Genomic DNA, 57,671 nt, shown 5'->3' with positions numbered 1-57,671 from the left:
CAGTTTGTCGCAAAAGGCGTTGGAACAACTGCTGGAGGATCCATATATCCAGCAGCGGCTGCCTGTTATCCGATCAGCCACGGTCGTGGTTCATGGCATCGGTGACGCATTGGCGATGGCGCGCAGGCGGCACGCCAGCGAATCGGAATTGGCATTGCTTGCCGAGCGGGCGGCCATGGCCGAAGCTTTCGGACATTATTTCAACGCTTGCGGTGACGTGGTGTACGCCATGCAAACCATTGGCTTGCGCCTGAACGATGTCGAGCGCGCGCGAGTGGTGATGGCTGTCGCAGGGGGCGCGAGTAAAGCCCAGGCCATCGCTGCCGTTGCGCAGGCGTACCGGATCGACGTCTTGGTGACGGACGAAGGCGCTGCACGCAGACTGCTGCAAATGAAATCCGAATCAGACATGTGAGGAGAGAATCGAACATGGCAGTGAAAGTGGGTATTAACGGCTTCGGCCGCATTGGGCGCAATGTGTTTCGCGCAGCACTCAACAATCCGAACATTGAAATTGTGGCTGTCAATGACCTTACAGACGCACAGACGTTGGCAGCGCTGTTGAAGTACGATTCTGTACATGGCGTGTTGGCGGAAGACGTTCAGGCCGAAGGTAACAATCTCGTCGTCGCGGGCAAGACGGTCAAAGTGTTCGCAGAACGCGATCCGGGTGCGATTAAGTGGGCAGATGCGGGCGTTGACATCGTGATCGAATCGACCGGTATCTTTACAGATAAGAATAAGGCCCAAGTGCATATTACCCAAGGCGGCGCGAAGAAGGTCATCATTTCGGCTCCGGCGAAGAACGAAGATGTCACCATCGTCATGGGTGTGAACCACGAGGTGTACGATCCGGCGAATCATCACGTCATCTCCAATGCTTCCTGTACGACAAACTGCTTGGCGCCGGTGGCGAAGGTGATCGACGACACGTTTGGCATTGTCAAGGGCTTGATGACGACGGTTCACTCGTACACGAACGACCAACGCATTCTCGATCTGCCGCACAGTGACATGCGCCGCGCTCGTGCCGCTGCACTGAACATCATCCCGACCTCGACCGGTGCAGCCAAGGCTGTGGGTCTGGTGTTGCCGCACCTAAAGGGCCGTTTGAACGGCATGGCCATGCGCGTGCCGACACCGAACGTATCGATTGTCGACTTGACCGCGCAGACGAAGAAGACGGCGACGATTGAAGAGGTCAACGGTGCGCTGAAGGCTGCCGCTGAAGGTCCGTTGAAGGGCATTCTAGCTTACAACGAGCTTCCTCTCGTCTCCCACGATTACAACGGCGATGCCCATTCTTCGACCGTCGATGGCCTTTCGACGATGATCATCGACGACATGGTAAAGGTTGTCGCATGGTATGACAACGAGTGGGGTTATTCAAACCGCGTGGTCGATCTCGCTTCTTACATCGCGTCGAAGATGTAAGTCAATTTGAATTAAACACAGTCGGATTCGTCGATAACGATGGAACCGACACATCGAGAAAGGGCCTTGGCGATTCGTCTCGCCAAGGCCCTTGATATAAGGACTTATGTCGCTTCGGCTTTGCTTTGCCCGCCTACCTCGTCTGCCGACTTTGCGCTGTCTGCCAGACGCGTCAGCGTGTGACCCAGTCGTCTGAGCTTCGCATCGTTAATGCGGTAATACAACCATCGCTGGTCATCCGCGTCACGGCGGACGCGAATCAAATCATAATCGCGCAGCATTTTGATGTGGTGTGACAGGGTGTTCTGGCGTATACCTAAGGTGGCACTTAGTTCTGCTGCACAGCGCTCTCCGTTCGCCAACTCCTGCACGATTCGCAGTCTCTGCCGTTCACATAAAACTGCCAGCCCTTCCCAAGCCGTGCCTTGTAACGTATCCTTCGCCGTCGAATTCAACGTACAATCCCTCCATCATAATCCGATGCCGCATGTCTCTCCCAAAGGTAACCGCGTTGTTAGCTCACGCTGTGCCGCGGCGACGCTGAGGCTGCTGACGGTTGCATTTCCTCGTTGTCTTCGAGCGAACGCTGTTTCATCTCCGGGACGGCAGCCAAAGTCAATATGGCGCCTAAGAGTGCAACGCCCGCCAACATGCCCATCGTGACATTGAGCCCTGAGGCCTTGAGAATGCCAGGCAGGATGAACGCGCCGAGAAATGCTCCAATCTTGCCGCCTGCTGCCGACATTCCGTGCGCAGTTCCGCGCAGGTTAGTTGGAAACACCTCCGACGGAACCAGGAACGTCGTGGTGTTGGGCCCAAATTCGATGAAAAAGTAACTGATGGCGTAGACAATCAGAAACACAAGCGGCAATTTTGCAATGGACGGTACGAGAAAAATGGCTGCATACGCACAGGCCATGACAACAAAGCCAACGCTTTGTATCGTTTTGCGTCCAATTTTGTCCATCAAGCCCGCTGCCACGAAATAACCAGGAACCGCGGCGACGAGGAAGATGGCCGTTGCCACCAGCGTTGTTGTCACCAGTGCTGCGTGCGGGAGCAAAGCCTTTAAAATGAGTTGTGATGAGACGCTGTTGCCGTAAAACGCGACATCGATTAAAAACCAACTACCTGCCGTACCAATCAGTCGAACCACATGTTTGCGGCTCCACATGCTTTGCTTCGCAACCTTCCCATTCCACGATCCGCCGCCGACGCGTTGGCCGGTGAGGTGCGAAGCGACACTTGCGGCCTGGTTTGCATCCTGTTTGACGGCAAGCAGATAGCGCGGCGTCTCAGGCATCTTTCGGCGCAAGTAGATGACGGACGCGGCAGGGATTGCACCTAGGCCGAGCATCAGGCGCCAGGCAATGGCATGCGGAATGCCGATGGACAGCAACAGTGAAGCGACCAAGGGACCAGCCAGAAGGCCAAGTCCCTGCATTGCAAACACCATCGTCACCAAAAAGCCGCGGTTTTTGCGATTCGCATACTCGGTCATAATCACGGAACTGGTTGGATAGTCGCCGCCCACGCCCAGGCCGACAATAAATCGAAAGATGACGAGCCAGATGAAGGATGGCGCACATGCGGATAAAATGGCGCCCACGGCGAGCATAGCCACTTCGATTCCGTACATCGCCTTGCGGCCAAGCAAATCCATCAGCTTTCCGAAAAACAAGGCACCAAGCGCCGCTGCTGCCAATGAGGTGCTGTTGAGTATCGACAACTGGGTCGTGGTCAGGTGCCACATCGGTGTCAAAATCGCAGTCACCGTACCGATGATAAAGAGATCGTACGCATCTGTGAAAAAGCCCATTCCTGCCGTCAAAATGGTTTTCCAATGAAATGAATTGAGCTTACTTTCGTCAAAAGCCTCTAGAACGCTGGAATTGACGGACACGTTGGTCGCTCCTTTGCCTATAAGTGAGTCTGCGCTGTCAGCGTTTCAATGAGCACTGATACAGTTTGCACCATTTCAATTGTGATCGATGTATTCCGAGGTGAATGTTACGCCTCAATTGTGAAGATGACATATGCGGATTGTGAAGACTTTGTAAATGTGAACGCAAGAAATGGATGGTAGATAATAATGTTGGGTTTTATGGGGATCAGTGTGTGTTTCCGGATACAGGGTGGGGCCGAGACGTTTGACTCGGCCCCTAATGCGGATCGAAGAGAGTCGGGGTCACGCCCATTCCGCACGCAGAATGGGCAACAGCGGGTTGGACGGACCTATCTCCTGGACATCTTGAATGGTGACACCGAAGAGGGATGGTTGTGTGACATATGCGACTTGGCCGTTCGTAAAATCGATCCATGCGCTTTCAAAGGCATATAAGCCAAACTGGTAGTCAAAGCGAAATCCACAGTCGGCCACCGTCTTATTTTGATACACCAGCTTGTGTGACGACGTCAGCCACAGGTACGCCGAGGATGGATCCGGTGATTGTGCGTTCTTAAGCGGAGTTGCCGCTGGCAGAATACTTGCCAGTCCTCCATTTGTTTTCCACTTAATATTGTAGTTTCCTGGAGACGCATTCAATGCTTCATACTTGATGCGGTTGGGTGCCAAAAACTGGAGTGAACCTTGAAATCCCGCGGGAATGGTTATATTCAGCGATGCGCCATTTGTTTTCGCCCTGACAGCAGCTTGCAGCTGTTTCGTAAAGCTGGCATTAAACGACGGAACTGTTTCTCCGAACGCCGACTGAAATGCTTGATCAGGATTTTCGTGTGTTAGGTTGTTGGCCAGCTTTGCTATCGAAGAAATGCCGAACTTGGAGATGAGATCGCAGACAGCGAGCCAGTCTTGAAGCTCGTAGTCGTACGTCTCCGAGCCCGACAAAATGGCGGCTTCATCGTTTGTCAAAGGTACAAGTGATCCTGATTGAACAACGTCAAGGATATCCTCGGCATATTCGCGTTCATCGCCTTCGAATTCTGCCTGCGGTTCGATCGCCTTTTGGCCATTGAATCCCATATAGACAGCCATGCCTTCATTCATCCAACTTGGCAGGGACGCAATGTTCTGATTGATGGTGACGTGAGTCAGTTCGTGTGTCAATGTATTGGCGAGATCGTCATCACTTGTATTCTGAAATAACGGTATAATGACCGTGCTGCGCAAGGTAAACCCGTTCGAATCCTGGGACAGATTGTTGGCATCACCATCGGAAACGCCAATTTGTTTCAACAATTTTGCGTAGGAGGACGCGTTGTTGACGAGATACACCGTCGCCGGTTTATGCATCCGCAGGCCGAGAAAGTTGCTGATGCGGCTGACGGCGTGCACGCGACTGAGAATGGCCTCTGCGCGTTGGATGTCCGCGTTCGTGACGCCGCTACCGAAAGCCTCGAACCGCACCATGCTGGAGTCAGCAGGTACAGGTGAATACGCGTAGGAAACGCGTGAGGAATCTGCCGTTTGGGCCGAAGCGTTTGGGTTGCGATCCGCCAAATTGGCCGCACCTATACTCCCTGGGCGGTTATGGATGAGGGATGCCGAAAATGTTGGGGAAGTTGACCGGGAACCAAAGGCGATGCCGGCGAGGGCAATGCCGGCCGCAAGAGCAGGCCAAAGCGCCCTGTGAATACGCTTTCTCATGTTGTCCAACCCTCTCGTTATGTGAGCAGATCTATTAAATATATAGCCTGAGTTTCGAGGGATTTGCAAGAGAATTTCGGAGGAGTTGCCATTTCGGTGGGAATGAAGTGAGGCCAGCCCAGAAGGCTGGCCCGACGTTCGGATTCACAACGCAATTCGTCAGCTTCGTACGATGGTCTGCGCCCTTTCTGGGCCGACGCTGATATAGCGGATCGGGATGCCTACCCATGCCTCAATCTGCTCCACAAATGCACGGGCATTCGCAGGAAGCTCGTCAAACTGGCGACAGGTCGATAAATCTTCATGCCAGCCCGGTAGAGACTCGTAGATCGGCACGACTTGTTCCATCTCATAAGCAGGCAGCGGCCATTCATAGCGCGATCCGCCCTTGTCATAGGCGATGCCGACGCGAACCTCATCGAGCCCCGAGAGGACGTCGAGTTTCATCAAGGCCAGTTCGGTATAGCCATTCACCCATGCGCCATATCGGAGCGACGGGATGTCGAGCCAACCGCAGGCGCGTGGTCGGCCAGTCGTGGCCCCGTATTCGTGTCCCTTTTCCTGCAAATATCGGCCATAGTCGTCGTCCAACCGAGTTGGGAATGGTCCTTCGCCGACAGCGGTGGTGTACGCCTTGGAAATCCCAGTAATTCTGCGAATCGCGCTGGGCGGTACACCGGCGCCTGCGCCAATGCCACCGGCGATAGGATTGGATGAGGTGACAAACGGGTAGACTCCCCAGTCGAGATCGCGCATAATACCAAGCTGTCCTTCAAACACGACATGTTTGTCTTGTTGATACGCTTCGTACAAGAGCGGTGTCGTATCGGCGATAAAGGGCACCAATTTATCACGCGCTTCCATCAAAGTCGACCACACATCATCCCATGTCCCATAGTTCGCCAATGCCGGAATGCGCGTCAACTTTGCTTGAAAGGCAGCCTGCAAGCGTTCGCGAAGGCGCTCTACGTCGCGAAGTTCGCCCACCTGAAGGCCAAAGCGACCGACTTTGTCCTGGTATGCAGGACCGATACCTTGCAGTGTCGTACCGACTTTCTTGGAGCGCTGTTCTTCTTCCCACCTGTCTTGCCAAAGATGGTAAGACAGAACCATGTGCGCCCGTTCCGAGATCAAGAAACGGCTGGTGTCGATGCCTGCATCCTGTAACGTCGTCAGTTCCTGCACCAATTGACCGGGGTGGAGAACGACGCCTGCCCCCAGTACCGAGATCGTATGCTTGTGAAAAATGCCTGAGGGCACCAAATGCAATGCGAATTTTCCGTGCTCATTGACAATGGTATGGCCGGCATTGCCGCCGCCTTGATAGCGGACGACGATATCTGCAGACTCGGCTAAATAGTCGACCATTTTGCCCTTGCCTTCGTCGCCATATTGCGCTCCAATCACCGCGTGGAACATCGGATGACCTCCTCGAATCGCTTTCACACGCTTCAGTGTACGTCTCTTTCTGTTATGTGTAAAATGAATGATATGTATCATTTTGATACAACTGATGTATAGGTGATGAAAAGGTGGATGTCTTGTATCGAACGTTGCTTGCCGTGGTCGAGCACCAGACGCTGTCCGCGGCGGCGCGCGTGTTACACACTACACAGCCGACGGTCACTCGCCAGTTGCAGCAGTTGGAACGTCAACTCGGGGCACCGTTGTTCGATCGCGCAGGCAAACGCATGACACTGACTGGCGCGGGTGAGCGTGTGTACGCGTTTGCCTGTGAGCTGCAGGCGCTTGAAGTGCGTTTGCGCGAAGAACTGCGCGAGTTTGCGGATCCAAGCGCGGGGCTGATCCGAATCGGCGCAGGGCTCTCCCCCACACTGTATAGACTGCCATCGATTCTCGCGCAATACGCAGGGCAACATCCGCGCGTGCGCTTTCAGGTTATCACTGGATCGTCCAAATTGACGATGGAGCGGCTACAAGCACGCACGGTCGATGCCGCCATTGTGACGACGCCGCCCGCAGCGAGCGACGACTTGTGGATGACGCCGCTTTGGTGCGATGCTTTGGTCGTCGTTGCCCCTGCCGGCCATCCGCTCATCGGACGCGCCTGTATGCTGACCGATCTCGCTCAACAACCGATGGTGGTGATGCATCCGGACTCCGGTTTGCGACAGTTGGTGCACGATACGTTTGCACGCATGGGTGTCGCCGATCCAGTTTTACCTCTGATGGAGACTGACAGTCTGGAAGCGATGAGTCGATTTGTCCAGGCAGGGATGGGTCTTGCTATCGTTCCCTGGCCGGCGGTTGCGGACGACGTACACGCCGGGAGGCTGTGCACGGTCGAGTTGACCGATGTCGATCTCGGTGCCCGCACAGTCACGCTCGTCGTGCGCCAACAGACGACGATGCCGCAAGCGGTACAGGCGTTTGTCACTTGGCTCGCGGCGCAGTCGGAGGCACCTCATTGCGATTTGCGGTAAGATGGGGAGTGGGTGATGGGCGATGCGCGTACTCTTGGTCGAAGACGAGCCCGGATTGATCGAATTTGTAACGCTGGAGTTGGAATTGCAAGGCGTGGAAGTCGATGTGGCGCTCGACGGGGAGGCAGGGCTTGCGCGCGCGCGCGAGCAATCCTATGACTTGTTGCTTGTCGACATTATGTTGCCCGGTATCAACGGGATCGAGTTGTGTCAAGCGGTCCGCGCGTTCTCGAATGTCCCTTTGATTATGCTGACGGCACGCGGATCGGTTGCGGATCGCGTCGAGGGGCTCAATGCCGGGGCCGACGACTACCTCGTGAAGCCGTTTGCAATTGAAGAGTTGTGGGCGCGCATGCGTGCCTTGCGACGGCGGCACGAGGCGGCGTCCACCACCTTTCGGTTTGGCGATGCCACCATCCAAATGGACCTTCATCGCGTCGTTTACCGCGGGAAGGACGTGGACTTGACCGCGCGCGAGTACGACCTGTTGGTCTATCTCTTGCGACATGTCAATCAAACCTGCTCTCGCAACGAATTGCTCGAACGAGTTTGGGGATTTCACACGCCAGGAGACACCAATGTGGTCGACGTGTACATTGGCTATTTGCGCCAAAAGCTTGATCCGGAGCGAAAGTACATCAAAACGGTGCGCGGCCAAGGTTATCGGCTTGAGGTGTACACATGAGTCGTCGTACTACGCAGTCGTCTTTGCTGCGTTGGAGCACTTGCTGGTGCGCGATCGTCTTCATCGTGTTCTCCACCGTCTTTATGGCAGCCTTCTCGACGGCCAGCCTCAACTCGTATAAGCGCGTCATGGAACTCGAGATGGCGACACTCCTCGGTCAAGGCGTCGACCAGTTGGCCACGCAGACCGTGACCACGAGTTGGGATCGATATGTGGCCGTAACGGACTCGGTGATTCGCTTGACAGATAACGGGGGAAACGTGCTGTTCCAAATCAACAGCCCGGTCTTCAACAGCGATGTTGTACAGCAAATCGCCAATCGCGTCCCTCCCCAACCACAGGGACAGGCCTTTTCCAAACTGCAATGGAGCTACCCGTACAAATGGCGCGACGCCAGCGGGTTTCATCGCGTGATCGCGCTAACCGAGGGCGTTCATTTTGAAAATGGTGCAAGCGGTGTGTTGGCGATTTATAGCCTGACAGACCCTTTGCGTCAGGATACCTTGCATATGTTGACCATCTTTGTCGTCATGGATCTGGCAGTGGTCGCTCTGTTTGCCGGTGGTATGTATGTGTTGCTGCGCAGGGGGTTTCAGCCGTTGCAACGGCTGATGGCAGGGATCCAACAAGTCGAGTGGCGGCGCGCTGGGCGCCTACGGTTTGAACAATTGCCACCAGAACTCGCATCTTTGCAACAGTCCATCAATCAACTGCTGGATCGCATTGATGACGCGGTCGACGAGCAACGCCGATTTATGGCTGATGCCTCACACGAACTGCGGACGCCCTTGGCGATTGTCGCTGGTCATGCCAATTTGCTGCGGCGCTGGGGGAGTAAGAATGCGCGCGTTTGGGAGCCAGCGGTTCGTAACATTGTACTTGAGGTCGAGCGGCTTCAGAAGTTGGTCGATCAACTTTTGACCATGTCGCGGCTCGAAGAGGAAAAGTTGCCACCGGTCACGGAAGGCATCGATCAACGCGGGCTCGAAGAGCTGTTTGTTCGTTTGAGCGAGGACGCGGCGGTTTTACGCCCAGACTTGGACATGGAGGCACACGTTCACCTGACGCCGGGCGCTCGTGTCGCGATCGAACGGGATAGACTTCGTCAGGTCTTGGTGGGACTGATCGACAACGCGATCCGCCATACCCGCGAAGGCGGCTGGCTTCTGCTTGCGGCCCGCGAGGAAGGGCCGATGGTGCGGGTGTCGGTGAGTGACAACGGCGAAGGGATTCCCGCAGATGTGTTACCGCACATCTTTGAACGGTTTTATCGCGGGGACGCGGCGCGGGCGACCGGTAAAGGCTCGGGCTTGGGACTAGCCATCAGCAAACAGCTGATTGAGGCCTATCAAGGGAAGATTTATGTTCGCAGCCGCGAAGGCCGCGGCACAACGGTCATTATTCTGTTGCCAACCTTGCGCCCAATGCACATGCGTGACGAGAGAAGCGAGGAGTGACTTCATGGGAAACACGGACTGGCGAACCTTGTTGCCGATGGAACTGGAAATTGTTGCAGACGAACTGGTTGAGTCTCCACTGAACAATATTCTTCATGACGACGAAATTGCCAAGCAGGTTGCGCAAGGCACCCGTGCAGCGACCGTTCGTGTATGGAGGCATGCGCCCGTGCAGGGATTGGTCGTCAGTCGGCGGGATATCGCCGGCGCAAACGGGGAACGCGCCATGGCCACCATGGCAGACGAAGGCTGGCCTATCTTTGTTCGATCCACTGGCGGCACTGCCGTGCCGCACGGTATCGGCATGCTCAATTTCTCTGTCATGTTTCCGCGCCAGCACGAGAAGGCCACTACAGACGCGTATTACAGGTTGCTCTGTCAGCCGCTGATAGACTGGTTTGTTCATCTTGGCCTAGCCGCCACAACAGGCGAGGTGCCAGGGAGCTACTGCGATGGTGGATACAACGTTCAGATCGATGGCAAGAAAATCGTCGGCACTGCGCAAGCATGGCGTGGCGGTTTGGCTGGAACCACATCCCGCCATCCGGGATACGTCCTTGCCCATGCTTGCATCGCCATCGATCTCGACATCACTGAGGCCATTTCCGCCATCAATCGATTCTATGGTTATACCGGGGCCGCCGTCGACGTCCAACCCGAGGCAGCAAGTACGTTGCAGGAAAGAATGCGTCGTCCCTTTGACAGTGCGCAGGCCAAGCGTTCGCTGATCGAATTTCTCGAACCGTATTTCACGGCACAGGGCATTATCGTCCGTTGCCAGACGGCTCTCGCGGATCGGCCCCTGTGAGTGTGGGCGTGCGCCTCGAATTGACGGGCAGTTCGACGCGCACGGTCGTCCCTTTGCCAAGTCCTTCGCTCCAGATGCCAATGCGTCCGCCGTGCGCCTCTGCGACCCACCTTGCGATGGACAGCCCAAGCCCTGTGCCTTTGCTCGACTGCTCGCGCGATCGCGACGGATCGACGGTGAAGAAGCGGTCGAACACCCGCTCCAAATGCTCTTTCGCAATCCCCAACCCCGTGTCGCGGACGCTGAGCGTCACATGATTGCGGCTGCGCGTCGCTGCCAATTCGATTTCGCCGCCCTCGTCGGTAAACTTGACGGCGTTGTCCAACAGAATGACGAGCAACTGATGGAGTCGATCGCGATCTCCCAAAATGACAAGCGGCTCATTTGCCTGCACAGTTAAACGAATGCCTTTCATTTCGGCAATGGTTTCGTAAAGATCTTGGATGTGCAGCAGCAGGTCGCGCAAATTGACCGGCTTGCGGTCGATGGGCATGCGTTCGGAGTCGGATCGGGCCAATGTGAGCAAATCTTGCACCAATTTGGCCAGGCGTCTGGCTTCGCCATGCGCGTTGTTGAGCCATTCCAAATTCGCCTCCACACTTTGATCCGTATGTTCCATGACGATACCCAAATTGGATTGAATGACTGCGAGCGGTGTGCGCAACTCGTGCGAGGCGTCGGCCACGAACTCCAACTGTCGCTGCCAAGCACGGCGAATCGGTTGCAGCATCCTGTCTGACAGAATAAATCCGACAAGCGCCGCGCCGAACACGCCGAAGGCACCGACGAGAATAATCACCGACTGCAACTCACTCAGCACATGAACAGTTTGCGAATCGTCGAGCAAAGTTGCCAAATACGGCGATCCGCCTCCTTGAGTCGGCAGTTGGACGTAAAATATGCGGTAATGCTCACCCTCGAACGCGTAGTTGAAAAACGCCTGATTGCTTTGGACGGCGTCGAGCCGCTGTTTGATATGGGCGGCGAGTGTTGCGTCGGGTATCGTGCTAAAGCTTCCGTTTTCGACAAGTAAAAAGTAGATTTGCGGTGAGCCGGTCGATCCGAAGCTTGGGATGCCTGTCAGCACGGCTGTGTTCATCACGCGGTAGGCAGCTTCACGCAGGCCGAAATCGACACTGCGCATGACGAAACTGCGAATGGTCGTATACACCGCGACCGAGGTGATGGTGTAGAGTACGACCAAGAGCACGACGGAGAGCATCGTCAAACGAAGACTAAGTCGCCTAAACAAAGGGCACTTCCTTTCCCATTGCGGCAGTCATCAGCGCGCATCGGAAGGATCGGGTTGAAACAGATAACCTACACCGCGCACGGTGGCGATGTACGATGCAGAACCTGGTTCGTCGATTTTCTTGCGAAGGAAATGCACGTAATTCTCCACCGCATTTCCAATCACATCGGCATCAGGTCCCCACACACGGTCGAGAATGATCTCTTTTGACAGCACTTTGTTCTGGTTGCGCATGAACAGTTCGAGCAGTTGGAACTCCTTAGCTGTCAGCGCCAATGCTTCCCCATTGCGAGTTACCGTACGGGTGCTAAAATCAAGGCGAAACGGACCTGCCTCGATCGCATCCGAGCCGCTGAATTGACCGGTACGGCGAGAAAGCGCGCGAACGCGGGCGAGCAGTTCTTTGTTGTCGAACGGTTTGACCAGATAATCGTCGGCACCCGCATCGAGTCCAGTCACCCGGTCCTCGACTGTGTCTTTCGCGGTCAGGAGCAGGACGGGGGTTTGTACTCCGTTTTCGCGCATGCCGCGAAGAATGTCGATACCGCTCATCTTTGGCAGCATGATGTCGAGAATGACAATGTCGTAACTGTCGGTGAGTGCCAAGTCATATCCTGATTCGCCATCGTGCACAGCGTCCACGGCGTACTGGTTTTCTTTAAGTAATTGTTTGAGTGCGGACGCAAGCCGCGCTTCATCTTCAACGAGCAAGATGCGCATGAGTACCCTCCTGTCGCCATATGCAGGCGATGGTCGTTCATGATGTTTATTGTACACGCTTAGCTTGAAGGACGCTCGAAGCCAGGATGAACATGGTCTACGCACCTGGTTGGTATCGTCAAGGTATGTAAGATTTACTGCCGTAACGTGTGAAACTAAGAGAATTCTTAGCTTCCTTCGGACCTGTGCAAAAAGGGCGTCAATGCGCGATTTTTGTCCATATTCGCTGGAAAATCGTGATTCGCGTGGATTTCACTCGCCTTTACAAGCTCTTGTGCCGCCGCTAAAATTTGCGCTATACCAACGAATCTTCAATCAATTTTTCGGAATCTGACGTGCAATTGCGACGTTTCTTCATACGGACTCCGAAACTTGACATGACATTGCCGGAAGAGAGATGGGAGGGGCATGACAATGGCGGAACCGCTCCTCGCGATTCGCGATTTAAAAACGTATTTCGTAAGCAAACACGCAGAGGTGCGCGCCGTCGACGGGATCGACATCGACGTCCAGAAGGGACAGATCGTCTGCATCGTCGGCGAGTCGGGCTGCGGCAAGAGCATGACATCACTCTCTATCATGCGCCTTGTGCCGAAGCCACGCGGCAAGATTGTTAACGGCGAGATCTTATTCAACGGAAAGGATCTTTTGAAGCTTAGCGATCGTCAGATGTCCGATATGCGTGGCAGTGAAATCTCGATGATTTTCCAGGAGCCGATGACCGCACTCAATCCCGTCCTCACGATTGGGACGCAGATCAGCGAGATTTTGGTGCGTCACCGCGGGATGAACAAACGCCAGGCTTTGGACAAGGCTGTCGAAATGCTGAAATTTGTCGGCGTGCCGCGAGCTAATGAGATTATTCACGAGTTCCCGCATCAGTTGTCGGGTGGTTTGCGCCAGCGTGTGATGATTGCGATGGCCATGATCTGTGAGCCAAAGCTCCTGATCGCGGACGAACCAACTACGGCGCTCGATGTGACCATTCAGGCACAGGTGCTTGAACTCATGAAAAAAATGCGTGACGAGACCGGTACGGCCATCATCATGATCACACACGATCTCGGCGTCGTCGCTGATATGGCGGATCACGTCGTCGTCATGTATGCCGGTCAGGTGGTTGAAAGTGTCGCTGCCGATACGGTGTTCGAACAGCCGAAGCATCCCTACACGCGGGCATTGATGGACTCCATTCCATCGCTCGAAGAGGACAAAGATGTCCTGTATTCGATTCCGGGCACGGTTCCAAGTGCGGCGAACTTCCCGAAGGGTTGCCGGTTCGCGGAGCGCTGTCCATTGGCGCAGCCGTCGTGCTTCGACAAGGCACCAGAGTTGCGCGAAGTGGCACCGGGCCACCTGGTTCGTTGCGATCTCGTTTCATGAAGAAAGGAGGGGTACCATGAGCCAGTATGTGTTGGAAGTGAAAGATTTAAAAAAGTACTTTCCAATCCGCTCAGGCGTTTTTAAGCGAACAGTGGGCCACGTGCGAGCGGTGGACGGGGTCTCCTTCGACGTCAAGCCTGGCGAAACGCTCGGGATCGTCGGTGAATCCGGTTGCGGCAAGTCGACGACGGGACGCATGATCATGCGGCTGACGACGCCAACTGACGGCAAGATTTTGATCGACGGGAAGGACATCACGCATGCGAAGGGCGCGGCGTTGCGCGAGAGCCGTCGGCATGCGCAAATGGTCTTTCAGGACCCGTACGCTTCACTCAATCCGAAGATGAGCGTCGGTGAGAGCATTGCTGAGCCGCTTATCGTCAACAAGGTGCTGTCGCGCGACGACGCGTTTGAACGTGCTGCGCAGCTCCTTGACACGGTCGGTCTAAGGCGGACGGACATCACGCGTTTTCCGCACGAGTTTTCGGGTGGGCAACGCCAGCGCATCGGGATCGCTCGGGCGCTTGCCCTGAATCCAAAGCTCATCGTCGCTGACGAGGCCGTTTCAGCTCTCGACGTGTCGATTCAGTCGCAGATTTTGAATCTGCTCATGGATTTGAAGCACGAATTCAATCTCGCTTACCTATTTATTTCGCACAACTTGGCGGTCGTGCGGCACATCAGTGATCGCGTCGGCGTGATGTACCTCGGCCACATGGTCGAAAACGGGCCAAAGTCTTCGCTTTACGCCGATCCGCTGCACCCGTATACACAAGCGCTGCTGTCGGCTGCCCCAGAGCCGCGGCGCGTGAAACGACGCGAGCGCATCATTTTGCAAGGGGACGTACCGAGCCCGGCGAATCCGCCGACCGGCTGTCCGTTCCACACGCGTTGTCCGCGCGTGATGGACGTGTGTCGCTCGCAAATGCCCAAACCTGTTATGGTACATCCCGAACATTGGGTAGCTTGTCACTTGCATGGCTGAGGCAATGTCTTGCGAATGCTAATTCGTAGTTGCCAGTGCATGAACAGGTTCAAATTTTGGGATCATACATGGTAAGGGTTTGACATCAGAGGGGGAACTTCAGTGAAGAAACAGAACGTTGCTGCGCTATTAGGTTTATCAACCGCACTGTCTGTTGGTGCACTCACAGGGTGCGGCGCGGCCGCGAACAACTCGTCTCCCGTTGCCCCAGCAACCGGGAACGGAGCAGGCAATACAACGACCGGATCGGCCAACGTCCAAAAGGGTGGGACCCTGGTGGTCGCATTGCCGCCGTCGACCAACATCACGTGGTATTTGCCCATTGAGAATGCAGGTAACGCCAGCATCTACAATGCTCAGCTTGTTACACAGATGTATCCGAACGTGATCTACATCAATAACCAATATCAAGTTGATTACAACAACAGCTTTGCCGACAAGATCACGTACAATCCCGCAGGAACCGTGTACACCATTTCCCTGAAAAAGAACTGGAAGTGGTCCGATGGTAAGCCGGTGACTGCAAATGATGTTGTCTGGGACTACAATTTGATCAAGGCAACGGATAGCAAGAGTGCGCCGGCGCCTTGGCCGAATTATAACGCCGGATCGGGCGGTGTGCCGTCCAATGTGAAGAGTGTCGTGGCGACGAATCCATATACCGTTACCATTACGCTCAATAAGCCTGTGAACCAGCAATGGTTTATCTACAATGGCATTGGCCAATTGACGGCTCTGCCTGAGCACGCTTGGAATAAGTATCCGAACGACATCAATCAAGAGATTGCCTACCTGGGCAGACAAGCGACAAATCCGTCGTTTTTCACGGTTGTCGATGGTCCGTTCAAACTTGTGAGTGCCAAGAGCAGTCAATCTTGGACTCTTGTGCCGAATCCGACCTTCGGCGGTCACAAGAGTACGCTCGACAAGTTGATCTTCCAGTATGAAGCATCTTCGGATGCAGAGTTCTCCGCGCTGAAGACAGGCAATGTCAATTTGGGTTATTTGGATCTTTCCCAATACGGTTCAAAGGCTGCCTTGACATCAGCGGGTGATGTGATTACTCCTGCGTATAATTTCGGATATTACTTCATCGAGTTGAACCAGCAAAAGGGATCGCCGATGTACGCTGCGTTCAGCGATGTGAAGGTCCGTCAAGCGCTGGAGTACGCGATTGATCAAAATACCATCAATAATGAGATTTACCATGGCTATGCACCGGCGCAGTATGGTCCGATTCCGGCGACGCCGAAGACCGTGTTCTTGGATCCGAAGCTGGCTAAGCCGTTGTTCCCGTTTAATTTGAATAAGGCGAAGCAATTGCTCGAGTCCGATGGTTGGAAGCTGCAAAACGGCGTCATGACGAAGAATGGTCAGGCATTGGAATTTGAGCTGATGTATCCGACAGGCGGAGAGTCCACGACGCAAATGATGGAGCTGATCCAACAAGATTGGAAGCAAATTGGCGTTGTGGTTACATTGAAGCCTGTACAACTGGCTGAGGAATTTGGCATCATGAATAACAGCAGCCAACCCGGCAAGTGGGCTGCAGCAGCTGGTACCGGCATTACCTATGGCGGATCGTACCCATCCGGTGAACAGTTGTTTGAGCCAGGCGGCCTTGACAACTTCGGATACAATGATCCGACGCTTGACAAGTTGATTGCAAAGACGACCGAACCAGCGGCTTCGCAGGCAGCGTCGCAACAGGCATTCTTCGCGTATGAAGAGTACGTTTCCAAACAGGTGCCGGTGTTGTGGAACAACGCCGTGGCAAGCCTGTCGGTGGCGGCGCCCAATGTGCACAATGCGACGCCGGAATATCTCAATCCGACGACTGAGTACCCTTTGCTTAACTATATTTGGATGTCGAAGTGATAACCGCGTCTGAGACAGGACGCAACATGACGATGGCGATCCGCAGTGAGGCGGATCGCCGAATGAGGAAGGAGGGGCAGCCGTGGTAACACAAACCGAGGTGAACAAAGCCTCTGTCGCACCCAAGGCGGAATCAAACCGTTGGCGTGCATGGAAGCGGTTCTGGCGCTACCCAATGAGTGCGATCGGTCTCATCGGTATTGTGCTTTTGTTCGCATTCTCGTTCATTGGGCCAATGATTTACCATGTGGATCCACTGCACGGCGACTTTACAGCCTTGTTGCAACCGCCAAGTTGGGCTCACCCATTAGGTACGGACGACGCTGGTCACGACGTGCTGGCACGAATGATGGTTGGCGGACAGGCATCGCTCGAAGTCGGCTTCTTATCTGCCTTTGTGGCGATGGCGTTTGGTACCCTATACGGGATGGTCAGCGGACTTGTCGGCGGTTGGATTGACATGGTACTGATGCGGATTGTCGATATTCTACTGTCAATCCCAAGTATCTTCATCCTGCTCTTTTTGAACGCGACGTTCAAACCGAACGTAGGACTGATGATTTTTGTCCTCGCGGCGACCAGTTGGCTCGGGGTCAGCCGTATTGTCCGCGGCGAAGTGCTCAAGATCAAAAATGAAACGTACGTCGAAGCGGCTTTACTCTCAGGTGTGCGCACCTGGCGTTTAATGTTGAAGTATTTGGTGCCCAACTTCATTGGCACCGTTTTGGTCACCACGACTTTTGCAGTTGCTGACTCCATTCTGAACATTGCGGGTCTATCATTCTTAGGACTAGGTTTGCCACCACCGGCTCCGAACTGGGGTGCAGATTTGTCGGCGTCCATGAACTACATCTTCCAAAACGCCTGGTGGCTCACATATCCGCCTGGAATTCTGATTCTCATTGCGGAACTTTGCGTGAACTTTGTCGGTGATGGTCTCCGCCACGCGTTGGATACGCGTACCGATTGAACGTAAATTTGCCTGGCCGAGCCATGTGCATATGGCCAGGCTCGAAGAATCGAGGTGAATCGCGTTGCTGAGTTATATTGTCCGCCGTATTATGGAGGCCATTCCGGCGTTGCTGGGTATCTCCATTATCTCATTTATCTTGCTTCACATCGTACCAGGCGATCCGGTGCGTATCATGCTGGGTCAGCACTATACGGCGCAGCGCGCGGCCGCACTGTCCGCATCGCTCGGCCTGAATAAGCCGCTTTACATGCAATATTTAATTTGGCTTGGCAATATCGTTCGCGGGAATCTGGGTTATTCATACAATTACAGTCAACCGGTTACTTCGCTCATTGTGCATGCTTTGCCAACCACGCTGTCATTGGTGCTTATTTCCACGATTTTCGCACAGTTATTTGCGATGGCCATCGGTACGATTCAAGCGTATTTTGAGAACTCGATTGCTGATCACATTGTCTCGGTTCTCAATTATTTCTTCTACTCGATGCCTTCGTTCTGGCTTGGCATTCTGCTCGTCATCTTCTTTGCCATTGAATTGCACTGGTTCCCTTCAGGCGGCGTGGTGAATCCGCAGGACCCAAATCCTGGTTTCGCGGACTGGTTGCATCACCTCGTGTTGCCTGCGGCAACCTTGACGCTGATTACCTTGGCAGGGTATTCGCGCTACATGCGATCATCTGTTCGTGAAACGCTGCTTTTGGACTATGTCCGCACTGCTCGGGCGAAGGGTTTGCGGGAGTCGCAAGTGATGTTCCGTCACGTGTTGCGCAACTCCATTTTGCCGCAGATCACACTGTTTGGCCTTTCGTTTCCGGGGCTGTTCGCTGGTGCGCTCTTCATTGAGGAGATTTTCAACTATCCAGGTATGGGCTTGTTATACTGGAACGCTACGGGAACCCTTGACTATCCTGTACTGCTCGGTGTGACCATGTTCTTGGGCGTTCTCACGATTGTGGGTAATTTGTTGGCGGATATTTTGTATAGCTTGGTCGATCCGCGCATCAGCTTTGACAACATGTAAATACATTCTCACAAAGCAAGTCACATCTTTGGCGAATGGACAGGGTGCATCGTGTCCGTTCGCCGTTTTTTTGTTGGGCTTGTTATCTAATCTCCCAGATGGAAATTCCACTGTATAGGGTAAGAGAATTCTTAAAGTTCCGTTTACGTTTGCCCCAATCGCAAAAAAAAGCCGCCAAATCGGTATTTGACGGCGTGTTGGCGCAATCTTGACCGCTTGCAGCGGGATGTGAACATCTTTACAAACTTATCAAAGATACGTATGATTTCGATATACAAGAAATAATCAGTGAATTCGAACGGTTCAGCCGTGAGGTGTACCGTTACCCAGAATGGAGGGGATAGGGAACCAATCGATTCAGACGTGTTGCACGCTTTACTTTTCGGTATAGAAACATCAAGGGGGTAGCAGAGAATGAAAAGGCGTCGTCTTGTAGGGGTATTTGGGATGTCAGCCGTTATGGCCGCTGGTGTTGTCGCTGGTTGCGCGTCTGTACCTGCCCATAGCAGTTCATCGGCAAACGCTTCAGGTTCGGTCGGTGCTGCTGCCGCGGTTGCACCGCAAAAGGGTGGTACGCTTGTTTATGCATTGCCGCCTGCGACCAACATTACGTGGTACTTGCCGATTGAAAACTCGCAAAATGCAAGTCTGTATAATGCCCAACTGTTCACACAAATGTATCCGGGTGTCATTTATATCGATGACCAATATGGGATCGACTACGCGGACAGTTTTGCCAATCAAATCACGTATAACGCCACGGGTACCGTATTTACCATTCAACTGAAGCAAAATTGGAAGTGGTCTGACGGACAACCGGTTACGGCTCAGGATGTGGTTTGGGATTACAAGTTGATCCAGGCAACCGACAATCCGAAAGCGCCTGCCCCGTGGCCCAATTACAACGCTGGATCCGGTGGTGTACCCGATAATGTAAAAAGTGTCGTCGCTACAGGCAAATACACAGTCACCATCACGCTGAAAAAGCCGGTGAACCAGCAATGGTTCATTTACAATGGTATCGGTCAATTGACCCCGTTGCCAGAGCATGCGTGGAACAAGTATCCATCTAACATGAATCAAGAAATCACCTACCTAGGAAAAGAGGCGACCAACCCGACATTCTTTAAGGTTGTCGATGGGCCGTTCCAGCTTCAAAGTGCGAAAAGCAGCCAAGCTTGGGTGCTTGTTCCGAACCCGACATTCGGCGGACACAAGAGCACCTTGGACAAAGTGATTTTCCAGTATGAAGCATCGGCTGACTCTGAATTTTCGGCATTGAAAACGGGTGCCATCAATCTTGGTTACTTGGATCCCGCACAGTGGGGGTCGCGCCAGGCTTTGACGTCGGTGGGCGACTCCATCGTTCCTGGCTACAACTTTGGATACTACTTTGTTGAGTTGAATCAGCTGAAGGGTTCGCCGTTATACTCAGCATTCACCGATCTGAAAGTGCGGCAGGCCCTTGAATACGCCATTGACCAGAACACGATTGACAAGGAGATTTACCACGGTTACGCTCCGCCGCAGTACGGGCCGATTCCAGCGACGCCAAAGACCGTGTTCTTGGATCCCAAACTGCAAAAGCCGTTGTTCCCGTTCAGTTTAAGCAAGGCGAAGCAGTTGCTGGAGTCTGACGGATGGACCCTGCAGAATGGAGTCATGACGAAAAACGGTCAAAAGCTCGAGTTTGATCTGATGTATCCGTCAGGTTCCCCATCGACCACGCAGATGGTGGAGCTCATTCAGCAGGACTGGAAGAGCATTGGTGTGATTGCGAATCTCAAGCCTGAAGAATTCGCGCAAGAAATTGGCATCATGAGCAACTCGAAGCAACCGGGTAATTGGGCTGCCGCGGCAGGCACGGGTATCACCTATGGCGGATCGTATCCCTCGGGAGAACAGTTGTTTGAACCAGGTGGCTTGGACAACTTTGGGTATGACAATCCGACTCTTGATCGATTGATTCAGAAGACGAATGAGCCTGCTGCGTCCGCGGCACAGTCACAGCAAAACTTCTTCAAGTACGAGGAATTCGTGTCAGAACAGGTTCCGGTCTTGTGGAACAACACCTGGGCTTCTCTAGGTGTTGTGGCCCCGAATGTACACAACGCCACTTCGCAGTACATGAATCCGACGACCGGATATCCGCTCCTCAACTACATCTGGATTTCGAAATAATCGATCCAACGGCGTGCGCAGGTCCCATGCGGCCTGCGCCTCTGTTATGTTTGCTCGAATTCCTCTGGCAGTTCAGCCAACAATTCATGCTTTCGACCCCGAATGCACCGATAGGAGACGCTGAGCGCGCGGCGCTCGCCGTGTTGGTGCTCCATCCGACGAGCCTTGTGATCTTCGTCCATCGAAATTTGGACAACTTTTTGTTCGTTTGGCGCCAGATGTAGCCCTGTCACGCGAGTGCCGCTGACGATGGGCGGTATGGCCGTGAATCCGCCGTCGCTTTGGATAGTGAGCTTGAGCTCCAAGGCAGGTCCCGTTCCGTAGTTTTTCATGGCTATCTCCCATACTCCAGAAGCCGTCTGTGCGATATCATCAATGGCTACAATAGGATAGAACGTCTCTTGGTTTGCGCGGTGAATCTGGTACCACGACGTCACCGCAATGGCAAGTGTCCCGGCCGACGACAAAACGCTCGCGAGTTCCACAATGTCGAGCGATAGGGGCCACGCCATGTAACCGCCCCCTTTGTGACCTCTTCCAGCTGCAACACGAACCGACCCTCCATGGACTCGTCCAGCAGTATTCCACATCCTTTCAGGATTGAATCGCCTCGTCATCTTCGCATGAGACCCATTTCCCTTGCGCACGTTAACGCTTGGAAGTGCCAAGGGGGAGTTGTCAAACGATGCACGGTTCTGTCCTATCACTGGTTCCGTTTTTGGTCGTCATTCCGATCGCGCTCTTGACCAAGCAGGTCATCCTCGGCCTCGCCCTGGGCCTATTCGCAGGGGCGTACATGATGCATCCGCAACCGGTTGCCGGACTGTCTTCAGCCCTCACGTATTTGGGCAATGAAATGGCTGTACCAGGCAACGTAAGCCTTATGTTGTTCCTGTACTTGTTTGGTTCCTTCGTCGGCTTACTTCGCGTCAGTGGCGGTGTGAAGGGCTTTGCCAATTGGATGGAACAACGCATTCACTCGCCGCGTGGGGCGTTTGCATTTACGTGGCTGTCGAGCCTGTTTACATTCATGGCACCGGATTTTCGGATTATGACCATCGCACCCATCGTCAGCCGCGCCTTTCAGCGCTTCGGCGTTCGCCCAGAGCGGGTGGCATTCGCTATCGACGTCACCTCGACGCCTCTGTGTGCCTTGGTTCCGCTTGGTACGGCATTCGTCGCATATATGGTAGGCCTCATGCATACGTCAGCCGATCACGCCGCTGCGGCCGTGTCACCGTATCGTCTGTTTCTCGAAAGCATACCGTTCAACTTTTTCGCCTGGGCTATGCTCGCTGTCGGATTCGGCCTGACCTTCTTCCGACACGCGCGTACGACAGCGCCGACTCACCACTCTGTCGACGTCCCACGCGACGCTTCCGGTTGGAAGCACTCAGCTGGAGTTCGTAGCCACGCGTTTGCCGTCGAAACAGGCGTGATCGGGATGCCGGCAGACGGGGCGGTGCAACGCCCCCTGCGTCGGACCCAGTCAAATGGCCCTGAGGAATCGGTTCCCGATCCGGTGGAAGTATTGGCGGAGCGTGCGCGTCCCAGTCAAATCCATCTCATTTTACCGCTCATGCTGCTGCTGGGCGCCACGGTCATGTTCACTTACCTTTCAGGCCGTTCACCAGGCGCGTCTCTTTTGACGGCATTTGCCAAAGCTAATGCGGCGCGCGCGATGTTGGAGGCGTTGGTGATCACCGTTATCGCCATGTTCGTCCTCTATAGTGTTCGGCGATTGCCTCTCCAACGGCTGATGGTCGGTTTTTTGCAAGGCGGAAACGAGATGATGCCGGTGATTGTGCTCCTCGTTCTCATCTGGGCCGTCTCCGCGGTCGCCGCCGATCTCGGTTTCTCAGCGTTTTGCCAGCGCGAAATTGTCCGCTATGTTCCGGCACATCTCATCGTACCTGCCTTGTTCCTGTTTGGCTGCGCCATTTCCTACGTGCTTGGCAGTTCATTTGGCACCTGGGGCATGCTGATGCCGCTCGCCTTTTCACTCGCGGCAGGCGGCGCCGAGAGTCTGCCAGTCGTCGCCGGCGCCGTGTTTGCAAGCGGCACCTTCGGCGGCTTCGCATCGCCCCTTAGCGACAACACGATCGCGATGGCAACCGTGATGAAATTACCTGTCATGCAGTACGCCAATTACAAGCTCAAAAGTGCGGCCGCAACTGCAGTCGTGTGCGCGTTCGGATATTGGATCGCGGCCGCTTGCTTGCCGGTCGGGCACTGAGGTAAGGTAAGAGAGTTGACGCGTTTGCAATGGAAGGTGGTTGCCATGAGCCCCCAGTCGCTTTTACGGGATTATCTCTTACGCCATAAATGGGGTTACGTCGGTTCGACATTGTCCATCATTGTGTCCGAATTTATTTTCGTTCAATTTCCGCATATTCTCGGCCGCTTTACCGACGCCATTGCCAAGCATCGGTTAAGCGGCCGTGGTGTTTTGGTGTACGCCTTGCTCTTGCTCATTGTCGGTTGTGTTTATGTCCTGTTCTATGGTATCGGACAGTCGCAAAATGGACGAGCGGCGCGCGGGTTTGAGTACCTCCTGCGATTGCGTTTATTCGAGCACTGGGAGATTTTATCCACCGAATATTTCCGAAAACGAAGTATTGGCGATTTGCTCAATCATGCGATGAACGATGTCCGCCAGGTTCGTGAAGCGCTATCGGGTGGCTTCAACATCTTAACGAACTCCATTTTCCTGATGATCGCGACATTGATCATGACGTTTAGCACTGTCAGCTGGAAATTGACGTTGGCCAGCATGGTTCCACTCATCGCAATTCCATTTTTCATCGTCTGGATTGGCCCCCAGGTCAGAGTGTCGTCACGGCGTGTGCAAGAAGCTCTGTCTGCCATGTCGGAATTCGCGGAAGAGAGTTTTTCTTCGATCCGCCTCGTCAAAGCGACTGCCAATGAGCCGATTGAGGCAAACCGCTTTCGGGATCGTGTACATGACATCGTCGCTGAGCAGATGTCGCTTGTTCGGAAGACTGCGGCATTCCAGGCCGTGATTCCGACGACGAGTTCCGTTGCCTTCGGCATTGCCTTGCTCTATGGCGGTTGGCTCACGGTGACCCATGCCATTCAGCTCGGCGCTTTTGTGGCGTTTACGCTGTACCTTGGGCAGTTGGTCGTGCCCTTGCAACAGATTGGACAGGTGATTAATCAGTTTCAACGAGCTTCTGCGTCGCTCACGCGTTTGCAGGTACTTCTGGATGAACGGCCGAGCATTGCGGACCCCGAACATCCCGTGGAATTGCCGGTTATCCAAGGGGACATTCGGATTGATCTTGCGCTCTTCACGTATCCAGACGGCAACGAGCCCGTTCTGCGCGACATCCAACTGCATCTGAAATCAGGTCAGACGCTTGGTATCGTGGGGCGCACCGGCAGCGGTAAGACGACACTCGTCAATCTATTGCCGCGGATGTTCGATCCGCCAGCAAATTCCGTGTTCCTCGACGGTTGCGACATACGGCAATTGCGTTTGCAGCAACTGCGGGAGGCTATCGCGTACGTGCCACAGGACGGCTTCTTGTTTTCGACGACGATTCGCGACAACATCTCGTTTGGGCGTTCGGATGCGACGCAAAGCGAGATCGAACGTGCGGCCCAGGCCGCTTGTATTTACGACGACATCGTTCGTTTCCCGGACGGTTTCGACACCATCATCGGTGAGCGCGGCGTCACGTTGTCGGGAGGTCAACGTCAGCGCACCGCAATCGCACGCGCATGGCTGAAGGACGCGCCCATTCTGATTCTTGACGACAGCTTATCTGCCGTCGATATGGACACCGAAAAGCGCATCCTGCGCGCTTTACAAGGCGTGCGCCAAAATCGGACAACCATTGTCATTGCACACCGTTTGTCGGCTGTGCGTAGCGCAGATTGGATCATTGTGCTTGAAGAAGGTAGGATTGCCGAGCAAGGCACGCATGAACAACTGCTTGCACTTGGGGGTATCTACGCGCAGACGTACGCATTGCAGGAAGAAGGGGAGGCGATCCGGTCGTGAACGAGCGTGCCAACCAACTTACGCCAAAACAAAAGCCTGGGATTGCGTCTCTTCGTCGCTTGCTTCCTTTTGCACGCCCTTTCCTGTGGCAATTCGTGCTGGTCATTGCCTTGGTCATTGTGTTCAACGCCTCGAGCGTATTACAGCCGTACCTCGTAAAGATCGCCATCGACAGCGATATCGCGAGTGCGCATCCGAATGGACACGCTCTCTTGGTGATTGCACTGGTTTATATCGGTGTCGTGATCGCCGGGGTTGCGGCAAACTACTTTCAAGTCACGCTGTTGCAGCGCGCGGGTCAGAGCGTCATTCAAAATATTCGGCTGTCGCTGTTTGAACACATTGAACGTCAAGCCATGCGCTTTTTTGACTCGCGGGCGATTGGCACGCTTGTTACGAATGTTTCGAGCGATACCGAAACTGTCAGTCAGTTTTTTACGAATTTCTTCTTGAGCTTGATTCGCGACGGACTGTCCATTTTGATGATTTTGTTCGCCATGTTTCGCCTGAATGCCCGGATTGCATGCTATTCGATGGTGTTGATCCCCATCATCTTTGCCGTCGCAATCGCGTTTCGCGGCAGATTGCGCAGGCGATATCAACAAACGCGATCGCTGTTGTCGGCGATGATCGCATTTTTGGCGGAGAACCTGGCGGGGATGCGGATTACACAAATGTTCCATCAGGAGGCGCGCCAACGGCGGGCCCTTCAGGAACTGGACGAACGGCATCGCGATGCCAATGTGCGCGAATACACCACATCGGTGTGGTTCAATCGCACATTTGAGCTGCTGGGAAATGTGGCCGTGAGTGCTGTCGCCTTTGTTGGCGGAGAAGCCGTGTTGCACCGGGCGATCGCCTTCGGTACGCTGTACGCGTTTATTCGCTACATCCAGCAGTTTTTTCAACCCATTAACGCCATGACGCAACAGTGGAATACCTTGCAGTCGGCGATGGTGGCGGCAGATCGAATTGGGCAGGTGCTACGCATCGAGCCAGAGATTGTGGATGCCGAGCACCCGGTTCGGATCGATCCGAAACAGGTTGTGGGGCGCATTGAATTCCGGGACGTCACGTTTGGGTATCAGCCTGAGCGGCCGGTGTTGCGCGACATCTCCTTTGTCGTCGAGCCTGGACAGTTGATTGGCGTCGTAGGCCCGACCGGTGCTGGGAAAAGCTCGCTGATGAGTCTGCTCACGCGTTTTTACGAACCGCAGGCGGGTACCATTGAAATTGATGGCGTGCCGATCGCTGCCATGCGTCAGCGCGATGTACACGCGATGGTGGGGATTGTGCAACAGGATGTCAGCCTGTTTACCGGTACGGTGCGGGACAATATTCGTCTGTTTCGCCCTGAGATCAGCGATGAAGAAGTCGAGCGGGCTGCGCGGGCGGTGGGGGCGGATAGCGTGATCGCGCGATTGCCGGAAGGGTACGATACGTTTCTGTATGGCAAAGGGGCCAATCTGTCGATGGGCGAGCGGCAATTGATTTCATTCGCCCGCATCGTGGCCTTAAATCCGCGCATTCTTATCCTGGATGAGGCAACGGCAAGTCTCGACAGCCAGACGGAGCGGCTCGTGCAACGGGGGTTGGGGGCGGTTACAGAAGGAAGGACAACGCTTGTGATTGCGCATCGCCTGTCGACCATTCGGCATGCCGATGCCATTCTGGTGCTCGAGCATGGGCGGATCGTCGAAATGGGGACGCACGAGGCCTTGCTACGACAAGCGGGACTATACGCGCGATTGCATGCGCAGAGCGGGATCGAATCGAGCTTCTCCGTGTAATCTCACCGTCAGTTTGGCGCGCGGGGTTCCCATGGTGTGCTATGATGATAGGGACGCTTCCACGGTTTGCGCCGGTTGCGATTCCACAGCCTCGCAGGAGGAATCGGTTTGCCTTCTCATACATCGTTTACACTCCGCGATGTGTTCCAGGTGTCGCTCGCGGTCTATCGCCGCCGGTTTCGCACGATGATGGCGGCCTCAGTGCTCGTCTTACTACCATTCCAAATCTTAAATGCCTATGTGCAAGTTCGCTTTTTGAGTGACGTGAGTACCACCGATTCGACGAATTGGATTGTGCGTTTGCAGTCTGCCCGCACCATTGGACAAATGGTGCATGCAATTCCCGCGGCTTACGTGACGTGGATCCCGCTATTGACACTCGTCTACGTGCTGCTCGTCTTTCCGCTCATGCTCGCGATGGTGAGTCGCGTCGTCGTTGGCATGATTGCAAGGGGGATGGATGTGCCCACGGCAGATGCGGGCAATGACGCCTTTCGCAGGCTGCCGCTTGGCGTTCTGACGATTGTGATGACCATTGTCCTGTACGCCGTCGGCAGCGGTGTTTGGACGTTTGGCGTCAGCCTTCTGGCCTCGGTCGTCGCGAGTATATCCCAGGTTCTGGCGTACGTCCTAACTGTACTGGGCAGCCTGGCGTACATGGTTGCGAGCCTATGGTTCTTCCTGCATGTTTTGTTCTTGCCAGTCGTTGTGGCGGAGGAAGGCGTGGGTTTCTTCCGGGCCATTCGCCGTTGTTTTATCATCGCCCGGGGAGATCTGGGGCGTCTGGTTGGCTTTTTTGTCCTGCTGTTCGTCATTTGCTCCATCGCTCAAGGCGTGCTGACCCTCTTTGGGGATTTATTGTTTCCCACGAGCGGAGGTTCCTTGCTGGTCTCGCTGCTCGTTTCGTTGTTGACGACACCGTTTGTCTACGTCGCGATTTCCGTCATGTATCTCGACATGAGAACGCGAAAGCACATATGAGGTGAGGCGGCGTGATCGAAGTGAAGCGGCCAAGGCCGTGGGCTCGACTCGAATACGTGATTTTGCTCGGATGGTTTCTGTACTTTGCCGTACACGCTGCCCTTCCGCTGTCAGATCCAGACACCCCTTGGCACCTCGCCACGGGCGACTATATCCTGGCGCATCACAAGATTCCGACGACGGATCCCTTTTCGTGGTCCATGCATGGACAACCATGGGTGACGCAAGAGTGGTTGTTTGAGGTTGTGCTCGCATGGCTCGCAAATCACTTTGGATTTGCCGGTGTATGGGGGCTTGTGGTCTTTCTGCACACGGTCACGGTGCTTGCTGTGTATCGTCTGGTGTCCACTCTCTCACAAGACAACCGCGTGTTTGCTGCCATCGCCGCACTGATCGCGGTGGCGGCTGGTATCGCTTTTTGGGTCGTGCGTCCGCAACTGGTTTCCTACACGATGTTTGCCGTTTTTTTGCTCGTTCTCGAGCGCGTTCGATCCGGCCGTGTTTGGATGTTGCTCTTCGTTCCTCCACTTGTTCTCGTTTGGGCTAACGCTCACGCATCGGTCTCAATTGGCATCCTGATGCTGGTGTTTGAAGTGGTCGTTTCCTTTCTGCCGACCATCGGCCGCCTACAGGGACAACGACTGCCCAATCGAACCCGTCTTTCGCTGCTGGTGACCGCTGTGGTATCCATCGGCTTTGGATTACTCAATCCCAACGGATATCACGAATTTACATACGCACTGTTGTCGAATAACGCGCTGATGACCAGTTCGATTAACGAATGGCATTCGCCAAATTTTCATAGTACGTATTATAAATATGGCGTGATTCCGTTTCTCGCTGGCGTGCTCGTGGTCGTGATCGCCCGCCGCCGGGACATCCCGCTAAAATACGTTCTCTACTTTGGCGGCTGTTTCGCATTGACACTTGTATACCAGCGTTTCATGCCCTATCTGGCAATTGCGGGAGCGCCGCTGATTGGGTTTGTGACATATGATTGGGCCCGGGTCCTCGCCACGCCATCGCGATTTTTCCGATACGTGTGTTTGATTGCGCTCATAGCGGAGGTAGCCGAGTTTGGATTTAAAATGCCCTCCATTCGAGGATCGGTGGAGTCGCATTTGGATTCCGGCGCTTATCCCGTTGCTGCTGTCAACTACTTGCTCAAACATCACGTTCCAGGACCGCTCTTGAATGCGTATGACTACGGCGGATATTTGATCTATCGCGGCGTGCCGACATTCGTCGACGGTCGCACCGATATCTTTTTGCGCAGTAGCGTTTTCGCCGACTACATGGATTTGCAAAATTTAGCGTGGGACGCTCCACAATTGCTGGCCAAGTACAATTTCCAGTCGGCCCTGTTGCCCCCAGGCTACGCGCTGACCGTCTATCTTTCCAACAACCCGAATTGGACGTTGATCTATTCAGACGGAAACGCAGATATCTTTGTGAAGAACGCCTCAACGACTTCCGCATAAATATCGAGATCCCGGATGCGCAGCGAACGATTGCCCAGCATAGGCTGGAGTGACTGTTTGGCACCAGGGAGGCTATACCATGCGAATTCATCGCGTCCGTTCTGGAGAGACGCTCAGGCAAATTGCCGCTACCTATGGCGTGTCGGTGCGCGATATCCTGCGCTACAATGAGCTGCCTTCGCGCTCCGAAACCGTATCGGGTCTTGCACTGTTGATTCCGAAGGGCGATCCGCTCGCTGTTCAGCCCTACACCATTCAGGCTGGTGATACACCAGAGTCGATTGCGCAGCGTTTCGGCATTTCACCAGCAGTCTTCGCCAGCTGGACCGGTTTTGTGACAGGTTCCTCACTTTCTGTCGGTTCGCAGATTTATCTGCCCGTGCGCCGCACGTCGCGAAGAACCATCGAGGTGAACGGGTACATTGTACCGACAGGCGAACGGAGCGATGAAGAGATACTTGGGGACGTTTCCGATCTGACATACGTATGTACGTTCTCTTACCAGGTTCGCGCCGATGGCCACTTCGAAGCTCCGAAAGACGACATCGTGCTCTCCACGGCAAAACGGTACAACATTCGTCCACTCGTGACGATCACGAATTTTGATGGTAACAATTTCAACACGCAGCTTGCGCATTCCATTTTGGCCAACCGTTCACTGCGCCAGACGGTCATCGACCAGGTTTTGTCTATCTGCACGACAAAAGGGTACGCGGGGGTCAACGTCGATTTTGAGCATATGGATCCACCGGATCGGCCATTGTACAATGAATTTATCCGTGAGTTGGGGAATGTTCTCAGGGGCCGCAATCTCAGCATTTCCATCGCCATGGGCCCGAAGACAGGGGACAACCCAAACCAGCCTTGGATGGGCGCGTTCGATTATCGAACGCTGGGCCAGGAAGTCGATTTTGTGATGCTGATGACGTACGAGTGGGGATGGGTCGGCGGACCTCCGATGGCCTGCAAGATGCTACATGTGCACGGCCGAGCGAGACTGATTCCTGAAGTGGGTGATATACAGCTATCCATTTGATGAGTTTATAACGATATAGTTATAATGTATCGAGGTGATCGAGATTGGACTTTGACAGTTTCGCGAACACGTTGAAGGCCTTGGCAGATCCAACGCGCCTTCGCATGATTGCGCTGTTGAACGTTCGTGAGCGGTGCGTATGCGAGTTGGTACCTTTGTTTGGTATTTCACAGCCTGCGATTTCAAAACATCTCAGCCGGCTGAAGGCAGTGGGCCTTGTGCAGGAAACACGCAGAGGTATGTGGGTATTTTACTCGCTGAACAAGGCACGGCTCGTGGAAGTAGGCATATCGCTCCACCAGTTGTCGGAGATGACGAGAGAATTGGATGATCTCCCCCATCCGCGATTTTCGGTCGACTGTGAGGGTGTGGCCACATGATGGCGTCTACCGCATGGTTAGCCATGGCTGTATTTGTCGTGACGTTGGTGTTTGTGATATGGCAACCCAAAGGTTTGTCGATTGGATGGAGCGCCGTAAGTGGTGCAGTGCTTGCGCTGTTATTGCATGTTGTGCATGTCGCGGATGTATGGTCGGTGACGAAAATTGTCTGGGATGCGACGCTGGCTTTTGTAGGCATCATCATGAACTCCATGATCCTGGACAAAATCGGTTTTTTCGAATGGGCTGCGCTCAAAATGGCGCACGCAGCCAAAGGGAATGGAAGAAAAGTTTTTTTGTTTGTCATTACTCTAGGGGCCGTTGTCTCGGCGTTTTTTGCCAACGACGGAGCTGCGCTCATTTTGACGCCCATTGTTCTCGAAAAAGTGAAATTGCTCAAATTCGACACGAAGAGGATGTTGCCATTCGTTCTTGCGAGCGGGTTTATCGCCGATACCACGTCACTTCCGTTCATTGTGAGCAATCTTGTGAACATCGTGTCTGCCGATTACTTTGGCGTTGGGTTTATCAGCTACGCCCTGCACATGGTTGTACCTGACTTGGTTGCATTTGGTGCTAGTTTTTTGATGTTATACCTGTTCTTTCGAAAAGATATTCCAAGGGAGTACCGTCCGAGTGATTTGCCGGACGCGGCAAGTGCCATCCGGCATCGAGGCATGTTTCGAGCATCCTGGATTATCCTCGTCATACTGCTCGTCGGCTACGTTTTAACCGAGTTGCTACATATCCCCGTGAGTTTCATCACACTCGCGGTTGCGCTTGCTTTTTTGATAGCCGGAGCGCGTACGAAGACCGTTGCGCCGTGGCGAACCGTTCGATCGGCGCCTTGGTCAATTGTTGTCTTTTCTATAGGTATGTATGTCGTCGTTTATGGACTGCGCAATGCGGGGCTCACCAACCTCCTGGGACGTCTCATGCAGTGGTCGACGCACGGAGGGTTGTACGGCGGGACCTTGTTCACAGGCTTCGCTGCTGCCATCCTGTCGAGCATCATGAACAATTTGCCGACAGTCATGGTTGGTGCACTTGCCATACATTCCGCGGCTGTAACGGGTCTGATGCGTGAAGCGATGGTATATGCCAATGTCATCGGTTGCGATTTGGGGCCGAAAATCACCCCCATTGGTTCCCTTGCGACGTTGCTTTGGTTGCACGTCTTGGCACAAAAAGGCGTTCGTATCGGCTGGGCGCAATACTTCAAGACAGGTGTGATTCTCACGCTTCCCACGTTGTTTATCACTCTATCTGGTTTGTATGTCTGGATGCTCGTTGTGCATTGATGTGAGGAGGGATTTCGGTGAAAAAACCATTTATCTATTTTCTTTGCACCGGCAATTCCTGCCGCAGCCAGATGGCAGAAGGTTGGGCGCGGCACTTTGCGGGGGATCATATTGAAGTGCAGAGCGCGGGCGTTGAGCGGCATGGTCTGAATCCGCGGGCTGTAGCCGTCATGTGTGAAGCCGGTGTTGACATCTCTCACCACACTTCGGATCTGATCGATCGAGATATGCTGAACCGCGCGGACATCGTCATTACACTTTGTGGGGATGCACGCGACAAGTGTCCGGCAACCCCGGCTCACGTGCGGCATTTGCACTGGGGATGTCAAGACCCCGCGAAGGCCTCCGGCACGCAGGAGGAGATCATGGCGCATTTCCGAGAAGTTCGAGATGAGATTCGCGATCGCGTGAAAACGTTGATTACGGACGTGTTAGGTGAATACCCGAGCGGAGATCATACAAATGGCTGATTGCTGTTCGCGTGCATCCATGCCCCAATCCACAAAGCCTGATGAGGTTTGGATTGCTTGCAGACACTTGCTAAATCCGTGCCTTTCATGACGCTGAAATCGTTGTTGCAGCGCGCTGCGGTTGTGATGTGAACAACCCACAAGGCTCGTGTTGCTTGGGCAATTTGACGACATGGCTCAAGCAACACGGTGGATATGAGGTATCGCATGGATGTGCATGTGCACACGGACGATCACGCAATGTGAAACGAAAGCCGCCAAGCGTGATCGTCGAGCCATTTGTAGAGGGCTGGGCAATGGAGATACGCCACTTCTGTAGGAGTCCTGTATTCGATGGTATCTCGCTGAGTTTGTATCTGATACCCGCTCTTGGTCTTTATGATCGTGTATGCCGGCGTGATGGAAATCGGCGTGTTATCCGCTGCGGTGAAAAATAGCATGTCTGGACCCACGTATGCGTTAAACACCAGATTCGGCGAAGGCGTTGGAAGCTCCCATGTTGTGCGAGTAGCCTGCTGCAACCACGCTGTCACTTGTCGTGAAACGGCATGTAGATCATTGGGATCGTAACCGGCACCGGCGGGACCGCTGGCAATCGACAGTGACTTGATCCGTGTCGGCAGTGCAACAGGCGGGGCTGCTGAACGGGCGATTTGCGCAATGTCCCATACATACCTGTGCTGCAATTCAAAAAGGGAAATCAGATAGTACGATGCATGTCCTTCGCCCGTGATCGACAGTCGCACCTTGGCTATGGGTGGAGAAACAGAATCGTTCCTGCTCAACAATTGATAGGAGACGATCACGCCGTTTAGGCTGGTTGTCAGTGCATCGTGTTTTGTGGTAGTCCAGCCTGTATGAGCAAAACCCGCAGGCAGTAGATTGCCTGTATAGACCTGTGCTGACTGAACCGGATCTGTCCGCCATGGGCTATGCGCCTTGGCTGCTGCCAAGCTCTGCTGCTCCGGAATCCGTTCGCGAATCACGTTGCCGTCTTCGTAGAACGGAACTGTCAATTGATTCGCCTGTACTGCGTAGTCGGTCAAATGGTACAGGATATCTGAAATCGCAGGGATCGCTTTGGCTGGCGAATTGACAACCGTTCTCGAGGCTTGCGACTTTTCCTGAATACCATAGCCGCCTGCGACGAGAGCGATGGCTGCCGCCAAACCGGCTATCGATGCCCATCTGCCCCGGGTATTGACGAATGCTCGCTTGCGTGTGCTGCGCATGTCGGCCTCGATGTTTTGCCAGATGCGCTGTCGCTGTGTTTGTGACATACGGACGGACCTCATGTTTGCCAACTCTTGCTCGATATTGTGCAAGTTGCTCAATGTCCCCCAACCTCCGTTTCGTCATCGTCGGAGAGCATATCTCGTAGCTTGACGAGCGCTCGATGCGTTGTCGAACGTACTTTGTTCTCGTTCCAACCGAGTACTTGTGCGGTTTCTTCTACGGTGAGACCTTCAATATGACGCAGAATGACAACTTGTTGGTAGGAATCGCGAAGACGCCTGATGGCACTTTCAATCACGACGGAAGCTTCTACCGTATGTTGCCACTTGGAATCAGGGACTGGTGCACATCGCAGCGCAGCCTGTTCTGATCGTCGTCTACGAAACTTGTCGCACATGACATTTCGTGCGATCTGCAGCAGCCAGGTGCGCTCGCTTGCTTCTCCGCGAAATCTCGACCAGCCCCGAAGAGCGCGTAAAAACACCTCCTGTACCACGTCGTATGCATCGTCTTCACCGCCAAGAGCAAATCTGGCATAGCGATAGACATCGTCCGCATAGCGCTCGTATAGCCTTGAAACCTCTTCGCGGACCGCTGGTGGGTAAGCTTCCATGAGACCATGGCACCTCGCAATCTCTGTACATCTACTTAGACGTACCAAAACGGAAAAGATCGCAGGCGGCAGGGGATGAGTCAAGAGGGGAGCCGAGCGCCTTGGCTCGGCCTCTGGTAATACCGTGGTGTTATACAAATCGCAGTTGATACCCAGGGTAAAAGAGGCTAAGGATCGTCGTGAATGGGAGCTTTCCCGTTTGAGCCCAATATTGCGATCCCCATTGTGACATGATGAAGGTTCCAACATATCCCGAATTGCTGCCGTCTGGAGTGCCAGCGCGAAAGTCGAGTGGTCGAATGGAGCCGTCGCCCGGCACGAACACCATGTTCCACGTCTCCTGAACCGCCAGATCGGTGGCAACTTGGCCGCTTAGATACTTGAAGGTCTGAAAATTGGTTGTGTTGTCCACATCGTATGTAAAGCCACCTTCAGTTGTTGGGTGGAGCGACCAATACCATGCGAACATCTTCACCGCAATCGCGCCAGCCTTCAAAGCTTCGGGGTTCCAACTCGGCACCCATTCGTTCGGTAATACGTCTTCGCAATACTCTTCAAAACCTACCGTTTGCACGTACAAAATTGGGCTGGTCGGGTTGTTGTTGGCGCGGATGGCAACCCGAATGACGGAAGGATAAGGTGTGTTATAAATCGTCTGGGCACTTGCCACCGGAGCCTGTTCCAGTGCGAATACAAGCGTAGCAGACGCTAGTGCCAATTGCAGAGACCTCAAAGCACGCATGGGCAGGCACACTCCTTATTGCTGTTGCTGTGGACTCCACGGGGCGTATTCGGGGTCGCCTGGAATGGGCGCCTGCCGCTTGAGCTTGAGCTCGGACGCGTAACGGTCGATGTAGCGTTTTAAGTCGTGTGTACTAAAGTTACCAAGGGAGGTCGACGGAGCGTTACGGCGGTTGGCTTGTATCGGCTGCAGGATGACCGGTTGCACCGTGTGTTCCGTGATCGGGATGATGTATACAGCCTGTTCATTGAAGCCGTCTGCCACGACGATGGCACTGACCACGCCCTTAGCCTCAAATTTTTTGTTCCAGTCCGCCTTGTACATGGGGACCTTGGCGTCCCATGTACCTTGCGCATTGGTTAGACCGGTGGCGACGATGCTCCCCTCGTGATTAATGACGATCACGCGAGCATTGGCAACCACGGTCGAGGTCGAGGACCCAACCCGAAACTCGATGTCCCCTTTGTGGCCAGAATCGACCACAAGAGCACTTGCACCGGTTGGAGCCAATAGGCAAAACAGCAGAGCCGACATAGAAAGGCAGCCAGCAAACCGTTTCATGAAATGCCTCCTCCTTACAAATGTAACTGCTATTGAGGGTGTCCAAGCTGCGTTTGATTATGTGATATCACTTTATCTCACTATTTCTTTATCGAAGGAAAGCATTTCTCATTGCGATCTGCATTTGCACGCTATAGGATGATTTTCGGGACAAGAAAGGAGTTAACAAGGTGAGTCAGAGGCCAGCAAGTACACCATTCTCAGAGCAACCCGTGCGCAAAAACGCAGAGGTTGGCCTGCATCGTGAACTTCGATCTCGCCACCTGTCGATGATCGCTCTGGGTGGAGCCATCGGGACGGGACTTTTTGTGGCGAGTGGATCGTCCATTTCCACGGCGGGGCCTGGCGGCGCGCTGTTGGCATATATCATTGTCGGCATCATGGTCTATTTCATTATGACCAGCCTCGGTGAGATGGCCACATTCATGCCCATTGCGGGGTCATTTGAACAGTACGCCACACGTTTTGTCGATCCGGCGTTTGGTTTTGCGCTTGGATGGAATTATTGGTACACATGGACCGTTACATTGCCAGCAGAATTATCGGCGGGCGCGATTGTGATGAAGTACTGGTTTCCACACACGCCTTCCGTGGTTTGGAGTGCCGTGTTTCTCGCAGTGTTGTTTTTGCTAAACGTCGTGTCCGTGCGAGGATACGGGGAGGGCGAGTATTGGTTTGCTGGAATTAAGGTATTGACCATTATCGTCTTTATTGTCATTGGTTTAGCCATGATTTTCGGAATCTTGGGCGGGCATTCTGTTGGCTGGCACACGTTTATGACAGGGGGGACGCCCTTTCACGGTGGTTGGCTGGGCTTTCTTGGCACCGTGATGGTCGCAGGGTTCGCTTTTCAGGGGACGGAATTGGTAGGCCTGGCTGCTGGCGAAAGTGATAATCCGGAGCGGGCTGTGCCGCGGGCGATCCGTCAAGTGTTTTGGCGCATTTTGTTGTTTTATGTGTTGGCCATTTTCCTCATTGGTATGCTGATTCCCTATACGGATCCAAACTTACTGAATGCCAGCGTGAACAATGTGGCCATCAGTCCCTTCACTCTTGTGTTCCGCAGGGCAGGGTTTGCGCTTGCAGCAGCGGTGATGAATGCTGTGATCTTGACGGCTGTGCTGTCAGCAGGGAATTCTTCTTTGTACGCATCGAGTCGCATGCTTTGGGCACTTGCTTGTGAAGGGAAAGCGCCGCGCGTATTTGCGCAGGTCAATCGCCGCGGTGTGCCCATGAACGCGCTCTATGTCAATACCATCATAGGATTTGTTGCATTTCTCTCATCGTTTGTCGGCAATGGCGCTGTCTATACGTGGATGATGAACGCAGCCAGTTTGACGGGTTTCCTAGCTTGGCTCGGGGTGGCCGTCAGTCATTATCGGTTCCGCAAGGCTTATCTCGCACAGGGACGCGACTTGAACAAGCTGGCGTACCGCGCGAAGTGGTATCCGTTCGGGCCGCTGCTTGCAACGGTGTTGTGTGCCGTTGTCATCGTTGGGCAAGATATCAGCGCCTTTACGGGCGGTAAAGTCGATTGGACAGGGGTCATTGCGACGTACATCGGGATTCCGTTGTTTTTGGCCTTGTGGTTCGGCTACAAGTGGATCAAACGGACAAAGCTTATTCCGCTTTCGGAAGTCGATTTCGATCTCGATTGAGCATCAATCGTCACCGATGTAGAGAAGGCCGCAGGTATGTACTCCTGCGGCCTTTTTCAAGCAAAGAAGGGGAGATGTAAAAACCGATATCAAGCTTTCATCGACTGAATTTTTTGTTCCAGTCGTTCGGTTTGCTTCTTCACATAACGATTCAATGAAATCATGCCGGCCGTGATGAGGACGATGGCCGCAATTGTTCCGAACATCCTTCGCACCTGCCCATCACATCGTATTTCATCTACACTTTCTCATTCTACCCAATGATCCTTGAAACAAACTTAAACGAGTCCGGGTTTCAAAACTTTTTTCGATAGCCGTCGGCAACGGGCAAATGGACGGGGGGTTACGGCATACGGTTAGGCGGGGGGATGCCGATGCCAAAGCGGAAACTCGTGAAAGTATCGCGCGTCGAGTTTGGAACGGTCGATCCAGCCGTCATCGCGGATCGACTCCTGGAGTTGATGCGATCTGTGGTTAGTTCAGGGGTGTCGTGCAAGGAGAACCAGCCATGATCCAGAGGCGAAGCCCTGACAATGGCGCTGCCCGCGTCTGCGCCATCTACGCTCGCGTGTCCGACGAGTCACAGGTGCACGGTGATTCACTTGACCATCAGATTGCGTATGCGCGCGAATATGCGCGCAGGCGAGCAAGTGATGCGGAAGAGGTATGGGTGGTCCCAGACGAGCTCGTGTATGTCGACGAAGGGATCACCGGTTTGAGTATGGTCAAGCGGCCCGCCGTACTGCGGCTCTTGGAAGATGCCAGGCATGGCCGCTTTGACGTCCTGCTCTGTAAAGGCATATCCCGTTTTGCGCGCGATACGGTGGATGCTTTGACGATGCTGCGTTCGTTAATCGCTTGTGGTGTTCAGGTTATATCAATTGAGGAAAACTTTGATAGTCATCGCGATCGGGCCGAGTTTGTGTTTACGATTCACAGCGCTTTAGCCCAGGCTGAATCGGAGAAGACATCGGTTCGAGTGCGACTTGGAGCGATGCAAAAGGCTCGCAGCGGCAGGTGGAATGGCCGACCACCCGACGGCTATCGGTTGAATCGCGAGACACAACGGCTTGAAATCGACGATGAACAAGCCCTGGTGATCCGTCAGATCTTTGCGATGTATCTGGCTGGGTTCGGATGTCGGGCCATCGCGGAACGACTCAATCAGCAAGGCATTGTCACGGCGAATGGGAAGCTATGGAGCCAGCGTCGGATTGCACGTATCTTGCAAAACCCGGTCTATTGCGGCGAGATCGTGTATGGCAGGCGAACCAAGCGGATGCGCTTTCGGCAGGGGGAGTCGGGCATCGTCGAACGCCGTACGGATTGGGTGCACGATGACGCCGAAATTGTGCATGTGCCCGAAGCACATCCGGCTTTGGTCGATCGCGACATGTTTGCAGCGGTTGCGCATCGCTTGCAGGAGCGCCGTTTGCAGCGCGGGCGTGATGGAAGTGTGCACCTGCTGGTGGGGGTGGCGCGCTGCACGTGCGGAGGGAGGCTTGTGACGAAGGAGAATGGGCATCACACGCTCTATTATCGCTGCGCTCGCCAGGCGGAGTTTGGACGGGTCGCCTGTACGGCTCCATATGTGCGTGCGGATGACCTAGAACAGGCGGTCTTACAGCGGATCAGGGAAGATGTTGTCACGCATTTGCCCCTGCGCGATCGTGTCGTGACAGGCAGACCGCTGCGTCGGCAAGCGATAGATGTTGAGCGATCGCGCCTTGTCGCCCAATTCGAGAAGTTGTTTGCCGCTTATGCGTGTGGTGCACTTTCACTGGCGCAGTTTGATCATCTCAACGGTCAATTGCGCGAACGGTTGGCCGCATTAGAGGGGGCGTCAGGAGGACAGGAAGACCATGGTCACGAGGAGGTCCGGCTTGCCGATTGGATTCTCCCTTGGTTAGCGGTTCGCTCATTCGACTTGGAATCCGCCTCCATCCAGCGGCGTATCCTAACGACGCTGGTACAAGAGGTGAGGCTCATTTCGTTCAATCCCGACATCTCAGCGGTCATCCGTTACAGGTTTGCAGAGGTATAACAGGGATCGGTCCATATGTAGTTTGATCATGGCAAGCGGACCACCGATGGCCATCGCCCCTATCGATCAGGTGAGGGAAGTGTTGACGTACGCCACCAGCGTGATCGAGCCAGGCAAGATTCTCATGGGCATGTCCTTGTACGGGTATGATTGGCCGCTGCCTTACGAGAAAGGGCGCACGAGGGCCAGTGGCGTGTCAAACAATACAGCGCAAAATTTGGCTATTGCGGAGAGGGCGCCCATCCTCTGGGACATCAAATCGGCGTCTCCATATTTTGAATACACAGTTGCCGGGGTGCAGCATCGCGTGTGGTTTGATGACGCCCAAAGCGCCGCCATTAAGTTGGCGTTAGTGGACGAATATCAGTTGCGTGGCGTTTCCATGTGGGTGCTTGGCAATGAATTTCCGCAGCTTTGGTATCTGTTGAAGGACGGCTATACCATTCGAAAATATTGACACGGAGTCAGCAACGCCCCAGTTGGATAACCGGGGGCGTTGCTGTAGCCATGAGGTCAATCGACCAATTGTGAGGTCGGGCCAAAGAACTCGAAGCGAATACGGTCTTCTTGGATGCCCATGGCATGCAATGTCTTGTAGATGGCGCGCATGTAGGGAGTCGGTCCGCAGAAGTAGAATGTAGCATCTGCTGGCGCCAAGCGTTCAATTAAATCGCGATCGACAAATCCGGACTTGGTGAAGTGCGGATGCCGCTCGTCCTCGCCTTGTGGTCGCTCGTACACCACGTGGTATGAGAAGTTCGGTTGTTTGGCCAGCTCGCGCAACCGTCGATCGAATGCGTGCACACTGCCCTCGATGGCCGCGTGGATGTAGACGATGGGACGTGTGTCTCCGTGCTCCGCCAGCGTCTGAGCCATGCTGACCAGCGGTGTCATACCAACACCGCCGCTCAAAAGCACGATGGGCCTCTCGTTCGTTGTATCCAATTTGAAATCGCCTGCAGGGGCACTGGCCTGAAGTCGATCTCCGACTTGCACCGTGTCGTGTAAATAGGTTGAAACGATGCCATCCGGCAGACCATTCACTCCAGCTTCTCGCTTCACGCTGATCCGATAATAGGGTTTACCAGGTGCATCGGACAAGCTGTAATGGCGTCGTTGCAGATATGGTTGCCCAGGTACCTGAACGAGTAACGTAAGATATTGCCCCGGGATATAGCTGGCGATGGCTTTACCATCCGCTGGTTCAAGGTAAAACGACGTGATGGCTTCGCTTTCTTTCACTTTATCGCGCACGACGAATTCTCGAAAGCCTCGCCATCCGCCTGGTTGCTCGGCGGCTTCGCGGTAGAGTTCATGTTCCACCGAGATGAACACATCGGCAATGACGTTGTACGCCTGCGCCCAGGCGTCTATGATTTCTGGCGTTGCCGCGTCGCCCAAGACTTCCTGAATGGCCTTCAATAAGGTTTCGCCGACAATGGCGTATTGATCCGGCTTGACCCCAAGAGCCCTATGTTTTTCCGAGATACGCTGAACGACGGGAAGAATGACGGAAAGGTTGTCGATATGTGCCGCGGCAGCGTACACTGCATTGGCAAGCGCCGTTTGTTGGTTCCCTTTGCGCTGATTTGTTTGGTTAAACAAGTTGAGCAGTTCCGGATGTTCACTGAACAAAATGTGATAAAATCGGCCAGTAATGGCCTCGCCATGTTGTTCTAAAACGGGCACCGTTGACAGGATGATGGATTTCGTCTCCGTGCTTAGCATGCTGATTCCTCCTGTGTCGTTCTCGTTGACGATGTCATTATAAGGGGCGCGGCGACACAAATATATATCCAAAATACATCTTTATTTGACGGATGTATGACGAAAGGGGATCCAAAGCGTGAACTTGACGTTGTTCACGGATTACTCGTTACGGACACTCATGTACGTTGCTTCGCTTCCGCCCGAAGAACTTGCCAATATTGATGAAATCGCGAAAGTGTACGGGATATCGCGAAATCATTTGACGAAGGCCGTGCATAGGCTTGGACAACTGGGTTACATTCAAACGATTCGGGGCCGTAATGGAGGCTTCCGGCTCGCCAAACCTGCCGTAGACATTCCCATTGGCGAGGTGGTCCGCCAAATGGAAGAGAACCTGCACGTTGTCGAGTGTTTTCAAGGTGAGACCGGTTTATGTATTTTGAATCCAACGTGCAGATTGAAACGCGTTTTACAGAAGGCGATGGAGGCCTTCCTGTCTGTTTTGGACGAATATACCTTGGCTGATGTGGTTGGCGATCCGGTTCTGTTGCGAGTGCTTTTTACACAGCACCGAACTTCCTGAGAAGGTTGCAAAGTTGATGTCATTCGACAAATTGACACGCGATTCGCCAAAGCCGTCAAAGGATTTTCGCGACTTCGACAGCTTTCGTCAGATTCTGCATCTTCGCTGTGATATCGTAGGCCTACACCAATCTTTTGGGGGGCGCCTGTCGTGCACAATGAGGATTGGTCACTGCGAGATGACATGATTTGGTGCGTAATCTGCCACCAACTTCGCGACAGCAAACAGGCCGCGTCTGAAATGCATACCTGCTTTCGGCTCATGCCATCAGGGATGTACCGGTTTGGAGTCTGCTCACTTCACCAAGGCGAGGCAGATGAGGATGGCTCTCGCTGATGACCCTGTCGAACACGTACAACCCAGCGTCCGATGCCAAGACAGATGGCCATTACCAAGATGGCTCCGCACGCAATGGGGATCATACCGGAAACGCCATTGGCAGTAAATTGCACCCAGATGTCGACAGGAAGCGTATAAGGGTGATACGCCATCAACATGGTGGCTCCAAACTCGCCCACTGCTCTGGCAAATGTTAATGCAGTGCCTGCTACAATCGCCTTTTGCGATAAAGGGGTATAAATTTTTCGAAACTGTGTCAATAAATCTGCTCCATCCAATATGGCCGCCTCGCGAAATTCGCTTGGTACCGCACGAAATCCTGCCTCCGCGGTGACAATCAAAAACGGCCCAGTGATGTACCATTGTGCAAGTACGATTCCCCATATTGAGTTTGTCAACATCACGCCGCGCGCAGCCGTCCATTGGCCAATAAACGCGTAAGGGCCAAACAGGTCGACTAACGCCACGCCACCTACAATTGGTGGAAGGATCAGCGGCAGGAGAAGAAGCGTTTCAAGCAGCCACTTTCCCGGAAACCGAGCGATTGAAATCAAAAATGCTGCCGGCAAACCGAAGCAAAGCGACAGGATGGTTGCCGTCGCTGCGCTAAGGAGCGACGTTGCGACGGCAGTCAGCAGTTCAGGATCGATCCAGGATTTCAGCATCGAAGCTGGAGACGTATCGACGAACAGATGCGCTATCGGGAGCAGGATGTACAGTATGGGCACGATAGCGCACGCAATCAGCAGCGTGAGACGCAGCGAGATCGACTTCACGATAGCTTCCCCTGAATGGTTGACAGAAGACTCTGCGGCACGGCAGCCTCATCTCCACCGACTTCGATCTTGGTCGCCGTAAATCCATCGCGCATGAGCATCGTATGTCCCTGGCCATGAATCATATAGCGGACAAAAGTTGCTGCCGCCGCCGGATGCGGGGCTCGATTTGGTATCGTGATGGTGAACAGAATAGGCGCACCGATGATTGGCTTCCCGTGTTTCGGCTGCCACGCTACCTTGGCATATGCTTGGGCATCCGCCGGATCGCCCAAGTTGATGGCGCTTGGCAGCGAGATGTATGGCACGTGCCATTCAATGGCTTCGTGTTTGTACGCGATCACGGCGTCCATTTGTCCGCTTGTCAGTTGCGCAATCAAGTCTTCCTCCGGGTAGACCTGCTTTGGATTCTCGTCATTTCCAAGTAAAGTTTGTTCCAGGTTTGGCTGATGATACAATTTCTCTGCCAGTTTCATCATGACAATCGTGTCGGCGCCCTTCGGATCGAGATTCGGGTCTGTGCGACCAAGCCGTAAGCCTGGGGTTGCAAGGACTTGGTACCACGGGAGCTTGTTTTGTGCAGCTTCTTGGAATTTGGATCGGAATCGGCTATGTGGAGAATACGCGATGACCAACTGGTCGGAGGCCAACGTGAGGTACCAGCGGATCGCGTTCCCGTTTGCATTGCCCATCAAATCGTTCGTATCTACGCTCGGCGAGGCGCTGATGAAGACGTCGGGATCCGCCACTTTGCCCGTGATCATGTGAGCTAATTCGGCAGACCCTGCCCCTTCGCCTTGTAAGTTGATATGCAGTGTCGTGTTGACCGCCGGGCGAATGTCGTTCTCCATCACATGCGTCATAGAGCCCGCATACAGCACCGACAACGGTGTTTCACCGTGCGTTACATTCATTGTCGTACTTGCTGCAGCTTTGGTTTCTTGAGGCGCTCCACACCCCGTTGCCATCCCGGCAATCGATAGCGTCGAGATAAGAAATGCGATGTAGGCACGGAACTTGGTTTGTGGCGTATACAAATGATTCACTTCCTTATCCAGATTGAAATTGAAGAGGGACGTTGGTGTTCAAAGATTGTCTGTCAATAAGTGATAACTTTGCCAGTGTGTTCGGTGTCGTAAGGACCAGCCGTACTCAAGTCCCGGCGGAATCGATCCGACTGCAGCATCTCGCACAGACGTTGTACCGCCGGATGCCGCAGATACGACCGAGGAATGAGGAGCATCGTGATTTCGTCCCGGATAGGTACAAAAGAGACGTCGTGTACGGTGCAAACACATTCGTGGGCTACGCCCAGGTCCGCTGCGCCGAGTGCGACCGCTTGTGCGACCTGCCAGTGATCGGCTGCCTCGCGATCGTATCCCGCCACATGGTCTGGTCTTACTCGTTGGCGCGCCATTTCCGCATCGATAAGTGCACGCGCGCCAGCACCCTCTGGACGATTGACGAGGCGAATGCCGCCGTCGTGAAAATCCCTGGTGACAAGCCAACGCTTTGGGTTTCCTTGGTTGACGACCCAGCCCATGCGCGCCCGTGCAAGTTCCATCACAAGCACCGATTCCGAGCATAGTGCCAATAGTTCCGGCACCTCGTCCTCTGCGCCGTGAACGGCGGCAACGTGTGTCACGCCTGCCGCAAGTTCCGCCAACGATTGGCGATTGGTCGCGTGAAAGTGCACCGCTTGGCACCCGGGCGCATCTTGCTTCATCCACCCTGCTACGAGGGATAGTGCCGGATCGCATCCGGATATGAACAAGGTGGTAAAGCTTTGTGTGGGATCACCGAGCCACTCGACACGCGCCTTGTCAACGGCCGCTGGTGAGGCAATGGCGAACGCTGGGGTACCAAACGCCGCGCGCCGCAGGGAGCGGACAATGGGTTCTCCATCGACATGCGCGACGACTGCCCGCATTTGATCACCCACAACCGTGGAATTCACGTCGGGAGCAAATAAGCGCCACGTCGCCGATTCCGCTTCTGGCGGTTGAAACAGCGATTCAACCGTCGTTCCTAGGGCTTCTGCCAGTCTCAGTGCGACATGGGTCAGGGGACTCACGCGGCCTTGTTCAATAAGGCCCAAAGCCTGTGGCGTGATCCCTGCTTGGTGTGCCATTTCCGACCGGGACAAACCAGCGCGTTGCCGCAATTGTTGAATTCGATTCGGATATTTCATCCCTGCCCCTTCCTGATAGCCGAAAATATATTTTCATATTACTTATCCATGAGCCATTTATGCAATTTTATTTTCAACATTAGTTTGTTAGGCATATCATAATCGGTTATGAAAAATACCAATGAAAGCGTTGACACCAGAGGGCTCCTTGGCTATGATTTGGCTGTCGTATTTTTTGAAAGCGTTTTATGAAACAGTTGCAAAGGAGGTGAGTACGCTTGCGAGCGACCATTCGTGACGTGGCGAAGGCTGCGGGTGTTTCGACCGCGACGGTTTCGCGGGTATTGAATAAACCGGACATGGTCGATCCGGAGACCATCGAGAGGGTTCGCGCAGCCATGGAGAGCATGGCATACCAGCCAAGCGCCATCGCTCGCGGCTTGTCCGCGAAACGCAGTGATACACTCGGTCTCATCGTTCCCGGCATCACGGATTTCTTCTTTAACGAATTGTACAAGGGGATCGATCGAGCGAGTCAGCAGAACGGAATGAAGGTTTTGCTGTACGATTCGGAGCACTCGCGTGATCGAGCCTTAGAGGGTTTTTCGATCCTCGGTGGCTATCAGGTTTCCGGGATTATTTTCACCAGCAAACTGGTCACAGAGGATTATGATCCGATATTGCAGCGGGTCGGCGTCCCTGTTGTGTTGACACTCACGCAGAGCGAGGCGAGAACGCCCGTACCTTCGTTTCGGATCGACGAAGTGCGCGCTATGTTCGATGTTGTGGCATACCTAGTGACGCGCGGACACCAGAAGATTGGAATGATCGCTGGCAGGCAGTGGGACGATAAGACGGGCGAACTGCGATTGGAAGGGTACCGCAAAGGGCTGCGCCACTTTGGGATTGAGTATGACGAGAAACTCGTAGAGTACGGTCAATACCGATTTGACGACGGATACCAGGCGATGCAACGGCTTCTGGAAAAGCAGCCAAACTTCCACATGACGGCGCTCTGTACGGCCTCGGATGAAATGGCACTAGGGGCCATTCGTTGCCTCAATGACAACGGTTTGCACGTACCAGAGGATATATCTGTCGTCGGGTTCGACGATCTTCCGCTCGCTCGCATGATTACGCCGCGGTTGACTACGGTGGCGCAACCGTTTGCCGAGATTGGCGAGGCCGCGGTCAGTTGGTTGGTACGAGCCGTCGGAAGAGAACCGTCACCGTCCGAGATAGGGGACTATCTGCTACCGCATCGATTGGTAGAGCGAGAATCCGTTCGCGCACTAGGATAATGAAACAAGGGGGCTACAAAGAGATGAAAACGCGTACAAAGAATTGGGCAGCAATCGTGACTATCGCTTCTACGTCCACGGCACTGTTGGCAGGATGTGGGCAAACGCAATCTGCGAACACGTCCAACGGCTCGGCATCGATCGCGCCGAAGCAGAACACGGCTTCCACGAATGTGGTGGCGCCAACACACTTGGTCAATTACAGCAATGCCTCGGGTTCCGTGGTCTGGGCGGAGTCGTTTACGACAGGACCTGTGGCAAAACAGCTGGTGTCGGCGTTTGAGAAAAAGTATCCAAAAATCAAGGTGACGATGCAGGTGCAGCCGTCGAGCACGGACACGAACCGCGCGGATCTGACCGCGACCATCAGCGGAGGATCAGCGACTCCAGACGTCTACATGGGTGACGTGATTTGGCCTGCCCAGTTCGCTCATGCTCAACTGGCGGCTCCGCTGAGCGACTATTTGCCAAAGTCGTTCTGGAACCGATTCTCCAACGGCCTGGTGCAAGGTGCGACTTACAACGGCAAAGTATATGCTGCACCATTGTTCGCCGACACAGCGTTCTTGTACTACCGAAAGGATTTACTCCAAAAGTACCATTTGCCGGTACCAACAACTTGGGAGCAGGTCAAGTCGGAAGCAGCGACGATTGTGAAGAAGGGTGGAGCAAAATACGGCTTTGTCTGGCAAGGTGCGGACTACGAGGGCTTGACCTGTGACTTTGACGAGTACCTTGCGGATGCCGGCGGCAGTGTGCTGACCAACGGCAAAGCATCCTTGAACACCCCTGCTGCCAACAAGGCTTTGGGCTTCATGCGGAGCTTGATCACATCCGGAGTTACGCCGAAGACGGTCGACACCTTCCAGGAGCCACAGTCCGAGAATGTCTTCACGCAAGGACAGGCCGTTTTCTTGCGCAATTGGTCGTATGCGTGGTCCGATTCACAAAATCCGGCAAGCTCGAAAGTTGTCGGAAAGGTTGGAGTCACTGCGCTGCCGACCTTCGCCGGGCACGGGAGCAGCGGGTACAGCACGGTAGGCGGTTGGGACTTGTATCTCAATCCACACACCAAAAATCTCGCTGCGGCGTTGCAATTTATCGACTGGATGACCAGTCCGCAAGCGCAGGAGATTCTTGCGGCGAATTCAGAGATGCCAACCATCAAGGCTGTGGCAAACAGTCCTTCGTTGAAGAAATACAGCCCTGTCTTCGCTCTTCTGCCGAAGGTGAAGTTTGTATCGCGTCCGTCACAAACGCCGCAGTATCCAAGTGTTTCGAAGGCGATTTACGACAACGTGAATGAGGCTTTGGCGGGCAGTGTCAGTGTCGGCACAGCGCTGAAAAACGCCAATTCTCAAATTAACAGCGCACAATCCGGATCCGGTTCAGGCGGACTGTAATGTGGGAAACGGGCTCCTTGTAACACGAGGAGCCCGTCCCCTCTCACCATCAGTTAGGGAGGTTGACAAGGATGGCCATGGAAGCCGCGAGTACAGGCAAGAAGGAGCGGCGCAGCGGGAGTTTACAACGTACAGATGTTCGTGCTGGATGGGGACTGCTGACACCCGCTGGCATTGTCATACTGGCGGTTACGATTTTCCCAATCCTCTATTCGTTGTTCATGAGTTTTAACAATATCCAGCTGACGACAAACGGCTTCCAGTTCACGTTTACTGGCTTGCAGAATTACAAGGATGTATACTCTGCACCTCTGTTTTGGCACAGCGTGGGTTTCACCATTTATTACTCGGTCATCACGGTTGCTGTCGAACTGTTTTTGGGCTTGCTCATCGCCTTGGCGATTCAAAACGTCGAGCGATTAAAGAGCCTGTCGATTGTTGTGATGCTGATACCTTGGGCTTTAATTACGGTGATTTCGGCCCAGATGTGGGGCTACATCTATAACGGGGTCTATGGTGTTTTAAACGCGATTCTACAGGGACTGCATATCATTCATACGCAAGTCAACTGGCTGGGGCAACCGTTCACTGCAGTTGTATCTCTGATGATTGCTGATATTTGGAAGACAACGCCGTTTGTGGTTATCATCCTCTTGAGCGGCCTGCAAATGATCCCGAAGGATTACTATGAAGCGGCTTTAATCGATGGAGCAAACGCTTGGCAATCGTTTTGGAATGTCACATTTCCACAGTTGCGCGGTAGCATCGCGCTTGCAGGGTTATTTCGCATCCTTCAGGCATTCGGTATCTTTGACCTGCCGTTCGTCTTGACGCAAGGCGGGCCAGGTACCACGACCACGTCGCTCGCCATGCTTGGTGAGGAAACCTTGTTTACCAATCTGCACTTTGGCCTAGGTGCAGCCGTTGCCATCAGTACAGTCATTCTCATTCTTGGCGCTTGTCTGATTTTCCTGTCTGCGTTCCGCGGCATGGTAGGGGAGGAAGCACAATGACCAAGCCATTGTCAAAGCGCATCTTTGGTTATGTTGTACTCATTGCTTTCTTGGTTGTGATTCTCCTGCCATTCTATTGGATGTTTGTTTCATCCTTTGAACCGAATACCGACATTAGTTCGTACCCGCCCGCATATTTCCCAAAGCATTGGACGTTCCAACACTATGCGGAGGCGTTCGGGCAGTTCCATTTTGGAAGGTACATTTTGAACAGCGTGATCGTCTCTGTTGTCTCGACGTTCATCGTATTGGCGTTTAGTTCCATGGCAGGTTTCGCGATCGCGCGCTTACCCATGCGCGGCAAGCGGCCAATGCTGATTTTTTTGCTGATTATTTCGGTCTTCCCGCCGCTGGTTGTCATTACACCGCTTTACATGCTGTTGCGGGATGTGGGTTGGCTGGACAGTTATCAGGCCTTGATCATTCCGTATACGGCCTTCAATTTACCGTTCGCGATCTGGATTCTGCGCAACTATTTTTTGCAGGTGCCCGGCGCCTTGTTTGAAGCGGCGAAAATTGATGGTTCGTCCGTGTTTACGGCCTTTTGGAGAATTTTCTTGCCGCTTACGACACCAGGGTTATTTACGGCGGCGGTTTTTACGTTTGTCGCCTGTTGGACCGAGTTTTTCATGTCGCTCGTATTTAATCCGTCCAATACTATGCGCACCATTCCGGTGGGGATCGCACTATTTAGCGGACAGTACACCGTTCCCTACGGTACGATCTTCGCTGGCTCAGTCGTATCCATTGTACCCATCGTGTTACTGGTCATTATCTTCCGGAGATGGATTGTATCCGGTTTGACGCAGGGAGCTGTAAAAGGGTAATGTCCGATGGAACAGGCCAGACATGGCCAAAAGGAACGGTGAAACGATTGGATGTATTGGCACTGGGAGAATTGTTGATCGATTTTTGTGTGTCGGTCGAAGCGGATGGTACTCCTCGAATGGTCGGATCGGCTGGAGGAGCACCCGCCAATGTCTTGGCGGCAGTCTGTCGGTTGGGCGGCACTGGTCAACTTGTAGCCAAAGTGGGCAGGGATCTGTTCGGCGACTATCTGGAACGCTGCGTGAAGGCGCTTGGTATCGACACGACGTCACTGTTGCGCGATCCCTGTCGCACAACGTTGGCATTTGTACAGCTTGCAGCAGACGGTGACCGTTCTTTTTCGTTTGAACGCAATCCTGGTGCAGATACGCAGCTGCAGGCACATGAGCTACATCCCACTTGGTTTGAGCAGGCTCGCGTCTTCCACTTTGGCTCTCTGTCGCTTACGGACAACCCCTCACGCGATGCGACGTTTTCTGCGATTGACATGGCGAAAGCGGCCGATTGTATCATCTCGTTTGATCCGAACTTACGACCACCACTGTGGCGCGATCTCGATGAGGCGCGATCGCGCATCTCGACTGCCATCGCTCTTGCAGACCTCGTGAAGATCTCGGACGATGAAGTCCTTTTTCTCACTGGGGAGTCCAACCTGGACGAGGGGATCAGTCGACTGCGGTCTGCGTATCCCTCGGTTCGGTTGGCGGTAACGTGTGGAGCAAAGGGGGCTATCGTCGATACGGACAGCGGTCATGTCCACATTCCATCTCTACCCGTTGTCGCGATCGACACAACCGCTGCTGGAGATGCATTTTTAGGGGCTCTCTTGTATCGTTTGACCCGCAGTGATGGCGTATTGCGGGACGCGATTTGGGACGACAATCTGTTTCTCGATGCGGTGTCGTTTGCCAACGCAGCAGGCGCGCTGACCACCACTAAGCGCGGTGCGATGGATGCCCTGCCAACTCTCCCCGAAATCTTGGCACATCTGCCTGCTTGACAGTGTTTGTAGACGGAGGGTATAAAGAAGCAAAATGTTTGGACGGTTTCGCGGTGTGTCTGTTTGGTTTGGCATGGTCAGCCGCAACCGGAACGACAGGTGTGGCAGGAGTCGGGGAGGATACAGAACATGCAAATTCGAATCGGGTTGTTAGGATGTGGGACAGTCGGTGCGGGCGTCGTGTCGCTCGTGCGTCGTCGTGCAGATAGAGTTGCCGATATGACCGGCTTGCGGCCAATTGTGAAAACGATTCTTGTGCGTGATACGCAGAAGGATCGCGGTGTTTCCTTTATCGATGAGCGGTTGACCACGTCGCCGGAGGATATTCTGGCCGACGATGATATTCAAATTGTCGTCGAGACCATCGGCGGGATCGAACCGGCAAAGACTTATATTCTTGAGGCGTTGTCGCGAGGAAAACATGTCGTGACGGCCAACAAGGATCTCATCGCCTTGCACGGGCCCGAGATTTTGCAGACTGCGGCTGCGCATGGTGTGAGTGTTCTGTTTGAGGCTGCGGTCGGCGGCGCCATTCCACTCGTCGGACCGTTAAAGGAAAACCTGACGGCGAATGAAGTCACAGACTTAAAAGGGATTATCAACGGTACGACAAACTTCATTCTATCGCAGATGACGACGCGCCACATCGATTTCGCCGAAGCTCTGCAAATGGCTCAGGAGTTGGGCTACGCAGAGGCAGATCCTTCGAGTGACGTCGACGGCCTCGATGCGGCGCGTAAACTGGTCATTCTCGCCTCCATCGCCTTCCACACCGAAGTGCATCTCAGCGATGTGCGCGTGGAAGGGATTCGCCATATTACGGCAACCGATGTCCGCTACGCGGATGAAGCGGGCTATGTGATTAAGCTTTTAGCCGTTGGGCGCGATCGCGACGGGGAACTCACGTTAGCTGTGCGACCGACGTTAATCCCGAAGAATCACCCTCTGGCACATGTGTCGGATGCGTACAACGCGCTTTTTGTCCGTGGCGATGCGGCTGGCGATCTCATGTTTTTCGGCCGTGGAGCCGGTCGTATGCCGACAGCGAGCGCGGTTGTCGGCGATATCATTGCGCTCGTGCGGAATTTAAAGCTTGGCTTTGTCGCCAGCTCGCCAAACGGTTCGGCGGGCGAGCGCAAGCCTGTGGTCGAACGCGAGGATGACGCCTACAAGTATTACTTCCGCTTGACGGCAGCCGATCAGCCTGGTGTGTTTGCGCAGGTGGCTCACCTGTTTGGCGAGTATCGCGCAAGCATGGAGACCGTATTGCAAAAACGGGTCGAAGGAGGTCGGGCGGAAATCGTCATTGTTACACACGAAATTTCTTCGCGTTTGGCTCGGGAAATCTCGCTTCATCTCACCCGCTCTCCGCAGTTGGCGGTCGAGGCAGTCATGCCGGTCGAGCCTGTGGCAGAGTGAACATCCACAGAGTACGGCGGGCCAATTGGCCCGCCTTTCATATCGCGATCGATCGATACCATCTTCCCGTTCTGTGAATTTTTTAGCCAGTCCTGAGAAACGTTGATACAGCGCTGTTTTGCGCGTCTCAGGCACTTATTGTAAGCGGTTTCAATGCGATCTTCGGGCTCTCTCCCAATTGACAGGGTCCCATACCCGTACTACAATGACCAGCAAGTCGTCTGATTCTTGTCAAAACGAAGCATTTCACTGCATTAGCACAAGGTTAGCATCGTTTTGAGGGAATATTGTTTGAAAATTCAAGTCAAAAATAGAAATTCGCTGACAACGGCGAAAGAGGGGCGTTGTACTTGGCATCACAAATTTTTCTAGACGGCGCTTTCGTAAACCGGGACGACGCCAAGGTTTCGGTGTTTGACCACGGGTTGCTGTACGGGGATGGCATTTTTGAAGGCATTCGTTCTTACGATGGAAACGTATTTCGATTGCAACAACACATTCGTCGCTTGTACGATTCGGCGAAGTCTATCGCGCTCGAAATCCCTTATACGCAGGAAGAGATGACGGATCTCGTCTGTGAAACGTTGCGTCGCAATGAATTGTCATCGGCTTACATTCGCCTCGTGGTCACCCGCGGCAGTGGGGACTTGGGCCTAAGCCCTACGAATTGCCATGGAGCACGCGTATTTATCATCGCCGAGCAGCTCGCCATGTTTTCGGCGGCGCTATACGAGCAAGGCATTCATGCCGTGACAGCGGCCACGCGGCGCAACCGCAGCGATTCGTTGAACCCGAAAATCAAATCTCTCAACTACTTGAACAACATTCTCATCAAGATGGAGGCACTGAACGCTGGTGCCAGCGAAGCGATTGTCCTGAATTCAGAAGGTTATGTCGTTGAGGGCTCGGGTGAAAACATCTTCGTTGTGCGCGATGGTGTGCTCACCACGCCTCCGGCTTACCTCGGGGCTTTGGAAGGAATTACTCGGCAGGCGGTAATCGAGCTGGCTGGCGAACTCGGCTATGCCGTCAAACAGGAGCCGTTCACGCAGCACGATGTTTATGTTGCCGATGAAGTCTTTTTAACGGGTACTGCTGCCGAAATTGTACCTGTTATTACGGTCGACCGCAGAACCGTTGGCGATGGGGTGCCTGGTCCGGTGACGAAGCGAATTCACGAGGCGTTTACCAAAATCCTACGGACGGACGGTGTTCGCATCTAATCACCGCATTTGTGTATTGTGACAAGGATATATCGCACCGCCACTTCATCGCGGCGGTGCGATGTTTTCCAAATAGAATAGTTTGTATATAATGAAATTTCGATAGATATAGAATCGCAGGGAGTGGCAAATCATGCGAAGCGACATGATCAAAAAAGGCGTCGATAGGGCGCCTCACCGCAGTTTGCTCTATGCAACAGGAGTTCGTCCGACCGACCTGCCCAAACCGTTTATTGGCGTCTGTAACTCCTACGTCGACATCGTGCCGGGACACGTCCACCTGAAGGAATTTGCAGAGGTCGTCAAGGATGCAATTCGCCAAGCAGGCGGCATCCCATTTGAGTTTAACACCATCGGCGTCGACGACGGGATCGCCATGGGACACATCGGTATGCGGTATTCCTTGGCTAGCCGGGAGCTGATTGCCGATTCTGCAGAGACGATGATCAACGCACACTGGTTTGACGGTGTCTTTTATATTCCGAACTGTGACAAAATTACGCCTGGTATGTTGATGGCCGCTGTGCGTACCAACGTTCCCGCTGTGTTTGTCTCCGGTGGCCCGATGGAAGCAGGTAAGTCGCGAACAGGTCAAACCTTGTCGTTAAGTTCCGTGTTTGAAGGGGTAGGTCGCTATCAAAGCGGGGCGATTTCCGAGAGCGACTTGCTTGATCTCGAGCAAAACGCATGTCCCACGTGCGGATCGTGTTCCGGGATGTTCACCGCAAACTCGATGAACTGCATCATGGAGATGCTTGGTATTGCACTTCCTGGCAACGGAACGCTTGTTGCCACATCCAAAGAGCGGCATGAATTGATTTACGAAGCCGCGAAACACCTTATCCGCATGGTTCAGGAAGACATTCGTCCGCGCGATATTATCACCCGAGAGGCCATCGATGACGCGTTCGCACTCGATATGGCAATGGGCGGGTCCACCAATACCGTTCTTCACCTGATGGCAATTGCGCATGAGGCTGGGATCGACTATTCCCTCGCCGATATCAATGAAATTGCAAAGCGCGTGCCATATCTGGCGAAAATCAGCCCTGCCTCAGAATACAGCATGCAAGACGTCCATCGTGCCGGGGGTGTTTCGGCCATTATCCGCGAATTGTGTGAACACACCGACGCGGTGCATCGAGATCGCATCACCGTGTCAGGAAAAACCTTGTACGAAGCGGTACAAGATGCGCACATTGTCGACGAGAGGGTCATTCACCCGGCCAGCAATCCGTACAGCAAAGAGGGTGGACTTTCGATTTTCTTCGGGAATTTGGCGCCAGACGGAGCCGTCCTAAAGGTTGGCGCGGTCGATCCCGACATCGCTCGTTTTGTGGGCAAGGCCATCGTGTTTAATTCGCAGGATGAGGCCTTGGCTGGTATCAATGAAGGGCGTGTGCAACCCGGTCATGTCGTGGTGATTCGATACGAAGGGCCGAAGGGTGGTCCCGGTATGCCTGAGATGCTCGCTCCTACATCGTCGATTGTCGGACGTGGATTGGGCCGCGACGTGGCACTCATTACGGACGGTCGGTTTTCCGGGGCGACGCGAGGCATTTGTGTCGGCCACATTTCGCCCGAAGCGGGAGTGGGCGGACCCATTGCTTTGGTGGAGGATGGCGACGAGATCGAAATCGACCTGGCCAACCGTTCCATTCATCTCGCCGTTGCGGATGACGAGTTGGAGCGGCGCAGGAGCTTGTATCAGCCTCCAGACAAGGAGAAACTTACAGGCTATCTCGCAAGGTATGCCCATCTCGTTACTTCAGCCAACACAGGTGCAGTTTTAAAAGTTTGAAAAGGATGACAACTACCATTTTGGGACACATGGAGAGGAGGCAAAACGATGCCAGGTATGTCAAAACCTGCGGATGAAATGAGACGTCCGTTGGGAGAGGCGAATCACAAGACGGATGGCGCGATGTTGTTGAAGGGGGCTGACATGGTCGTAGAGGCCTTGCGGCGAGAACGCGTAGACGTCATTTTTGGCTACCCGGGTGGCGCCGTTCTGCCTCTTTACGACGCATTGTACGAGTGCGGGATTCGTCACGTGTTGACGCGTCACGAACAAGGCGCGATTCACGCGGCGGAAGGATATGCGCGCGTAACCGGGAGGCCTGGTGTGGTGATCGCCACATCTGGGCCGGGGGCGACCAACCTTGTCACAGGTCTGGCTGACGCTATGATGGATAGCATTCCTATTGTCGCGATCACGGGGCAAGTGGCGAAGACGGTGATTGGTACCGACGCATTCCAGGAGACGTCCATCATCGGTATCAGTACGCCCATTACCAAACACAACTATCAAATTCGCCATGCATCCGAAATCCCAAGGGTGTTCAAAGAGGCGTTCCACATTGCCAATTCAGGAAGAAAAGGGCCTGTTTTGATCGATATTCCGAAGGATGTCGCTGGGGAGACCGCTCTGTTCACGTATGACGAACCGCCGCAGTTGCCGGGTTACCAGCCCACGGTTGTCCCTCATCAACTTCAAATTCGGAAATTGATGGCTGGATTGGCCCGTGCAAAGAAACCAGTGATTCTTGCAGGTGCGGGGATTTTACATGCGGGTGCGAGCGCAGAGCTTTTGGCATTCGCCGAGCGGTACCGCCTTCCAGTAGTTCATACCTTGCTGGGATTGGGCGGATTTCCGGCGAGTCACCCGTTGTTTCTCGGAATGGGCGGTATGCACGGCAGCGCGGCTGCGAACAAGGCCTTGCATGAAACAGATTTCCTGATTAATTTGGGAGCTCGTTTTGACGATCGCTTGACAGGCAAGCTTGACTTTTTCGCGCCCCATGCCACTGTGGCTCATGTCGATATCGATCCGGCGGAGATTGGCAAGAACGTGGTGACACAGATTCCGGTCGTGGGCGATGTGCGCGAAGCACTGCTCATGATGTTGGCAGCAGAGGTCGAGTCGCCCGACGCAGGTGCGTGGGTGAGCGAATTGCTCGCGACCAAAGAGCAGTTCCCATACTGGTATATCCAAGATGGTGCGGCTATCAAACCCCAACGTTTGATTGCTGAAATCGCGCGGCTAACGGCGGGCAATGCGGTTGTCATCACGGATGTCGGACAACACCAGATGTGGACAGCACAGTTTTTCCCGTTTGAGGTGCCGGATCGCTGGGTAACTTCGGGGGGACTCGGAACGATGGGCTTTGGGTTGCCCGCGGCGATTGGTGCCTATTTTGGCAAGCCAGATCAACAAGTCGTCGCCATCCTTGGCGACGCAGGATTCCAGATGACACAACAGGAGCTCGCTGTCATCGGGGAGATGGAGTTGCCTGTTAAAATCGTGATCGTCAACAACGGAGCACTTGGTATGGTTCGCCAATGGCAGGAGTTATTCCATGGTGAGCGATACTCAGCATCACTGCTCGAATGGCAACCGGATTTTGTCATGTTGGCACAAGCCTATCGTATTCCTGCGGTGCGCGTGCAAGAGGACGATGGCTTAACGGAGGCCTTGACGGCGTTCTTGGCGAGCCCTGGACCTGGGTTGCTGGAATGTATCGTGGAGCCGCGAGAGAATGTGTTTCCGATGGTGGCACCTGGCACCGGGATTCACCAAATGGTGGGGGTGAAACCATGACACCTGTGCTTTCCGTGCTCGTACACAACAAACCGGGCGTATTGAATCGGATCACGGCCTTATTCATGCGTAAAGGATTTAATATTCAGAGCCTTACGGTGTGTATCACTGAGAGCCCTGATGTCTCACGCATGACACTGGTGATGAGCGAGATGGACGAAGCGGCACTCGAGCAGGTCATGAAACAGCTGCACAAGCAAATTGATGTTCTGAAGGTCACTGATTTGACCGATACGCCGATGGTATCCAGGGAACTGGCACTGATTCAGGTGAACAGTCCGATTGCCCAAAGAGCCACCATCACGTCGCTCATCGATCCGTTTCGAGCGAGCATTGTCGATGTCGGACGGGATACGGTCACCGTCCAAGTGACTGGAGATGCGGATAAAATCGAGGCTTTGATCAGCTTACTACGTCCCTATGGTATTCGTGAGTTGGCACGCACTGGGTTGACGGCCCTGCCGCGTGAAGCCAGCTCTGTCAGCGAATTGAGACGGCTCAATGAAAGTCAGGTTCTACCGATCTGAGACATGCGGCCGACGGGCTGCGGGAGCCTGTCGGCGCGCTTTACCATCCAGGAAAAGTGATGAGAACGCGAAAAATGAGGAGTGTCGACCATGACAAAAGTGTTTTATGATTCGGATATTTCCATCCAAGCATTGACCAGTAAACGAATTGCCGTAATTGGCTATGGTTCGCAAGGGCACGCTCACGCGCAGAACCTGCGCGACAGTGGGTTTGACGTGATCGTTGGACTTCGTCCCGGAGCGTCTTGGCAACGCGCAGAAGCCGATGGATTTACCGTTCTGCCGGTCGGTGAAGCCGTGGAAGAAGCCGACGTCCTCATGATTCTTCTTCCGGACGAGCGGCAGGTCGCCGTTTACGAATCGGAGATTCGTCCATATTTGCACGCAGGGAAGGCGTTGGCGTTTGCGCATGGATTTAACATTCATTTCTCGCAGATTCAGCCGCCTGCAGATGTAGATGTATTTATGGTCGCGCCCAAGGGGCCTGGGCACTTGGTCCGCCGTGTGTATGAGGCTGGTGGCGGCGTTCCGGCGTTGATTGCCGTGCACCAAAATGCGAGTGGGCAAGCGCAAGAACTGGCACTCGCGTACGCGCGTGGCATTGGAGCTGGTCGCGCAGGTGTTCTCACGACCACATTCCGAGAAGAGACGGAAACGGATTTATTTGGT

General features: G+C 54.0%; 52 protein-coding genes (2 of these 52 only partly in view). 37 read left to right on the top strand and 15 right to left on the bottom strand.

All coding sequences use genetic code 11. The features are described from left to right. Both C7445_RS01090 and gap read left to right on the top strand, forming a co-directional pair. On the top strand, nucleotides 1-415 hold the 3' end of the coding sequence (locus C7445_RS01090; protein ID WP_134158191.1) for a sugar-binding transcriptional regulator. It extends 626 nt beyond the left edge of the window; 415 of the gene's 1,041 nt are visible here — the last part of the coding sequence; the start codon falls outside the window, past its left edge; its stop codon occupies nucleotides 413-415. A gap of 14 nt (nucleotides 416-429) precedes the next feature. Further along, nucleotides 430-1,434: a type I glyceraldehyde-3-phosphate dehydrogenase gene (gap, locus tag C7445_RS01085; protein ID WP_134158190.1), complete on the top strand. Its 1,005-nt coding sequence runs from the start codon at nucleotides 430-432 to the stop codon at nucleotides 1,432-1,434. 104 nt (nucleotides 1,435-1,538) lie between these two features. Here the strand turns inward: gap and C7445_RS01080 are convergent, their stop codons facing one another. The 4 genes from C7445_RS01080 to C7445_RS01060 all read right to left on the bottom strand — a co-directional run bounded on the left by C7445_RS01080 (nucleotide 1,539) and on the right by C7445_RS01060 (nucleotide 6,460). Next, entirely contained in the window at nucleotides 1,539-1,889 is a 351-nt protein-coding gene (locus tag C7445_RS01080) for an ArsR/SmtB family transcription factor (RefSeq protein ID WP_134158189.1), read from the bottom strand. Nucleotides 1,890-1,948: 59 nt separating this feature from the next. Next, nucleotides 1,949-3,337 (bottom strand): MFS transporter, encoded by a 1,389-nt coding sequence (locus C7445_RS01075; RefSeq protein WP_134158188.1) that lies wholly within the window; start codon nucleotides 3,335-3,337, stop codon nucleotides 1,949-1,951. 285 nt (nucleotides 3,338-3,622) lie between these two features. Next, on the bottom strand, nucleotides 3,623-5,041 hold the full coding sequence (locus C7445_RS01070; RefSeq protein WP_166668927.1) for a hypothetical protein: 1,419 nt from the start codon (nucleotides 5,039-5,041) through the stop codon (nucleotides 3,623-3,625). 159 nt (nucleotides 5,042-5,200) lie between these two features. Continuing rightward, entirely contained in the window at nucleotides 5,201-6,460 is a 1,260-nt protein-coding gene (locus C7445_RS01060) for an adenylosuccinate synthase (RefSeq protein ID WP_134158185.1), read from the bottom strand. Between the two features lie 113 nt (nucleotides 6,461-6,573). On the opposite strand from C7445_RS01060, the gene C7445_RS01055 reads away from it, so the two are divergent. From C7445_RS01055 to C7445_RS01040, 4 genes are read left to right on the top strand one after another with little or no spacing between them, the layout of a single operon-like run. Continuing rightward, nucleotides 6,574-7,485, top strand: coding sequence for a LysR family transcriptional regulator (locus tag C7445_RS01055; RefSeq protein WP_134158184.1), 912 nt, complete (start codon nucleotides 6,574-6,576; stop codon nucleotides 7,483-7,485). A 22-nt stretch (nucleotides 7,486-7,507) separates the two neighbouring features. Further along, on the top strand, nucleotides 7,508-8,170 hold the full coding sequence (locus C7445_RS01050) for a response regulator transcription factor (protein WP_134158183.1): 663 nt from the start codon (nucleotides 7,508-7,510) through the stop codon (nucleotides 8,168-8,170). Continuing rightward, nucleotides 8,167-9,627, top strand: a complete 1,461-nt coding sequence (locus C7445_RS01045; protein ID WP_134158182.1) for a sensor histidine kinase — start codon at nucleotides 8,167-8,169, stop codon at nucleotides 9,625-9,627. The genes C7445_RS01050 and C7445_RS01045 overlap by 4 nt, the downstream gene beginning before the upstream one ends. A 4-nt stretch (nucleotides 9,628-9,631) precedes the next feature. Next, on the top strand, nucleotides 9,632-10,435 hold the full coding sequence (locus C7445_RS01040) for a lipoate--protein ligase family protein (RefSeq protein WP_243834865.1): 804 nt from the start codon (nucleotides 9,632-9,634) through the stop codon (nucleotides 10,433-10,435). Here the strand turns inward: C7445_RS01040 and C7445_RS01035 are convergent. Both C7445_RS01035 and C7445_RS01030 read right to left on the bottom strand, forming a co-directional pair. Continuing rightward, nucleotides 10,392-11,687, bottom strand: a complete 1,296-nt coding sequence (locus C7445_RS01035; protein ID WP_134158181.1) for a sensor histidine kinase — start codon at nucleotides 11,685-11,687, stop codon at nucleotides 10,392-10,394. The genes C7445_RS01040 and C7445_RS01035 overlap by 44 nt on opposite strands. A gap of 30 nt (nucleotides 11,688-11,717) precedes the next feature. Beyond that, nucleotides 11,718-12,407: a response regulator transcription factor gene (locus tag C7445_RS01030; RefSeq protein WP_134158180.1), complete on the bottom strand. Its 690-nt coding sequence runs from the start codon at nucleotides 12,405-12,407 to the stop codon at nucleotides 11,718-11,720. Nucleotides 12,408-12,821: 414 nt separating this feature from the next. Between C7445_RS01030 and C7445_RS01025 the strand changes: the two genes are divergently transcribed. The 6 genes from C7445_RS01025 (at nucleotide 12,822) to C7445_RS01000 (ending at nucleotide 20,828) form a co-directional block, all read left to right on the top strand. Continuing rightward, nucleotides 12,822-13,790, top strand: coding sequence for an ABC transporter ATP-binding protein (locus C7445_RS01025; RefSeq protein ID WP_134158179.1), 969 nt, complete (start codon nucleotides 12,822-12,824; stop codon nucleotides 13,788-13,790). Between the two features lie 16 nt (nucleotides 13,791-13,806). Continuing rightward, nucleotides 13,807-14,775: an ABC transporter ATP-binding protein gene (locus tag C7445_RS01020; protein WP_134158178.1), complete on the top strand. Its 969-nt coding sequence runs from the start codon at nucleotides 13,807-13,809 to the stop codon at nucleotides 14,773-14,775. 102 nt (nucleotides 14,776-14,877) lie between these two features. Further along, nucleotides 14,878-16,653: a peptide ABC transporter substrate-binding protein gene (locus C7445_RS01015; protein ID WP_134158177.1), complete on the top strand. Its 1,776-nt coding sequence runs from the start codon at nucleotides 14,878-14,880 to the stop codon at nucleotides 16,651-16,653. Nucleotides 16,654-16,735: 82 nt separating this feature from the next. Then, a complete protein-coding gene (locus tag C7445_RS01010; RefSeq protein WP_134158176.1) occupies nucleotides 16,736-17,623 on the top strand; it encodes an ABC transporter permease in 888 nt (295 codons plus the stop codon). 64 nt (nucleotides 17,624-17,687) lie between these two features. Then, complete coding sequence (locus C7445_RS01005) at nucleotides 17,688-18,647, top strand: ABC transporter permease (RefSeq protein ID WP_134158175.1); 960 nt, start codon at nucleotides 17,688-17,690, stop codon at nucleotides 18,645-18,647. Between the two features lie 414 nt (nucleotides 18,648-19,061). Beyond that, nucleotides 19,062-20,828: a peptide ABC transporter substrate-binding protein gene (locus C7445_RS01000; RefSeq protein WP_134158174.1), complete on the top strand. Its 1,767-nt coding sequence runs from the start codon at nucleotides 19,062-19,064 to the stop codon at nucleotides 20,826-20,828. Between the two features lie 44 nt (nucleotides 20,829-20,872). On the opposite strand, the gene C7445_RS00995 is transcribed toward C7445_RS01000, so the two are convergent. After that, entirely contained in the window at nucleotides 20,873-21,340 is a 468-nt protein-coding gene (locus C7445_RS00995) for a hypothetical protein (protein WP_134158173.1), read from the bottom strand. Nucleotides 21,341-21,513: 173 nt separating this feature from the next. Here C7445_RS00995 and C7445_RS00990 point away from each other — a divergent pair, with 173 nt between their 5' ends. The 9 genes from C7445_RS00990 (at nucleotide 21,514) to arsC (ending at nucleotide 32,294) form a co-directional block, all read left to right on the top strand. After that, complete coding sequence (locus tag C7445_RS00990; protein WP_134158172.1) at nucleotides 21,514-23,064, top strand: Na+/H+ antiporter NhaC family protein; 1,551 nt, start codon at nucleotides 21,514-21,516, stop codon at nucleotides 23,062-23,064. A gap of 45 nt (nucleotides 23,065-23,109) precedes the next feature. Next, nucleotides 23,110-24,855 carry an ABC transporter ATP-binding protein gene (locus tag C7445_RS00985; RefSeq protein WP_134158171.1) on the top strand — a complete coding sequence of 582 codons (1,746 nt, stop codon included), beginning with the start codon at nucleotides 23,110-23,112 and terminating at the stop codon, nucleotides 24,853-24,855. Beyond that, nucleotides 24,852-26,645: an ABC transporter ATP-binding protein gene (locus C7445_RS00980; RefSeq protein ID WP_134158170.1), complete on the top strand. Its 1,794-nt coding sequence runs from the start codon at nucleotides 24,852-24,854 to the stop codon at nucleotides 26,643-26,645. The genes C7445_RS00985 and C7445_RS00980 overlap by 4 nt, the downstream gene beginning before the upstream one ends. 108 nt (nucleotides 26,646-26,753) lie before the next feature. Then, nucleotides 26,754-27,626, top strand: a complete 873-nt coding sequence (locus C7445_RS00975) for a hypothetical protein (RefSeq protein ID WP_134158169.1) — start codon at nucleotides 26,754-26,756, stop codon at nucleotides 27,624-27,626. 11 nt (nucleotides 27,627-27,637) lie between these two features. Further along, nucleotides 27,638-29,107: a hypothetical protein gene (locus C7445_RS00970; RefSeq protein WP_208320798.1), complete on the top strand. Its 1,470-nt coding sequence runs from the start codon at nucleotides 27,638-27,640 to the stop codon at nucleotides 29,105-29,107. Between the two features lie 79 nt (nucleotides 29,108-29,186). Further along, nucleotides 29,187-30,143: a LysM peptidoglycan-binding domain-containing protein gene (locus C7445_RS00965; RefSeq protein ID WP_134158168.1), complete on the top strand. Its 957-nt coding sequence runs from the start codon at nucleotides 29,187-29,189 to the stop codon at nucleotides 30,141-30,143. Nucleotides 30,144-30,187: 44 nt separating this feature from the next. Next, nucleotides 30,188-30,523 carry an ArsR/SmtB family transcription factor gene (locus tag C7445_RS00960; protein WP_134158167.1) on the top strand — a complete coding sequence of 112 codons (336 nt, stop codon included), beginning with the start codon at nucleotides 30,188-30,190 and terminating at the stop codon, nucleotides 30,521-30,523. After that, nucleotides 30,520-31,824, top strand: coding sequence for an arsenic transporter (locus C7445_RS00955; protein ID WP_208320797.1), 1,305 nt, complete (start codon nucleotides 30,520-30,522; stop codon nucleotides 31,822-31,824). The genes C7445_RS00960 and C7445_RS00955 overlap by 4 nt, the downstream gene beginning before the upstream one ends. Nucleotides 31,825-31,841: 17 nt before the next feature. Then, nucleotides 31,842-32,294, top strand: coding sequence for an arsenate reductase (thioredoxin) (arsC, locus tag C7445_RS00950; RefSeq protein ID WP_134158166.1), 453 nt, complete (start codon nucleotides 31,842-31,844; stop codon nucleotides 32,292-32,294). A 233-nt stretch (nucleotides 32,295-32,527) separates the two neighbouring features. On the opposite strand, the gene C7445_RS00945 is transcribed toward arsC, so the two are convergent. The 4 genes from C7445_RS00945 to C7445_RS00930 form a co-directional block, all read right to left on the bottom strand. Further along, the gene (locus tag C7445_RS00945; protein WP_134158165.1) at nucleotides 32,528-33,574 is read right to left on the bottom strand and encodes a hypothetical protein; all 1,047 of its coding nucleotides are present in this window, start codon (nucleotides 33,572-33,574) and stop codon (nucleotides 32,528-32,530) included. A 50-nt stretch (nucleotides 33,575-33,624) separates the two neighbouring features. Beyond that, nucleotides 33,625-34,143: an RNA polymerase sigma factor gene (locus tag C7445_RS00940; protein ID WP_166668926.1), complete on the bottom strand. Its 519-nt coding sequence runs from the start codon at nucleotides 34,141-34,143 to the stop codon at nucleotides 33,625-33,627. Nucleotides 34,144-34,273: 130 nt separating this feature from the next. Beyond that, the gene (locus C7445_RS00935; protein ID WP_134158163.1) at nucleotides 34,274-34,885 is read right to left on the bottom strand and encodes a SpoIID/LytB domain-containing protein; all 612 of its coding nucleotides are present in this window, start codon (nucleotides 34,883-34,885) and stop codon (nucleotides 34,274-34,276) included. Nucleotides 34,886-34,900: 15 nt separating this feature from the next. Continuing rightward, a complete protein-coding gene (locus tag C7445_RS00930; protein WP_243834864.1) occupies nucleotides 34,901-35,446 on the bottom strand; it encodes a carboxypeptidase-like regulatory domain-containing protein in 546 nt (181 codons plus the stop codon). Between the two features lie 269 nt (nucleotides 35,447-35,715). Between C7445_RS00930 and C7445_RS00925 the strand changes: the two genes are divergently transcribed. The 4 genes from C7445_RS00925 to C7445_RS00915 all read left to right on the top strand — a co-directional run bounded on the left by C7445_RS00925 (nucleotide 35,716) and on the right by C7445_RS00915 (nucleotide 39,605). Next, nucleotides 35,716-37,104, top strand: a complete 1,389-nt coding sequence (locus C7445_RS00925; protein WP_134158395.1) for an amino acid permease — start codon at nucleotides 35,716-35,718, stop codon at nucleotides 37,102-37,104. A 374-nt stretch (nucleotides 37,105-37,478) separates the two neighbouring features. Further along, nucleotides 37,479-37,616 carry a hypothetical protein gene (locus C7445_RS14480; protein WP_166668925.1) on the top strand — a complete coding sequence of 46 codons (138 nt, stop codon included), beginning with the start codon at nucleotides 37,479-37,481 and terminating at the stop codon, nucleotides 37,614-37,616. Continuing rightward, nucleotides 37,613-39,148 carry a recombinase family protein gene (locus C7445_RS00920; protein WP_134158162.1) on the top strand — a complete coding sequence of 512 codons (1,536 nt, stop codon included), beginning with the start codon at nucleotides 37,613-37,615 and terminating at the stop codon, nucleotides 39,146-39,148. The genes C7445_RS14480 and C7445_RS00920 overlap by 4 nt, the downstream gene beginning before the upstream one ends. 28 nt (nucleotides 39,149-39,176) lie before the next feature. Continuing rightward, nucleotides 39,177-39,605 (top strand): glycosyl hydrolase family 18 protein, encoded by a 429-nt coding sequence (locus C7445_RS00915; RefSeq protein ID WP_243834863.1) that lies wholly within the window; start codon nucleotides 39,177-39,179, stop codon nucleotides 39,603-39,605. Nucleotides 39,606-39,661: 56 nt separating this feature from the next. Here the strand turns inward: C7445_RS00915 and hmpA are convergent, their stop codons facing one another. Next, on the bottom strand, nucleotides 39,662-40,876 hold the full coding sequence (gene hmpA / locus C7445_RS00910; protein ID WP_134158161.1) for an NO-inducible flavohemoprotein: 1,215 nt from the start codon (nucleotides 40,874-40,876) through the stop codon (nucleotides 39,662-39,664). A gap of 118 nt (nucleotides 40,877-40,994) precedes the next feature. On the opposite strand from hmpA, the gene C7445_RS00905 reads away from it, so the two are divergent. After that, on the top strand, nucleotides 40,995-41,441 hold the full coding sequence (locus C7445_RS00905) for an Rrf2 family transcriptional regulator (RefSeq protein ID WP_134158160.1): 447 nt from the start codon (nucleotides 40,995-40,997) through the stop codon (nucleotides 41,439-41,441). A gap of 299 nt (nucleotides 41,442-41,740) precedes the next feature. On the opposite strand, the gene C7445_RS00900 is transcribed toward C7445_RS00905, so the two are convergent. The 3 genes from C7445_RS00900 to C7445_RS00890 form a co-directional block, all read right to left on the bottom strand. Further along, the gene (locus C7445_RS00900) at nucleotides 41,741-42,556 is read right to left on the bottom strand and encodes an ABC transporter permease subunit (RefSeq protein ID WP_208320796.1); all 816 of its coding nucleotides are present in this window, start codon (nucleotides 42,554-42,556) and stop codon (nucleotides 41,741-41,743) included. After that, nucleotides 42,553-43,593, bottom strand: coding sequence for an extracellular solute-binding protein (locus C7445_RS00895; protein ID WP_243834862.1), 1,041 nt, complete (start codon nucleotides 43,591-43,593; stop codon nucleotides 42,553-42,555). Before C7445_RS00895 ends, C7445_RS00900 begins: the two co-directional genes overlap by 4 nt. Before the next feature lie 62 nt (nucleotides 43,594-43,655). After that, nucleotides 43,656-44,747 carry a substrate-binding domain-containing protein gene (locus C7445_RS00890; RefSeq protein WP_134158159.1) on the bottom strand — a complete coding sequence of 364 codons (1,092 nt, stop codon included), beginning with the start codon at nucleotides 44,745-44,747 and terminating at the stop codon, nucleotides 43,656-43,658. Between the two features lie 218 nt (nucleotides 44,748-44,965). Here C7445_RS00890 and C7445_RS00885 point away from each other — a divergent pair, with 218 nt between their 5' ends. The 11 genes from C7445_RS00885 to ilvC form a co-directional block, all read left to right on the top strand. Further along, complete coding sequence (locus C7445_RS00885; protein ID WP_134158158.1) at nucleotides 44,966-45,988, top strand: LacI family DNA-binding transcriptional regulator; 1,023 nt, start codon at nucleotides 44,966-44,968, stop codon at nucleotides 45,986-45,988. A 23-nt stretch (nucleotides 45,989-46,011) separates the two neighbouring features. Beyond that, on the top strand, nucleotides 46,012-47,391 hold the full coding sequence (locus C7445_RS00880; RefSeq protein ID WP_134158157.1) for an ABC transporter substrate-binding protein: 1,380 nt from the start codon (nucleotides 46,012-46,014) through the stop codon (nucleotides 47,389-47,391). A gap of 71 nt (nucleotides 47,392-47,462) precedes the next feature. Next, complete coding sequence (locus C7445_RS00875) at nucleotides 47,463-48,404, top strand: carbohydrate ABC transporter permease (protein ID WP_134158156.1); 942 nt, start codon at nucleotides 47,463-47,465, stop codon at nucleotides 48,402-48,404. Then, nucleotides 48,401-49,231 (top strand): carbohydrate ABC transporter permease, encoded by an 831-nt coding sequence (locus tag C7445_RS00870; protein ID WP_134158155.1) that lies wholly within the window; start codon nucleotides 48,401-48,403, stop codon nucleotides 49,229-49,231. Before C7445_RS00875 ends, C7445_RS00870 begins: the two co-directional genes overlap by 4 nt. Continuing rightward, the gene (locus tag C7445_RS00865; RefSeq protein WP_134158154.1) at nucleotides 49,231-50,232 is read left to right on the top strand and encodes a carbohydrate kinase family protein; all 1,002 of its coding nucleotides are present in this window, start codon (nucleotides 49,231-49,233) and stop codon (nucleotides 50,230-50,232) included. The genes C7445_RS00870 and C7445_RS00865 overlap by 1 nt, the downstream gene beginning before the upstream one ends. Before the next feature lie 129 nt (nucleotides 50,233-50,361). Beyond that, nucleotides 50,362-51,651 carry a homoserine dehydrogenase gene (locus C7445_RS00860; protein WP_134158153.1) on the top strand — a complete coding sequence of 430 codons (1,290 nt, stop codon included), beginning with the start codon at nucleotides 50,362-50,364 and terminating at the stop codon, nucleotides 51,649-51,651. A gap of 350 nt (nucleotides 51,652-52,001) precedes the next feature. After that, entirely contained in the window at nucleotides 52,002-52,874 is an 873-nt protein-coding gene (gene ilvE / locus C7445_RS00855) for a branched-chain-amino-acid transaminase (RefSeq protein WP_134158152.1), read from the top strand. A 133-nt stretch (nucleotides 52,875-53,007) separates the two neighbouring features. After that, nucleotides 53,008-54,675, top strand: coding sequence for a dihydroxy-acid dehydratase (gene ilvD, locus C7445_RS00850; RefSeq protein WP_134158151.1), 1,668 nt, complete (start codon nucleotides 53,008-53,010; stop codon nucleotides 54,673-54,675). 57 nt (nucleotides 54,676-54,732) lie between these two features. Then, nucleotides 54,733-56,475, top strand: coding sequence for a biosynthetic-type acetolactate synthase large subunit (ilvB, locus tag C7445_RS00845; RefSeq protein WP_424922979.1), 1,743 nt, complete (start codon nucleotides 54,733-54,735; stop codon nucleotides 56,473-56,475). Further along, entirely contained in the window at nucleotides 56,472-57,002 is a 531-nt protein-coding gene (gene ilvN, locus C7445_RS00840) for an acetolactate synthase small subunit (RefSeq protein WP_134158150.1), read from the top strand. Before ilvB ends, ilvN begins: the two co-directional genes overlap by 4 nt. 90 nt (nucleotides 57,003-57,092) lie before the next feature. Then, nucleotides 57,093-57,671, top strand: the 5' portion of a protein-coding gene (ilvC, locus tag C7445_RS00835) for a ketol-acid reductoisomerase (RefSeq protein WP_134158149.1). It continues 456 nt past the right edge of the window; the window shows 579 of its 1,035 coding nt (coding positions 1-579); it begins with the start codon at nucleotides 57,093-57,095; the stop codon falls past the right edge of the window.

This window comes from Alicyclobacillus sacchari (assembly GCF_004366795.1).
Classification (GTDB): Bacteria; Bacillota; Bacilli; order Alicyclobacillales; family Alicyclobacillaceae; genus Alicyclobacillus; species Alicyclobacillus sacchari.
The sequence above is the reverse complement of the archived record's forward strand: the minus strand, read 5'-3'. Positions and strand labels throughout refer to the sequence as shown.

Bases quoted from the DNA above. Each gene is read 5' to 3' on its own strand.
- C7445_RS00935 (WP_134158163.1), bottom strand. From the start codon at position 34,885: ATGCGTGCTTTGAGGTCTCTGCAATTGGCACTAGCGTCTGCTACGCTT.
- C7445_RS00865 (WP_134158154.1), top strand. From the start codon at position 49,231: ATGTCCGATGGAACAGGCCAGACATGGCCAAAAGGAACGGTGAAACGA.
- C7445_RS01045 (WP_134158182.1), top strand. From the start codon at position 8,167: ATGAGTCGTCGTACTACGCAGTCGTCTTTGCTGCGTTGGAGCACTTGC.
- C7445_RS00945 (WP_134158165.1), bottom strand. From the start codon at position 33,574: ATGTCACAAACACAGCGACAGCGCATCTGGCAAAACATCGAGGCCGAC.
- C7445_RS01000 (WP_134158174.1), top strand. From the start codon at position 19,062: ATGAAAAGGCGTCGTCTTGTAGGGGTATTTGGGATGTCAGCCGTTATG.
- C7445_RS00995 (WP_134158173.1), bottom strand. From the start codon at position 21,340: ATGGCGTGGCCCCTATCGCTCGACATTGTGGAACTCGCGAGCGTTTTG.
- C7445_RS00915 (WP_243834863.1), top strand. From the start codon at position 39,177: ATGGCAAGCGGACCACCGATGGCCATCGCCCCTATCGATCAGGTGAGG.
- C7445_RS00925 (WP_134158395.1), top strand. From the start codon at position 35,716: ATGATCGCTCTGGGTGGAGCCATCGGGACGGGACTTTTTGTGGCGAGT.
- C7445_RS00955 (WP_208320797.1), top strand. From the start codon at position 30,520: ATGATGGCGTCTACCGCATGGTTAGCCATGGCTGTATTTGTCGTGACG.
- ilvD (WP_134158151.1), top strand. From the start codon at position 53,008: ATGCGAAGCGACATGATCAAAAAAGGCGTCGATAGGGCGCCTCACCGC.
- C7445_RS00870 (WP_134158155.1), top strand. From the start codon at position 48,401: ATGACCAAGCCATTGTCAAAGCGCATCTTTGGTTATGTTGTACTCATT.
- C7445_RS01020 (WP_134158178.1), top strand. From the start codon at position 13,807: ATGAGCCAGTATGTGTTGGAAGTGAAAGATTTAAAAAAGTACTTTCCA.
- C7445_RS00875 (WP_134158156.1), top strand. From the start codon at position 47,463: ATGGCCATGGAAGCCGCGAGTACAGGCAAGAAGGAGCGGCGCAGCGGG.
- C7445_RS01070 (WP_166668927.1), bottom strand. From the start codon at position 5,041: ATGAGAAAGCGTATTCACAGGGCGCTTTGGCCTGCTCTTGCGGCCGGC.
- C7445_RS00880 (WP_134158157.1), top strand. From the start codon at position 46,012: ATGAAAACGCGTACAAAGAATTGGGCAGCAATCGTGACTATCGCTTCT.
- C7445_RS00860 (WP_134158153.1), top strand. From the start codon at position 50,362: ATGCAAATTCGAATCGGGTTGTTAGGATGTGGGACAGTCGGTGCGGGC.
- ilvB (WP_424922979.1), top strand. From the start codon at position 54,733: ATGTCAAAACCTGCGGATGAAATGAGACGTCCGTTGGGAGAGGCGAAT.
- C7445_RS00940 (WP_166668926.1), bottom strand. From the start codon at position 34,143: ATGGAAGCTTACCCACCAGCGGTCCGCGAAGAGGTTTCAAGGCTATAC.
- ilvN (WP_134158150.1), top strand. From the start codon at position 56,472: ATGACACCTGTGCTTTCCGTGCTCGTACACAACAAACCGGGCGTATTG.
- C7445_RS01025 (WP_134158179.1), top strand. From the start codon at position 12,822: ATGGCGGAACCGCTCCTCGCGATTCGCGATTTAAAAACGTATTTCGTA.
- C7445_RS00985 (WP_134158171.1), top strand. From the start codon at position 23,110: ATGAGCCCCCAGTCGCTTTTACGGGATTATCTCTTACGCCATAAATGG.
- C7445_RS01040 (WP_243834865.1), top strand. From the start codon at position 9,632: ATGGGAAACACGGACTGGCGAACCTTGTTGCCGATGGAACTGGAAATT.
- C7445_RS00920 (WP_134158162.1), top strand. From the start codon at position 37,613: ATGATCCAGAGGCGAAGCCCTGACAATGGCGCTGCCCGCGTCTGCGCC.
- C7445_RS00890 (WP_134158159.1), bottom strand. From the start codon at position 44,747: ATGAAATATCCGAATCGAATTCAACAATTGCGGCAACGCGCTGGTTTG.
- C7445_RS00965 (WP_134158168.1), top strand. From the start codon at position 29,187: ATGCGAATTCATCGCGTCCGTTCTGGAGAGACGCTCAGGCAAATTGCC.
- C7445_RS01050 (WP_134158183.1), top strand. From the start codon at position 7,508: ATGCGCGTACTCTTGGTCGAAGACGAGCCCGGATTGATCGAATTTGTA.
- C7445_RS01060 (WP_134158185.1), bottom strand. From the start codon at position 6,460: ATGTTCCACGCGGTGATTGGAGCGCAATATGGCGACGAAGGCAAGGGC.
- C7445_RS01030 (WP_134158180.1), bottom strand. From the start codon at position 12,407: ATGCGCATCTTGCTCGTTGAAGATGAAGCGCGGCTTGCGTCCGCACTC.
- C7445_RS00930 (WP_243834864.1), bottom strand. From the start codon at position 35,446: ATGAAACGGTTTGCTGGCTGCCTTTCTATGTCGGCTCTGCTGTTTTGC.
- C7445_RS00990 (WP_134158172.1), top strand. From the start codon at position 21,514: ATGCACGGTTCTGTCCTATCACTGGTTCCGTTTTTGGTCGTCATTCCG.
- hmpA (WP_134158161.1), bottom strand. From the start codon at position 40,876: ATGCTAAGCACGGAGACGAAATCCATCATCCTGTCAACGGTGCCCGTT.
- gap (WP_134158190.1), top strand. From the start codon at position 430: ATGGCAGTGAAAGTGGGTATTAACGGCTTCGGCCGCATTGGGCGCAAT.
- C7445_RS14480 (WP_166668925.1), top strand. From the start codon at position 37,479: ATGCCAAAGCGGAAACTCGTGAAAGTATCGCGCGTCGAGTTTGGAACG.